The sequence below is a fragment of the Demequina sediminicola genome, assembly GCF_000975055.1.
GTDB classification, from domain to species: Bacteria; Actinomycetota; Actinomycetes; order Actinomycetales; family Demequinaceae; genus Demequina; species Demequina sediminicola.
The window spans coordinates 1-55,066 of record NZ_BBRB01000003.1; the positions used below are offsets into that span (position 1 = coordinate 1).

Consider the following 55,066-nt stretch of genomic DNA (forward strand, 5'->3'; position numbering starts at 1 on the left):
GTGGTGGGGGGGCGAACGCGCAGCGCGGTGGGGCCGTCTAGTTCAGTGCTGCAAGGATTGCTGCGGAGGTGGAGTCGACACGGTTGTCGTCAGCTGCCGGCGTGAATCCCAAGCGAACAATCACGACGTTCTGTGACGGCACCACCGTGATGCGCTGTCCATCGTGACCACTGGCAAAGTATGTGTCCTCGGGAAGCAAATCGTGGATCACGCTGCTGTCGGGACGAGTGTTGGACCACCAGCCCAAGGCGTAGCCATCGGAGCCTTCTTCGACCTCGGTGTCTATCGCCACGGTGGACTGCGTCATCCAACCTTCGGGAAGCAAACGCTGGTCGTTCCACGTTCCGTCCTGCAACGCAAACTGGCCGATGCTGGCCCACTCGCGAGGGGTCGCCCACATATAGGAACTGCAGACAGGCGTGCCCACGGCATCGGCCTCCAACGTCGCGCCTGCAAGGCCCAAGGGCGCGAAGATTTCCTGGCGAGGCACGTTCGCGAGGCCACGATCCTTCGTGACGACATCGCAGAGCAACGTCGTGCTGCCACTCGAGTACTGGAGGTACTCCCCTGGCGTGTGGGCGAGTTCCTGGGACGCAACGTAGGCTCCCATGTCCTCCTCGCCGTACAACATTTGAGTGATCGGAGTACCGAGATCGTAGGTCTCATCCCACTCCAGGCCACTTGTCATATTGAGCAACTGCCGGATGGTGATGTCCTGACGCCCGTCAGTCCATTCCTCACGCAACTGGTCGTCGTCAAGACTCAGCTCGCCTTGCTGAACTAATGCGCCCACCATCAGATTGGTGACGCTCTTGGTCATTGACCAGCCCAACTGAGGTGTGGACTCATCGAATCCGTCCGCGTAGCGCTCCGCGATGAGTTCGCCGTCTTTGAGCACGACGATTCCCCGCGTCCCTAGCGCGTCCTGGGCCTCCGCATCCAGATCGTCACCGAAGCCGTGCGCCAGGGCCTCCGTGATGTCAGCGTCATCTCCTACCGTGAGCGGGAGGCTGGCATAGGGATTGGAGTCTGCCGTGACATCGGTGGCTGTGGGAAGGACATCAGGGCGGTCGCCGGCCAGTGTGCATCCGTATCCGGGGAGTGCCCAGGCCGTTTGCTTTGCCAACACACCGAGGACCGATGCTGTGGCAGCGGCGTCGCCTGTGCTGGTGCGCATGACCGGCACTAGTGGGTTCTCAGGCAAATCGCTGTCGGGGTCCTGCCGTCCCGCGACGTGGTCGACGGCACAGGCGTTGTGCGCCGCATAGCCCGTACCTGTCAAGAGAAGCGGCCGTGCGTACCAATAGATGGCGGTGACGGCCACGGTGACCGCAACGATCACACTTATGACGACTTTTGTTGTGCGTGACATTGCGATCGGCTCCTGAGAGGGACAGCACGCGCGCGACCAATGCACACCGCGGCGTGTGATGGGGCGAGGCACTGGAGTGCCCCAGGACGGAGAACAGATTACGTCACCGGCGTGCCACATCACGACGAGCCCACTCGCGTCTTGTTCCGGCAGGCGCCAGAACCGAGAACTGCCCGTTCAAGATTGTCGTCCCCACCAGGGTCTTTCCTATTGTGGGAGGGCATAGCGGTCAGGCTTGTCACCACATGTGGGATTGACAACACCCACACACACGGTGGAGAGCGAACGCGCTGCCCAAGCGCACATGCGCTGCTTCGCGACCTCGTTCCCAGCCTTATCGCGACTGGATGAGGATGCCCCGGTTGGTCGCTAGCAGGAGACCCGGGTGACGGTCACGCGCCACTGCTGGGGGCCACTCGCGCGGTACTCAATCATGGAGAAGCCCGGAACATCGTGGTGGATCACGTCGAGAATGGCTGCTGGGTCATAGTCGGCGGTAATGGTGATGTGTTCGCCAGGCACCAGGATGGCACTCTGAGCCAGAACGCGGACTTGCGCGGCTCTCAGCCCAAGGCCTGTGACGTCAATATCCTGCGGTGGGCTAGCGTGCGCACGGCGCGCTCCCCCCGGCATGTGCCCCAAGGTGAGCAGGTCGATTTCATCGACACCGGTCACGGTGAAGGTGGAGGTTCCGCTTAACGCAGATCCAGGAGCACTCACAGTGATCTCCATCTCCACACCCTCCTAGCCGTGTCAAGGAATGAAAACGGCGGGCGGCACCATGTCCCCGTGATGCCGCTCCGCCAAGACCTAATCTACGGTCGAGATGATGACTGTTCGCGGGACGATAGTCCCGATTGACGTAGTTTTTATGGACTCAGGCATCCCCTGGGAGAGTTTGCTCGCACGTCGTGAAGCTCAGGGCGGCACATGCGGGGGCTGCCTCTCCCATCACACGAACGCGCGTGGAGTTTGCGCCAGCACCTTGTAAGCGTTTACATTGAGGAGGCGACTGAGGCGCCTCCCGGCCCGCTGTCACGGTACGGGAACGACGCCAACTCAACGGAGAGGAACCCATCCCATGACGTCTCACGAGAGCTCGTGGTGGCGCACTGCCGTCATCTACCAGATCTACCCCCGCTCGTTCGCAGATGCGTCCGGCGATGGCGTCGGAGACTTGCGCGGCATTACCTCGCGGCTGGACTCATTGGCGGCACTCGGGATCGACGCTATATGGCTGTCGCCCTTCTACGTCTCCCCTCAAAAAGATGCGGGCTACGACGTTGCAGACTTCACTGATGTCGACCCTCTGTTCGGTACTTTGGATGACTTCGATGCGATGGTGGCGCGTGCACACGAGCTCGGACTACGTGTCATCGTCGACATCGTTCCGAATCACAGCTCCGACCAACATGCATGGTTCCAGTCCGCGCTGGCCAGCCCACCAGGATCTGTGGAGCGGGCTCGCTACATCTTCCGCGACGGGCTCGGCCCCGACGGCTCACAACCTCCCAACAACTGGGAGTCCGTGTTCGGAGGCCCTGCCTGGACCCGTGTCACGGAACCAGATGGCACGCCCGGACAATGGTTCTTGCACCTTTTCGACTCATCCCAACCCGACTTCGATTGGTCACACCCAGAAGTCCTTGAAGAATTCGACCGCGTCCTACGGTTCTGGCTAGACCGCGGCGCGGACGGCTTCCGTGTCGATGTCGCGCACGGTTTGGTCAAGGCAGACGGACTCCCCGACTTCTCATACTCCGACGACGCTCACTCCATGGGCGGTGTCGAAGGCCCCTCGTCGCCGTACTGGGCACAAGACGGGGTCCACGACATCTGGCGACGTTGGCGCAGCGTCGTCAACGAGTACGCGGACCGGATTTTGGCCGCTGAGGCCTGGGTCGTCCCACTGTCACGCATGGCAAAGTGGGTGCGGCCCGATGAAATGCACCAAGCATTCAACTTCGCCTACCTCGAAACGCCATGGGAAGCCGCCGCGCTCAAGCAAGTGATCGATGAATCACTCGCGGAGTTCTCTGCCGTCGGTGCACCATCCACCTGGGTTCTGTCCAACCACGACGTCGTACGGCATTCGAGCCGACTCGCCCTCACGATCGACAATCCCCAAGGCCACGGCATCGGCCCTTCAACCACGCCCTTGCCGGACACCGCAGTCGGGTTGCAACGTGGGCGTGCGGCCACCGCGCTCATGCTCGCCCTCCCCGGCTCCGCGTACATCTACCAGGGCGAGGAACTGGGCCTGCCCGAGGCCATCGAGATTCCCGACGAGGCACGCCAGGACCCAACCTTTGCGCGCACAGCAGGTGAACGCTACGGCCGCGACGGCTGCCGCGTGCCGCTTCCCTGGAACGCCGATGCCCCCGCGTATGGGTTCTCTCCCACTGGGGACTCGTGGCTTCCGCAGCCCGAGCAATGGGCCACATTGGCACGCGATCAGCAGATCGACGACCCAACGTCCACGCTCAGCATGTACCGGCTGGCGCTGGCGCTACGTCGCGAAAACGATCTGGCGACGGGCACCATGCAGTGGATTGAGGACGTCCCGGATGGTGTGGTGGCCTTCAGGATTGGCGATGTCTCGGTCTATAGCGCGGTCGATCCCGGTGCGTCATTGGCCCTCCCGGACGGCGAGGTACTGCTCAGTTCCATGCCCATTACCGATACGATTCCACCGGACACCACGGTCTGGCTGAGGAGCTAGTCCGTACACGACGCCCCGAGGAGACTGCAGATGACCACGATTCAACGGGTCGCAGATCTCGCCGGGGTGTCCACTGCGACGGTGTCCCGCTCTTTGGCAGGAAAGTCGTCCGTCTCCCCCGCTACCAAAGAGCGTGTTGAGGCAGCGGCCAAGGAGCTTGGCTACGTGGTCTCATCCGCGGCGTCGTCCCTCGCGTCGGGCCGCACCCGCAATATCGGCTTCATCTTGCCCGACCTCGACAGTTGGTTCTTTATGGCCGTCCTCAAGGGAGCTCAGCGCATGCTGGCTGATGCCGGGTATGACGTCACGCTCTACCACCTGCCTGCCGCCAACGGTCTTGACGTGGATGAGCCCGGCACCGCACGACGTGCGCGCCTGTTTGACGAGATCTTGCGTCGCCAGCGTTGCGATGCGCTCATTGCCGTGAACCTTGAGTTGGACGAGCGAGAACGAGAGGCACTCCGGGAGTTGGGCCGATGCCTGGTGGGCCTGGGCGGGCCCGTTCACGGGGTCCACAGTCTGGGCCTCGACGATACGGCGGTGGCCTACGACGCCACCACGCATCTCTTGTCCCTCGGGCACACCGCGATCGCCCACATCACGGGTGACGCCGAGTTCGAACGTGACTTTGCCATGCCCGCGACGCGGCGCGCCGGCTACGAATCTGCGCTAGCGGAGGCCGGAATCGAATCAGATCCGCTACTCGTGAGGACCGCAGACTTCACCATCGCGGGAGCCTATGAGGCCACCAAGCAGCTCCTTGCGGACCCTCACGTCCATCCCACCGCAGTGTTTGCTGCCTCTGACGAGATGGCCATTGGAGCGATTCTCGCTGCACGCGACCTCGGGCTTTCCGTGCCGGAAGATCTCTCCGTGATGGGCGTCGACGGCCATGACCTCGCCGACTTCTTTGGCCTCACGACCATCGATCAGTACCCCGAACAGCAGGGCCAACGTGTAGCAGAGCTAGTCTTGAGCGAGCTCGCTGGCGAGGGCGTGGAGGCCGTGGTGGAGCGCTTGCCCTACGCTCTCGTTCAGCGCAGCAGCACCTCCATTGCCCCTCCACTCCATAGCCCCATCACTCCGTAGCACCCACTCCGTAGCACCGTCTCTACGGACAGGCGGCGCTAGGCCCGAGGCGATTCAGGCGTGGTGGCCCCATCGGTGTGAGCCGACGTCTCAAGTTCCTTCGTGTCAGCAACGGGCGCCGACGCCTCTGATGTGGGACCAGCGTTCACAGCCGTAGGCTCCGTGGACTCGTCAGGTTCGCCTACCGTAGCATCACCTTCGACTGGACGGTCGCCATCGAGACCAGGCACGAACTTGAGGAGCAACAAGAACACCAGCGCAAGGGCGAGTGCAATGAGGCCCAAGACCAGAAGAATGTTCGTGACGGGTTTCAGTGCGGTGTCCGCGATGACGTCCTCGACGAGAGTTCCCGCACCGCCCTCGCGGCCGCCTGGCACAAAGGCCGCAATCGTGCGGGGCCCAAAGAAGTTCAGCGTCAACGCGATGCCGACTCCAATGCCGCCGGCGCCAATCAGCGCGCGTGGCAAGAAGCGCTTCCACTTGGGTGCCATGGCGATGCCGCCAGCGATGAGCGCCAACCCGATCCAGATAAACCACGTCGCGGCCCATTGAAGGCCCTGGTAACCCGTGCGCACGTCCTCAAACGTATCCGCGGGAATGAGCTCTACCTCGACTGGGTCGATCTCAAGTTCAGGAATGAATGGGCCTGCCACTGGGATCTCGTCGATGCGCGTGTTGAGGCGGTCGCCGACGTCCAAGTAGATGCCGAAAGGCGCAGGTTCACGGTCAGGGTCAGAAATCTCGCTGAGAAGGAAGTTCTGCGCGCGGTCAGCGCTCGACAGCAACACGCTCTGGAACTGCTCGGACTGCACGAGGTCAACCGTCAAGTCATAGATCTGATCATCGAGGAGGTTGAGAGCGAGCGTGCCTGCCTGTCCATCGACTTGCTCATCCAGTGCTTTAATCAGGCCGTTCGCAATGACCTCGGCTGTTTGCTCCGATTCCACGACCTTGACCACAAGGTTCTCCGCGGCGGTGCCCTCCTCGATGCTCTCTGCAGCCTTTTGCGACAGTGCCCAGGCCACCAACACCATCGAACCCAGCACCACTAAAAACGCTGATACAACGATCCGCAGGTATTTCATCAAAAGAGCCTTCCGTAGTCCACGTGGTACCAGGCTAGCGCCGTCCGCCAAAAACGCGCCCCACAAGCATCACGACAACGCTCACGACAAGCGCGCCCGCACCGATCAATAGTGAACGTTGGGCAATGGAATCCGCACTGTCCTCCGTCACTGTTTGTTGCCACATTCCTCCGAGGACTCCCCCTTCACCACCCGGCAGGAACAGCAGAATTGTCTCCGGGGAGACGTAGCGCACGATCAGCCCAAACGCCAACGCGACGGCCCCCACAGCAATCAGAGCTTTGGCGATGAACCACCGGCGTCGGTGCGAGACGAGGATGCCGAGCACCAGGAGTCCCAGACCAAGCCATAACCCCCACGCCGCAAGCCACACCATCGACGCGTAGCCAGCGCGGGCACCGTCGACGGCCTCGGCGCTCATCACTTCAACACTCGCCGCTGGCACCGCGACATCAGGCGCCACGTCGCCGAGGTACTCCGTGTCATCAATACGTTCGTTGATGACCGATGACACATCGACGTCAACATTGAACGGAGCGCTGGGGCGATCCTCGGCGGTCAATGCCACCAAGAACTCCGACTCAGCGTTCTCGACTTCCGCCACCAACGCTTCTTGGAACAGGTCCGATTGGACGCTGCTGTCCACGGCAGACCGGATGTCATCGTCGACGCCCAGCGCAGCGGCATTGAAGCCTCGGTCACTGAGAGTGTCCAGGACCTGATCTTGTACCTGTGTCGAGATCCCCGTCACCACCCCGGGCACAGCCCAGGCTTTCTCGGCGATACTCGAGATGGCACTGCCGTCCTCGACCGACTTCACGGCAACTGAACTCACGGCCCATCCCACGATCAACAGCGCTCCACCCAGAATGCACAGTGCAGAGATCAGAGTCCTGAACGCGTTCACTCGTCAGTCTCCCAACCGTAAAACACTCGCTCCATCACGGTACGAGCGTGGCGCGTGGTCCGTTCGTAGCGATCGCGTAGTTCGAGACCAGTGTCGGGTATGGCAAGGATCTCGGTGAGGATCGCAAGCTCGTGTGGGTCGCCAGGCAAGACATCACCCTCGCGAGCCTTGCCCCGAAGCGCCAGGGCGCCCCGCAAGTCCGTGGCCAGCACCCATGCGTTGGTCAGCACCTTTGCATCCTGCGCGTTCATGAGACCGGCATCCACTGCAGCATCGAGAGCATCGCGCGTGTGCGTGGTGCGCAGGCCTTCTACCTCGCGCCCGTGCTGGAGCTGCAGGAGTTGCACGGACCACTCAACGTCGGATAGCCCCCCAGGGCCGAGCTTGAGATGACGCTTGGGATCGAGGCCACGCGGAAGCCGCTCGGACTCCATGCGCGCCTTCAGCGTGCGCATCTGACGAAGCGCGGCTTCCGAGACCTCTGCGGGGTACCGGACGGGATCGATCATCTCCGTGAACGCCTGACGTAACTCAGGATCTCCAGCACACGGGCGTGCACGGAGCAAAGCCTGAGCTTCCCACGGATCTGACCAGCGCCCGTAGTATTCCGCGCAACTGGCGAGTGAACGTGCAAGTGGACCATTGCGTCCTTCCGGACGAAGGTCAGCATCGATCGCGAGCCCGGGCTGGCTCGACACGTTCTGTAGTAACGAACGCACTCGTTGCGCTACTTTCACAGCGAGGGCTTGGCTGCCCTCGGCGGTGCCACGCCAAACAAATTGGACATCCGCATCGGAGTTGTAACTCATTTCACCGCCACCAAAGCGACCCATCGCGATGACGGCGAACTCCATCGGGAGGTCATCGAGCCCAGCCTTGTGGGCGACCTCCCAACGCGCGATCCTCAGTGCGCCTTCCACGGCAACATCAGCACAATCAGTGACCGATGCTGCTGCTTCGCTGGAGTTAATGAGCCCTAGCGTGTCTGCGGCGGCAACGCGCGCGAGTTCACGGCGTCGCAATCCCCGCAGCGCGGAAATCGCGTGGTCTGGATCCTGCGTGCGCAAAAGGATCGCGTTCGCTTCGTTCCACAGTCGCTCATAACTACGGGGCGCTAGATCTGCATCGTTGTCGAGCCATGTGACGTGTTCTGCAGACGCGAGTAGCGCATCGGTGACGTAAGGCGACGTCGACAATAGTCGTGCTAGACGCTCTGCGGCCGAGCCGGAGTCGCGCAGCAGCTTGAGGTACCACTGGGTGTCCGCGAGCTGCTCGGACAACGTCCGGAATGCCAAGAGCCCGGCGTCCGGGTCCGCACCTTCCGCGAACCACCCGATCATTGCCGGAAGCAATTGACGTTGGATTGACGCTCGGCGCGATACTCCCCCGGTGAGGGCGGCGATGTGACGCTGGGCCGCAGTGGCGTCGAGGAATCCCACAGCCGCGAGACGGTCGCGCGCGGCATCGTCGTCGAGCCGAGCCTCGTCAGCGCTCAGCGACGCGACCAGCGGCAAAATGGGCCTGTAGAACATGTCCAAGTGCATTGCCCGGACATCGCGGCGCGTGTCGTGCCACGCTTCCATCATGGCGTCAACCGAAGTGAACCCTGAGGCTCGCGCAAGAACTCGGTTGCCGTGGTCGTCGTCTGGCATCACATGCGTGCGTTGCATACGGCGCAACTGCAGGCGGTGTTCCCATACGCGCAGCTGGCGGTACGACTTCTCCATCTTTGCCGCATCAGGACGCCCCACATAGCCGCCGTCGCGAAGCGCGTGAAGTGACGTCAGCGTTGCCCTCGTGCGGAGACTCTCATCATGGCGACCGTGGACCAACTGCAGTAGCTGCACTGTGAACTCCACGTCACGCAGGCCACCCGCGCCTAGCTTGATGTGGCGATCCGCGACCTCGGCCGGAACGTGCTTTTCAACTCTGCGCCGCATCGCTTGTGCACCTGTGACAAAGCCGTCTCGCTCGACAGCAGTCCACACCATCGGCCACACGGAGTCCAGGTACTGCTGTCCGACTTCCCGGTCCCCGGCAATCGTGCGCGCCTTGAGGAGTGCTTGGAACTCCCACGACTCGGCCCATCGTTCGTAATAGGCCCGATGCGAACTGACGTTGCGCACAAGAGCGCCGTCTTTACCTTCGGGCCTCAGGTTGGCGTCGACCTCCCACAGCGCACCCTCCGCGGCAGGGCGATCACATGTGCGGGCGGCTGCCGCGGCAAGACGCGTCGCGACTGTGATTGATTCCTGTTCCGTCGCACCCTCGCCGGGTTCCGCCACGAAAATCACGTCTACGTCGGAAACATAGTTCAGTTCCTGAGCACCACATTTGCCCATCCCCATGATCGCCAAGCGTGTCTTGGCGTGGGCGGGTTCGTTGGCTCGCGCGACGGCGAGACCAGCCTCGAGCGCGGCACCCGCAAGGTCGGCAAGCACCTCCCCCACCTCGGGGAAGATCTCCTGAGGTTGGGGGTTCCAGAGGTCTCGCGCTGCGATGCGCATGAGTTCACGCCGGTACGCAATGCGCATCGCGACGACGCCCTCGTCACCATGCACAGATGCCACCGGAGCCGCGTCCTCAGGCGAAGCACCCACTGCCTCCAAGAGCCGGGCACGGACATCGACGTCGGACAGCGGCGCGGTGGCCGACCAACCTGCGCAATCAGCGATGAACTCGGGATGACGCACCAAGAAGTCACCAAGTGCCAGCGAACCGCCCAGGAGCTTGCCGAGGTAGACCCCTGAGCCTGCTTCCCGCAGGTCGAGAAAATCCTGCAGGTAGCCTTCGTCTCGCGCAGCCTCCGCGACACGCAACACCTGGAGGAGAGCGGCGTCAGGATCTGCCACCACAGCAAGAACCGGCGCTACGTTCTCCCAGGACTCCCCGGTGACCTCAGTCAGCGTGTCCAGCAATTGTTCTGCGCGAGCGGTCTCCATGACTCCCGCACGGCGCAACTGCGTAGCGAGTGAAACCTCGCGTGAACTCATGGGCCGGCGCCCCTAGAGGACTGGCAGGTACTGTTCGAGCTCGTAGGGCGTCACTTGCGCTCGGTACGCTTCCCACTCGGCCCGCTTGTTGCGCAACACAAAGTCGAAGACCCGTTCGCCAAGTGTCTCGGCGACGAGTTCGGACTTCTCCATCACTTGAATCGCCTCGGAGAGCGAGGCAGGCAGTGGCTCGTATCCCATTGCGCGACGCTCGGCGGGGCTGAGCTCCCACACGTCGTCTTCAGCGCCGTCTGGCAGTTCGAGGCCGTCTTCGATGCCCTTGAGGCCAGCAGCCAAGAGTACGGAGAAGGCAAGGTACGGGTTCGCCGCTGAGTCCATCGCACGGTACTCCACACGAGTGGACTGGCCCTTGCCTGGCTTGTGGGTGGGCACGCGAACCAGTGCGGAACGGTTGTTCGAACCCCAGCACACAAACGAGGGCGCTTCCGCGCCTCCCCAGAGGCGCTTGTACGAGTTGACGTACTGGTTGGTGATCGCGGTGATCTCCGGAGCGTACTTCAGCAGGCCTGCGATGAATTGGCGCGCCGTCGGTGAGAGTTGGTGATCTGCTCCAGGCTCGTAGAACGCGTTGCTGTCGCCCTCGAACAGGCTGAGGTGCGTGTGCATGCCAGAGCCAGGTCCGTCTACAAGTGGCTTAGGCATGAAGGAAGCGAAGACACCCTGCTCCAGGGCCACTTCCTTGACGACCGTCCGGAACGTCATGATGTTGTCGGCCATCGACAAGGCGTCTGCGTAGCGGAGGTCAATCTCATTCTGTCCGGGCCCTGCCTCGTGGTGCGAGAACTCCACCGAGATTCCCATGGACTCGAGCATCGTGATCGCTTCACGGCGGAAGTTGTGTGCGGTGCCACGCGGAACGTTGTCGAAGTATCCAGCCTTGTCAACTGGCTTGGGCGGCTGGCCGCTCTCGGGTGGCTCGACCAGGTAAAACTCGATCTCAGGGTGCGTGTAGAACGTGAAGCCCTGCGCCGATGCCTTGTCGAGGTTGCGCTTGAGTACCTGGCGGGGGTCGGTCAGTGCCGCCTCGCCGTCAGGAGTGGAGATGTCACAGAACATACGGGCAGCACCCTGCCGGGCTCCACGCCACGGAAGGATCTGGAACGTCGACGGATCGGGCTTGGCGATCATGTCTGCCTCGTAGACGCGCGTCAGCCCCTCAACAGCAGAGCCATCGAAGCCGATGCCCTCGTTGAACGCGTTCTCCAACTCGGCTGGCGCGATCGCGACTGACTTAAGTACGCCGAGCACGTCAGTGAACCACAGTCGGATAAATCGAATGTCTCGCTCCTCGACGCTGCGGAGCACGTATTCCTGTTGCTTATCCATAGGCCCATCCTGCCCTACACATGTGTCTTTTGTGTAACGCCTCGACACGAGTATCGAGGCGTGGTTTTTACCGTGCCCGACGAACAGTGAGCACGGCCGGTCGCACTACGATGACTGCCATGACGACGCTGCGGATTGCACTCGCCCAAGTCAACGCGTGCGTGGGCGACATTGCTGGTAATTCACGCCTTGTGCAAGCGACGTGCCGCGAGGCTCACACACGGGGCGCGGAACTCGTGCTCTTTCCAGAGATGGTGATCACGGGATACCCCATCGAGGACCTCGCATTGCGTGCGTCATTCCAGCGCGCCAGCGCCGCTGCAGTCACCACCCTCGCCGAGGATCTGGCTGCCGCGGGCCTTGGGGATTTGCACGTCATCGTTGGGTCCTTGGGAACCGATTCCGAGGGGCGCCCGCTCAACGAAGCCGCAGTCCTCAACGGAGGTGTGGTGACGCACCGCTACGCCAAGCATCATCTTCCCAACTACGGCGTCTTTGACGAGCGTCGCATCTTTGGCACGGGCAACGAACCATGTGTGGTGGACGTCAACGGATTCCGGGTCGGTGTCGCCGTATGTGAAGACATTTGGGTGGACGGCGGCCCCGTGTCACAGTACGCCGATGCTGACATTGACGTGTTGGCGGTCCTCAACGGTTCCCCCTTTGAGGAAGGCAAAGGACACATCCGCACTGATCTGGTGCGGCGGCGCGCCAAAGAAGTGGGCGCGCCTGTGGCATACGTCAACCTCTGGGGCGGCCAAGATGACCTGGTCTTTGACGGACACTCCTTCATCGTCGACGCCGACGGCTCATGGATGGCCAATGCCCCGGGCTTCGAAGATGCGCTCGTCACCTGGGACGTTCCGCAGGCAGGTACCAGTGGCCAGCAATCGGACGTGGTCGACTTCGCCAGCGACGACGAGCAGGTGTACCGCGCGTGTGTCACTGGACTGCGCGACTATGTCACGAAAACCGGCTTCACGTCCGTGGTGCTAGGCATGTCTGGCGGCATCGATTCCGCTTTGACGGCGGCGATCGCCGCGGATGCCATCGGAGGCGCGAATGTCACCGGTGTGGCGATGCCTTCCGAGTATTCGTCGCAGCACTCTCTTGACGACGCCGAGGACCTAGCCAAGCGCCTGGGCGCTCACTACCGCGTCCAGCCCATCGCACCCATCGTCGAGGCCTTTCAGCAGCAGCTGGCGTTAGAAGGGGTTGCCGAGGAGAATCTTCAGGCCCGAGTGCGCGGCGTGATCCTTATGGGTATCTCCAACCGCGAAAACCACCTGGTGATTGCCCCTGGGAACAAGTCTGAGCTCGCCACTGGCTACGCCACGATTTACGATGCAGGCTCCATCGGTGGATTCGCTCCGCTCAAGGATGTCGACAAAACGCGAGTCTGGGACCTCGCACGCTGGCGAAACGCGCGCGCCGAATCCCTCGGTGAAACTCCACCGATCCCCGAGAGCTCCATCACCAAGCCACCGAGCGCCGAACTGCGCCCAGGGCAAACCGATCAGGACTCGCTCCCACCGTACGAACTCCTTGACGAAGTGCTCGACGCGTATGTCGAGCATGCTGAAGGCAGGCCCGAACTGCTGGCGCGAGGGTTTGACCCCGAGGTCGTTGACACCGTTCTTCGTCTCGTCGACAGAGCAGAATGGAAGCGCCGCCAGTACCCCCTCGGACCTAAGGTGACGGCACTTGCGTTCGGACGCGACAGGCGCCTACCCATCACCAACAGGTGGCAAGAGCGCTAGCCGCGCACGCATCGGCTCTACAGACGATTTAGAGTGGAGCCATGAAGAAGGTTCGGATCCACCACTTCGCGGAGATGAAGTCGCGTGGCGAGAAAATCACCATGTTGACCGCGTATGACTACCCCACCGCACAAGCATTCGACGCAGCAGGAGTCGACATGCTGCTCGTCGGGGACTCGCTCGGGGACAACATCCTTGGCTACGACTCAACCGTGCCGCTGACGCTCGATGAGATGATCCCGTTCGCACGCGCAGTGTCCCGCGCAGCGAATCGGGCGTTCGTGGTTGCAGACCTGCCCTTCGGCAGTTACGAGGTCTCCCCCGAGCAAGCCGTCGAATCTTCGATCCGCATGATGAAACTCTCCGGCGCCAATGCCATCAAGTTCGAAGGTGGACGCCGCATTGCCCGTCAGGTCAAGGCCGTCACCGACGCGGGCATTCCGTTCTGTGGCCACCTCGGGTTCACTCCGCAGTCCGAGAACGCTCTGGGCGGTCGGCGCATTCAAGGGCGGGGTGAAGCAGCCTACGAAGAGATGCTGGCCGATGCCCTCGCGCTCCAAGAGGCTGGCGCCTTTGCCGTCGTTCTTGAAATGGTGGTGGCCCCTATCGCCAAGCGTCTCTCCGAGGCACTCGATATCCCCACTATCGGCATCGGTGCAGGCTCCGACACCGACGGCCAAGTGCTGGTGTGGCTCGACGCCATGGGCGTTGGAGACTGGCACCCCAGCTTCTCCAAACAGTTCGCCTCAGTAGGCGAGGCAATGAAGAATGGCGCTGCGGCATACGTGTCGGAAGTGAAGTCCACCGAGTTTCCGGACGCGACTCACACGTTCGACGAATAGCCCCCACGACACCTAGTTCTGGCGCCACTCCTTGTCCGCGTCATCCCACGCATCGGTCCTCTTGCGCGCGGTCTCAAGTGCCTGGGCTGCTTCCTCACGTGTCGCGTACGGGCCCATGCGGCTTTCCCACGACGAGACGCGTCCCTCTTCGACCTCGCCTGTGTTGATGTTGTAGTAGTACTCGCCACTGGTGGCGTTTTCGTTGGACATTCCCGTCACCTCCCCCAATAGACTGCCAGGCATGAGCCTCACGCGCGACAAGATCACCCAAGGCACCGTTGCCCCACGACGAGACGTCCCCACCTCGATCACCCGACCGGAGTACGTGGGCCGTGCCACCGCCGCCGAATGGCAGGGTGGCGATGTCCACGACTCCGAGACCATTGAGCGCATCCGCATCAGCGCCAAGATTGCCGCTGGCGCTCTTGCCGAGGTGGGGCGCAACGTCCGCCCCGGCATCACCACCGATGAGCTCGACCGCATTGGACATGAGTATGTCCTCGACCACGGTGCATACCCCTCGACCCTCGGTTATCCCGGGGCCGCAGGACGACCACCGTTCCCCAAGGCTCTCTGCACGTCGGTGAATGAAGTGATCTGCCACGGGATTCCAGATTCCACTGTGATCGAAGACGGCGACATCGTGAAGGTCGACATCACCGCGTACAAGAACAATGTCCACGGCGACAACTGCGGTTCATTTATCGCTGGCGAAGGATCGCCAGAAGCCCGGCAGCTCGTGGAAGTCACCCACGAAGCCATGATGCGCGGGATCAAGGCCGCCCGGATTGGCCGCGAGGTGAACGTGATTGGCCGCGTCATCGAAAAGTACGCCACCCGTTTCGGATATGAATCAGTACGTAACTACACCGGCCACGGCGTTGGCCCGGCGTTTCACACGGGGTTGATCATCCCCCACTATGACGCAGCGCCCATGCACGACGATGTCATCGAGGCAGGCATGGTTTTCACCGTAGAGCCGATGCTGTGTATGGGGTCCGAAGCCAGCCACGAGTGGGATGACGGCTGGACAGTCGTCACCGACGATGGATCGTGGGTTGCTCAGTTCGAACACACGATCCTCATCACTGAAGATGGCGCGGAGGTGCTGACGCTCCCATGAGTTCCAAGATCGCACTGGGCATCGACATCGGCGGCACCGGCATCAAAGCGGCACCCGTCAAACTCAAGAACGGCAAGTTTCAGGAAGACCGCTACCGGATTCCCACACCCAAGCCCGCCACTCCCGATGCGGTCGCGACAACTGTCGCACGCTGCATCCAACACTTTGACCCGCCCGTTGGCACCCCAATCGGCGTAGCGTTCCCGGGAGTCATCCAGCAGGGCATCGCACGCACCGCTGCAAATCTTGGCGACGAATGGATCGGCCAAGACGTCCGTGCACTCGTGCGGGAACGTTCAGGCCACGACGTCCAGATCATGAACGACGCCGATGCCGCTGGCATGGGCGAACACCGCTATGGCGCAGCGCAAGGCCGAGACGGCGTGATCCTGATGACGACCCTTGGCACCGGAATCGGGAGCGCCTTGATCGCAGACGGCCAACTCGTGGCCAACACCGAGTTTGGCCACACCATGATCGATGGTGAGATCGCCGAATACTGGGCTGCCGAATCCGCACGCAGTCGGCTCGATCTCGACTGGGACGGCTGGATCGTCAACCTGCAACGCTTCTACTCCGAGATGGAACGGCTGCTGTGGCCCGACCTCATCATCGTGGGCGGCGGCGTGTCGAAATCGCACCACATGTTCCTCCCCCACCTCAACCTCAAGGCGCCCATCATCCCTGCGGAGCTGCGCAATGGCGCCGGAATCGTCGGTGCCGCCGCATGGGCTAGCAGTGCTAGCAAGCGCGAGGAGAAGAACGCGAAGGCTGCGAACAAGAAAGCCGCCAAGAAGTCTCAGTAGCCGCTCCGACGCTACTTACGAGGCGTGTGACGAGTCTCGCTCTGCGCGCTGTTCCGTCACACGGTGTGGTCTGGTTTCCAGCGGTCTGCCATGGTGCACGAGGTTCGGATCAACAATCGTCAACGTGAAGACCTGCGGAGCCATGAGGTAGAGCGCTACAAGGAGATACCAACCGCTCTCGACGAGCATTCTCGACTCAGTCAAGGACTGCACTGCGATCACTGCCCCCAAGAGCGCCCAGCCGAGCGGGATGTAGGTGTCTCCGCGCTCCGCGCGTTCGACGAGGCGCCATGCCGACCCGAACATCAGCACCACGATCACCAGCAGGAGCCCAAGGCCGATGAGCCCAAGTTGGAACCAGGCGTCAAGGAAGGCGTTGTGGGCGTGTGTCGGCAACGTCGGCCAGTGCGATTGTTCGTTCACCGAGACCACAATGTCGGAGTACGGCTCCTGCCACACGGGCCAGTAGCCCACGAAGCCCCAGCCTTCAGGCCGCTGGGTTGCGTAGTGGACCACTTCCTCCCAGATGAATGTCCGGTTGGTGAAGTCCGAGCGGCGATCAAACATTGCGAAAATCTCGTCGCGATACTTCAAGACCAGCACCACGCCGATGGCACTGATCGCCAAGAAGGAGAACGACAGGATCCGTTTGGTACGTCCCACCGTGCGGCGAATCACAAACGATGCAGCAAGCAGGCCGATGACCACCAACACCGCGACACTCACCGTCGCAGACATCGTCAATGCGTGGACACCGATCGCGGCCACGAGCGTCACGATGGCATCAGTCTTGCTCAGCACACCCTCGAGGAGCAAGACAAATGCGAGGATTCCCGTCAGCAAGGCAATCATGCCGAAGGGGTTACGGTTCCCGACGAAACCTTGGATCGGGCCACCTTCAAACAGCCACCCCTCAGACCAAATGATCGGAGTGGCTTCGGTGTCGACCTGGCCAGCGTCGATCAAGTCTGAAACGAGCGGAGTCAAGCGGTCGCGGACCACAGTCGCGACAACGAGCTCAAAAATGATCCCGAGCGCGAGTGATATCTGAAGCGATCGATACAGCAGCACCATGAATCGCCTGTTGCTGGTTCCACGAACAGTGACGACTGCGATGACTGTGGTGGCGATCATGACGATGGAAGCCAAGAGGGTCACACCACGTGCCACCGACCACAAGGTACTGGCAGTGGCGAGGCCAACAAAGGCAGCAATCAGCAACGGCGGCCGCAAACTCCACAGTGTGGGCCGGAAAGCCACCACCACTGCGACGATGGTCAGTATCGCAAGACCGATGTAGATCGGCATGCCCAAGAGGTAGCGAAAGCCCTGCCCAGATGTGAGGAAGAGAATCGCCCACACTGTCAGGAGGTCGCGGCTACGGCGACTACTGAGTGCGTGCGTGATGGATTCTCGCGTGAGGGCGTGGCCCACAGTTCCCCCCTCGATTCGGGTCATGTTAGCCACGGCAGGGCTAGTCAATGTCAGACTACGACAACCTTGGTAGCAGGCACACTGCACATGGCCGCGATGGAACCGCTGGCTGTCGCGGCTTCAGCACCGTGTCGAGTGTCCCTTATGTCCCGTCGGTATCGCAAACTGTCGAGCCGTGTCGGCCACGACATGGGACTTCGACGGGGGGTGATACGGGCAGCACTCACATACGTTTCGCGTAGCGATTATCAGGGGTAACAAACTTTCCGATGGTTTTTTTCGCCAGAGGTGTGCAATCACCCCCTCACTCGTGGCATGATTATCCCGATGCGTTAACGCGCTCCGGGCCGCAAGGTTCCGTGATGCGCTCGATGGCATCCGACCCCGGCGTCGCTAGCCCCCCTTGCGGCGTCGGGGTCGTCTCATCTCTCCCCCCACATCGACTCCGTTCGCGACCGCGACGGGCGAGAGTTACTCGACTCCCCCGACCTCGTCACCAGCCTCGTAGTTTCCTTCTTCAATGTCTGTCCAGAACTGATCCGTCTTGGTGTCATCAAGCAACACCGTTGACCCCACGCCCGGAACGTCGTAACCCATGCTCGCGATCGGGGGTGTACCGGTGACGGCTCCCCCTGAGAGCGCGGAGTTCATCGTCAGGGCCAAACCCGCAAGATCGAACACCCCAGTGCCATCGGAGACTCGGAACGCATCGAGCCCTGCCTCCGTCACTGGGATGAGCTGGAACGGATTCAGAATGGTTGCAGGACTCAAGACCTCGTCGGCCACCGCCGCCACGACCTGACGCTGCCGTTCGGCACGACCGATGTCGCCGAGCGGGTCGCTGTAGCGCATACGCGAGAATGCCAAAGCAGTTTCGCCGTCTGCGACGTGGCAACCCGCTTCCCATTCCAACTTGCTCAGCTCGTCGCTGACGTCATAGTCGAGGCAGAGTTCCACGCCCCCCACAGCATCGACGATCTCTTCGACCCCAGTGAAACCGACCTCGAGGTACGCGTCCATGGTGAGCCCCGTGAGTCCTTCAACCGTCTCGACGAGCAATGGCGCACCGCCAAAGGAGAACGACGCATTGATCTTGTTCTGGCCATACCCAGGAATATCCACCAGCGTGTCGCGGGGAATCGAGATCAGGGCAGTGGGCCCGTCTTCCGGGTCATGAAGCAACATGATGGTGTCAGTGCGTTGGCCCTCGGTGGTGTCGGATGCCGACCATCCGTCCCGTGAGTCGCTTCCCACAATCAGCGTGGTGTCGCCGGGGGTATTGGCTGCGCCACTCAGAGCGTCGACGTGGTTGATCTGACCGTTGACCCAAATGAGGAATGCGACGAGAGCCGCGGCCACCAGGGCCAGTAGAACCCAGAGCACGGTGCAGCACCGGTGCTTGCGTTTGCGACGTGGCGCCGGCGGTGGTGTCTGGGTCGGGACGTGAGTCGAGGCCTGCCTTGGTGTTGGCTGACCGGAGTGAGACGTCGGTTGACCGGAGTGAGACGGCTGTGCAGGGCGCTGACGAGGGGGGACCGAGGGCGGCTGACGTCGTTGAGGAGCGCTGCTGCTGGACGCACCCCGCGTTCCGCCGCTTTGCGGTGGCATGGCTCGCGTGGGCGCCACCCGTGCAGCATTCGGGTCAGAAGTCACGGGGCCACGCGTCGAGACACGATTCGGAGTGGGAGCGACAGAGGGCGGCTTGGGTCGCTGCTTGCCTCGCGGGGCTTCACGGCTACTGTCTTGGTCGCTCACATCGCGAGCGTATCGGCTCTGTACGGCGTTTTTTGGGAACTCACGCCGTGAATACCTCTGCGGGCATGGCACTCTGGGTTCATGACCGACCAGAGCCAAGTCTTCCCTGGGACCCAATTCATCTCGACCATTCTGCACTCGCTCGACGCCAAGACGGCGATGAGCGGTGCCCTGGCGAGGGTGTACTTGATGCGTGCCGCCATGGCCGGCGTCATCATCGGGATCTTGTATCTCGCTGACTTTGCGGTGTTGGCTGTCTTCGCCGAGATCGGCAACGGCGCGCTCGCGCCCCTGGGACGCATCGTGGGCGCCCTGGTCTTTGGCTTCGCCCTGGTATTCATCTACTTCAGCAAGTCGGAGCTGCTGACCTCGAACATGATGATCGTCTCGATCGGGCGGTACTTCAAGCGCATCTCGGTCGTCAAGTCGCTGCGTATTCTCCTCCTTTGCTACGCGGGCAACTTCCTCGGAGGCCTCGCCCTTGCGTTGCTGTTGATGGGATCGACTTTGGTCGATGGCGGCGTGGGCGTTCAACTGGATGCAGCTGTGGACCACAAGCTCTCTTACATGTCTGGAGGGCTTGCGGGCTGGACCGATCTCTTTGTCCGCGCAATTCTGTGCAACTTCATGATTAATTTGGCGATGCTGCTCGTCTACAACGGCATGATCAAGAGCGACGTCATGAAGTCCATCGCGATGATCGTGTCGGTCTTCATCTTTGCGTTCATTGGTTTCGAGCACTCGGTTGCCAACACGGTCGTGTTCACCATCGTGGGCTTGCAAAGTGGGATCGACCTTGGGCTGGCAGCAGGAAACCTTGCAATCGTGCTCGCAGGCAACTTCATCGGCGGCGGACTCTTGATCGGGATCTACTACGCATACGCCAACGATGCCCGCAAGCACCTCGACCGACAGTCACGCAAGGGCAAAGCCATCGCTGACTAAAGGTTGATACCGAGCGACCCGCCCAGGGCCAAGCATTAACCCCAGTAGGTTTCGCTGGGGCTGGGACTCGGGCTGGTCTCGGGCTGACTCGCGGTCCCCGTCCCGGGTTCACACCCTGAAGCATCAAGGTGCAGGTCTACGTAGGTGAGCGCATTGTCGGTGTATCCCTCGACGTGACCCTCGTCAATGAGACGGTCGAACACCTCGTGAAGGGCTTCACAGTCCCCCACTCTGGCGCGATCCTCGATGAGCACCCTGATGTGCTCGCCATCACCCAGGGGTGCGAGAGCCCAAAAGTCGGCACCGCCATCGGCCGTCGTTTCCGATTGTGGAGATCCCACGTCGTGTGTGACTGCGGGGCTGGCCTCGGGCGATTGATCTGCGGTGCCTGCCGCGTTGAGATTGGGGGTCGTCGTGCACCCCGCGATAGCACAGGCGGCGACCACGGAAACTGTCAAGGCAACGTTGCGCATGGCGCCAGGCTAGCCACATCTCAGGCTTTTTGTGGGATTCCCCACCAAAATGTGATGAAGGCCACTACCAGGGACTCTAGAACGGATGAGTTGGCCGATACGCCGGGTTTTGTCGGGCGTGTCGCGTTGCCGCAATACGCCGGGCGACCATCCATCTAGGCCCTGAATTGCTCCAGGGCTCCAGCAGCCTACCCAGATGCTCGAGCGAGCAGCCCTCAAGCGCATCCTGTCTGGCCTTGCTCCGGGTGGGGTTTACCGTGCCGCTCCTGTCACCAGGAACGCGGTGAGCTTTTACCTCACCCTTTCACCCTTACCGCCGGCCTAAGCCGGAGGCGGTTTGCTTTCTGTGGCACTTTCCCGCGAGTCACCCCGGATGGCCGTTAACCATCACCCTGCTCTGTGGAGCCCGGACGTTCCTCGGGACTCTTGCGAGCCACGCGGTCGCCTAGCCAACTCATCCGCGCTCCAAGAGTACCCGTACGCTGGTGTCCGTGTTGATCCTCCTCCCTCCCTCCGAAGGTAAAACCGCACCGCCATCCGGCGCACCCGTCAACCTCGACGCGATGAGCCACCCAACTCTGGCATCGGCCCGGCAACGCGTAGGCGACACCCTCGTCAAAGTCTCGTCACAGCGCAACGCCTACGAGGTGCTCAGCGTGGGCCCGAGCCTCCACAACGAGGTGGAGCGCAACCAGACTCTCTGGGACAACCCCTCAGCGCCGGCAGCCCAGGTGTACACCGGCGTCCTCTACGACGCCGCCGGGATGGCATCGTGGACGGAGAGCGAGCGCAACGCGGCCGCGGACCGGATACGGATCGTTTCCGCACTGTGGGGTGCTGTCTCCCCCGCAGACCTGATCCCTGCATACCGGCTGTCGATGTCCACCTCACTCGGTCGCATCGGCCCTCTGACCTCTTTCTGGCGCAAACACCTCGCCACCGAGATGTCACACCTCGCGGATGGCAGGCTCATCGTTGACTGCCGTTCGAGTGCATATGTCGCTGCCTGGCGTCCGTCACACACCCCGTGGCTCTCCGTACGCGTCGAACGTGAACTCCATGGCAAGAGGACCGTCGTGAGCCACATGGCTAAGCACACCCGCGGGCTCCTGACGGGAGCGCTAGCAGCACAACACAGCGCCCCCGAGAGCCCCGATGAGGTCGCCGACGTAGCAAGGACGCTGGAAGGCGTCATCGAGGTCGCCGTCAGCGACACCGAACTGACCATCGTGCTCGCGGGCTAGTCCGTAGGTGCTCCCACACACAGGACGTGGCGTTCAACGATGTCGCCGGCGGTGTTGATGTGTAGCCGCAACATCGTGAGCGATGCTGGCTGAGGCCAGATCGCACCCCACGTGCGTGGATCCATTCCCAACGACACCCCTACGGCGGACTTGATTGCCACAGCGTGAGAGGCGACCGCCCAGGTCCGCAGCTCATCTTTGCCGTCAGCGGCCAAGGCGGCGTGCTGGGCGGCGATATCGCGCAGAAACTCATCCATGCGGGCACCGACCTCGGGGATGGCCTCTCCGCCCGGAGGCGCCAGCTGAGCGAACCTCCATTGATGAATCGCGTCGCCGAAGCGTTCCGCGACCTCATCTCCCGTCAGACCTTCCCATTCCCCGAAGTTGATTTCGCGCACGCGGTCGTCAGTCTCCACGTGAGCCCCGACGCGGCGCCCTAGTGCCGCGCCCGTCTCCTGCGTCCGAGTCATCGGTGAGGCAAAGACGCGACTCACGTACGCCAGATGTTGCCAGGTGCGGCGACCGATCGAGTAGATCGCGTCCGCAGCCTTCGCTACCTGAACCTTGCCCTGAGAGTTCAGCGGAGGCCCTACCTCGCCGGAACCCGATAGCGCATGCACCAACGTCATATCCGTCACGCCGTGGCGCACCAACACCACCGTGAGCGGGCTCACAAGATCTGCGCCAGCAGCGGCAAAAGGAGAACGGCTGGGGGCCGATGACTCGGCTGCGTCGTCGTACTCCGGTCCAGTGGGGCTGGTGTCAGGAGGGGTCACGCGTCCGCCTTGCGCACCAGAATCCGTCCGCACTCTTCGCATCGGGCGATCTGGTCACTCGGAGCACTGGTCATGGCTTGTACGTCTCCAGGGTTCAGCGTCATGTTGCAGCCCATGCAGACACGCCCCTGGAGCAGTGCGGCACCCACACCACCGTTCGAGGCGCGCAGGCGCTCATACAGCGACAACAGACCAGCATCGATGCCCTCGGCCTTCATCACACGCTCGGCCTCGATGTCAGCAATCTCATCGGCAATCTCAGCGGCCGCGTGGGCTCGTTCGGCCTCCAGCACGTCGAGTTGCGCGGTGATGGCATCCCGTTGGGTTGTGGCGTCAGCGTGAAGCTTCTCGGCGTTCTCCACGGACTGCATGGCCTCAAGCTCAATGTCCTCAAGATCGCTCAGGCGGCGCGTCAATACTTCAAGCTCCGCTTGCAGCGCTTGGAGGTCCTTGGCGGAACCCGTGCCGGAGTCAAGGCGCGCTTGGTCTCGTTCGGCACGGGTGCGCACGGATTGGACGTCATCTTCAGCCTTGGTCACGTCTCGGCGGAGGTCGGATACTTCGGTAGCGCGCGCGATCACATCCTCGTGCAGGTCAGCGGCACGGCCGGACAGTTCTGCGATCTGCGCGATCTGCGGAAGTGTGTCTAGACGGTGACGTGCCTGCTGAATGCGCAGGTCGGCGTCTTGCACCTCAAGTAGGCGCTGCTGGTCTCCGGCGGGGGCTGTAGCCACAGGTGGGTTCTCCTTAGTGGTGGCGGGCGGTGCGGGACGGCGACGGGATGTGCGCCGTCCAAGGATCGGTGTTAAGCGTCGACACGGTGGTGTCCACTCCGGCGGCATCTGCCACGTGTTCTGCGGTGGCAGTGAGCCATGCCCACTCTGATGCCGAGTGGGCAACGTCGACCAAGAACGGCCGACCATCACCTAAGTCTGCCAGTTCCCTGAAGTCCGATGCAGGGTGGTGGCGAAGATCTGCCGTCACATAGACGTCGGCACCAGCGCGGCGGGCATCGGCCAAGTAGGAATCTCCAGAGCCGCCACACACGGCCACAGTAGTCACCGTCGCATCGAGGTCGCCTGCAACTCTCACCCCGTGGGCGGTCGCGGGCAAAGCGGCAGCCACGTGAGTGGCGAACTCTCGGAGAGAGACAGGGCCAGGCAGTGGGCCGATGCGACCCGTACCTTGGGTCGGGTCACCTGGTCGCGGAATGAGTGGCGCGGACGATCTGACACCCACCGCAGCCGCGAGCGCCTCAGAAACACCTTCAGTGGCGGAGTCAGCGTTGGTGTGCGCGTTGTAGTGAGCAATGCCATGGGCGATCAGTTGGTGCACCACAGCACCTTTGGAGGAGGTGACCGGGAGTTGGGTCGCACCGCGCAACAGCAGCGGGTGGTGCGTGACGATCAAGTCGGCGTCGATGTCGATGGCTTCTTGCACCACAGCGAGAGTGGGGTCAACTGCGAAGAGAACCCTCGAGACAGTGCCGGCAGGGTCGCCGACTGTCAGGCCATTGACGTCCCAATCCTCCGCCAGGGCGAGGGGAAAACGTTGCTCAAGCAGATCCGCAATGTCCGCGACTGTGGTCATGACACCACGCTACTCATCTTTCGCGCCGTTGATTCTCCAACAGTGCGTCAATCTTGGCTTCCAAGGCGGCGACCTGGTCTTGGAGTTCTTCATGGCGACCCACTTCTCGCGCCTCTCCTGCCTCATCGTCGCTGCCGCTGGTGAGTTGCACGAACCAGGCTGCGACGGAAGCGGTCACCACACCGATGAGGGCGATACCAACGAGCATCATGAGGACTGCGACGATTCGTCCCTCAACGCTCACGGGAGAGAAGTCTCCGTAACCGACGGTCGTCACCGTGACGAACGCCCACCACAAGGCGTCGCCAAAGGTGTTGATCGCGGACTCTGTGACATTGCGCTCCGCAGAGAGCACTGCCACGGAACCAATCCACAGCAGCAGCACGACCGAGAGCACGACAGCCTGCATCGTCTTGAGCCGGCCCTTGGCTGAGGCGAAGGCTGCCCCCTGGGTGAATGCACTAAGCACCTTCAGAGGGCGTGCCGCAGGAATGATCACTGCCACGACATCGAGCGGGTGTGTCCAAAGAAACTTCCAGGACTTCTCCGAGATGACGGTCCGAATAATGATGTCCGCCAGGAATACCAACCAAATGATGCCCTGGACACTGAGCATGGTCGCTTTGACCTGGCTAGGCAGTGATTCGGTGAAGATGATGCGGCTCGACCAGACCACGAGGAACACCATGGCCATCACAGCCATGGGGGTATCTAAACGCTTGGCATATGCGTCGTAGCGCGGTCCCATCGGTTGTGCCACAGCAGCCGAGCCTCCCAGTGTCGAATTGCGTGTGGCCCACATCGTAGCGAGGGTTCTCCCAGAGCCCTAGGCGGGGAGTCCGAAACCCGGTCCCACCAGGTGCACTAGATGCACATGATGTAGCGCCCCTGTGGGGCTGACGCTAGCCTCTCGATGCGTCCACTCGACCGGTGCGATGCGCAGTCGACGGAGGACCCATGCCGCTACCCACACCTTTGCCGTCCCTCCTGCATGAGTCACGCCTCGTTCCAGTGGTGGTGGCTGCAGGAGCCGAGCAAGGGCGCGGTGTCGCTGGCGCCCTCATCGATGGAGGTCTCCCTGTCGCGGAGTTGACGTTCCGCACCGAGGGCGCGCTCGAGGCACTCGCCGCTGCAGTGTCTGCCTATCCGGATGCCCTCATCGGTGCAGGTACCGTGACGACGCCGGCGCAGGTAGACGCCGCAGCCGATGTCGGCGCCAGGTTTATCGTCTCTCCCGGTCTTTCCTCCACAGTGGTGCAGCGAGCCATCGAGCGAGGACTGCCTATCGCTCCCGGTGTCGCAACTGCGTCCGAGGTGATGGCGGCACTCGACCAGGGGCTCACTGAACTCAAACTCTTCCCTACCGAAGCCATCGGCGGTCTTCCCGCGCTTGCTGCTCTTGCGGCACCTTTCCCCCAGGTCCGATTCATCCCGACCGGCGGGATTACGGCCGCATCGGCACCTGCCTATCTGGCGCACCCTTCTGTGCTCGCCGTCGGCGGCTCATGGATGGTGTCTCCCTCGCACATTGCGAAGCACGATTGGGATGCCATCGCATCCGCAACGGCAACGGCCGTCGCTGCAACCACCAAGGAACTCGTATGACTGCACCATTGACTCTTCGCGCACCCTCAGAGTGCGATTTTGACGTGGTTGCGCTCGGTGAGGTGATGTTGCGCCTCGACCCGGGCGAACGCCGGATACGCACCGCGCGCTCCTTTAACGTGTGGGAAGGCGGCGGCGAGTACAACGTCGCACGTGGGCTGCGGCGTTGCTTTGGGATGCGCGGGGCCATCGTGACGGCGCTCGCAGACAACGAAGTCGGGCACCTCGTCGAAGACCTCATGCTTACTGGAGGACTCGACACGTCCTACGTACAGTGGCAGCCGTATGACGGCATCGGGCGGGCCGGGCGCAACGGACTGAACTTCACCGAACGCGGATACGGTGTACGCGGAGCGGTCGGAGTATCCGACCGCGGCCACACCGCAGCGTCACAGATGTCGGCCGATGCCGTGGACTGGGACGCGCTCTTCAGTCGCGGCGTGCGGTGGTTCCACACTGGAGGCATTTATGCTGCGCTCTCCGAGACCAGCGCCGCCACTGCCGCGGCCGCGATGCAGGCCGCCCGCCGACACGGAACAGTGGTCTCCTACGACCTGAACTATCGCCCGTCCCTGTGGAAGGACATCGGAGGCGTTGAACGGGCCCGGGAGGTGAACCGCGAGTTAGCTCAGTACGTCGACGTGATGATCGGCAATGAGGAGGACTTCACGGCTTCCCTGGGGTTCAACGTCGAGGGCGTCGACGCGGATCTTCAGAACCTCGACACGAGCGCATTTCGCGCGATGATCGAGGCAGCGGCCAGCGAGTTTCCCAACTTCCGCGTGATTGCCACCACACTGCGCGGGGTCCACACCGCAACAGTCAACGATTGGGGCGCGGTGGGCTGGTCTCGTGCGAGCGGGTTCGCCGAGTCAACACAGCGCGAGCGGATGGAAATCCTTGACCGCGTTGGTGGTGGAGACTCGTTTGCCTCGGGCCTCGCCTACGGGCTCATGGAACTGGGCTCATTGCAGGAAGCTCTCGAATATGGTGCCGCCCACGGAGCGCTCGCCATGACAACCCCCGGGGACACATCGATGGCGACTCTTGAGCAAGTACGCAAACTTGCCAGCGGCGGCTCCGCGCGAGTAGATCGCTAGCGACGACCGAAGAGTGGACCCTACCGGACTCGAACCGATGACACCTGCGGTGTAAACGCAGTGCTCTAACCAACTGAGCTAAGGGTCCGCGGACTATTGTGGCCTATGTCTACCCATTGACGCTAATCCGCCACGCACTCGCTGTGAATGAAGCACATCTGAAGCGCGTCGCGCGACTCCTGCCGCGACACAGTGAACGATGACTCGCGATCCGACTCCGCGCTTCAGGGCAACTGGCGGATCGCTTCTCGGTAGTCGTCGAGATCCCGGGCCTGGCCGAGCTCACTCACCACAGACCACCGCAGCACGCCGTTTGCATCGACAAGGAAACTTCCGCGTCCCGCAAGGCCTTTGTCATCGTTGAACACGCCATACGCCTGTGCAGCAGCGCCGTGAGGCCAGAAGTCGCTCAACAACGGGGCGTCGTACGCATGGGCGTCGCCCCACGCCTTCATGGTGAACAAGGAGTCACACGACACCACAGCCACCGTCACGTCACTCCCCTCGACCAATGGGAACTCGTCCCTCAGGTCAATGAGCTCGTTCGTGCAGGTGTCGGAAAAAGCGAAAGGCACAAACACCAGGAGCAGTGGCGCTCCCCGATAGTCGCTGACCGACACACGGCGACCATGCTGGTCAACCAACGTCACATCAGGTGCAGTCCCGCCAAGGCGAGGAACTGTCACTTCTGCCAACCCTTGTCCACGAGGCGGGTGCACGACCAGCCTTCGCCCACAACAAACGTGATGGTCGAGTGCAAACCTGCGACTGATGCAGCCTCCTGAACATCGCGCGGGGGCACGTGCCCCGTCGTGCCAGCCTTGGGAGTGAAGAGCCATACGGCACCGCCACCCTCAAGCAACGACTGCACGTCCATGAGGAAGTCCGTGAGGTCGTCATCACCTTCGCGGAACCACAGCAGGACACCATCGGTGACATCGCCGTAATCCTCGTCGACGATCTCCTCGCCAGTCTTCTCTTCGACGGCCTTACGCAACGCAAAGTCCACGTCGTCGTCGTAGCCAAATTCCTGTAGGACAAGTCCCTTGGTTAGGTCGAACCGGTCGATGACTGCATCGTCCACGGTGCTCGTCCCCTCCTGTGTGGCCACAGCGGTGGCACTCCCTTCGTTGTGTTCCCCCGACAAATGACGAGGTTCTTCACCACCCAGACTAGAGCGCACCCCCGTGTAGTGGCAATGCGACCCGCCTTCGGCGCCTGTGCAGAAGGTCCCAGCGTGACATTTGGGCCAGATATCGACAGAATGAGGCTGAAGCGGCGGCACCATCCGCCCCCACCCTCAAGACACGGCGCTTTACCCTTGCGCCCCACAGGAAGGTCACCGGTGGCATCACACGGCGAGATTGACAAGGACCCGACGGAAACCGACGAGTGGCTTGAGTCACTTGACGGACTGATTGAGACGGGCGGCGAGTCCCGGGCCGAATACGTGATCGACCGACTGGTTGACCACGCGGCCGCAAATCAGCTCTCAGTGCCCCTGAGCCTCAACACTCCTTACGTGAACACGATTCACGCTCAGGACGAGCCAGAGTTCCCCGGCGACGAAGAGATCGAACGTCGCTATCGCGGCTGGATCCGGTGGAACGCAGCCGTCATGGTGACCCGCGCGCAGGCACCCGAGAAGAGCGTCGGTGGACACATTTCCTCCTACGCGTCTGTCGCGACGCTCTACGAAGTCGGCATGAACCACTTCTTCCGCGGCAAGGACCACCCCGGCGGCGGAGACCAGGTGTACTTCCAGGGGCACGCCGCTCCCGGCGTCTACGCCCGCGGCTTTGTCGAGGGCCGCTTCAGCGAAGAAGACCTCGACTCGTTCCGCCAGGAAAAGTCCGGCCCCGGACGAGGCATGCCGTCCTACCCCCACCCCCGCCTCATGCAGGACGTGTGGGAATTCCCGACGGTATCGATGGGACTCGGCCCAGCATCGGCGATCTACCAGGCCTGGACCAACCGCTACCTGCACCTGCGCGGCATCAAAGACACCTCACAGCAACACGTGTGGGCATACCTCGGTGACGGCGAGATGGATGAGCCTGAGAGCCGCGGAATGCTGCAGCTCGCCGCTAACCAGGGACTCGACAACCTCACGTTCGTCGTGAACTGCAACCTCCAGCGCCTCGACGGGCCGGTGCGCGGTAACGGCAAGATCATCCAAGAACTTGAGGCGTACTTCCGGGGAGCCGGCTGGAATGTCCTGAAGGTCGTGTGGGGCCGCAACTGGGATCCGCTGCTGCAGAACGACAACGATGGCGCACTCGTCAACCTCATGAACACGGTTCCCGACGGCGACTTCCAGACATTCCGTGCTGAATCCGGAGCCTTTATCCGCGACCAGTTCTTCGGCGGCGACCCGCGCGCCAAGGAACTCGTCAAGGACATGAGCGACGACGAGATCTGGGCACTCAAGCGCGGTGGCCACGACTACCGCAAGCTGTACGCCGCCTACAAGGCCGCGACCACGCAGGCCAACGGCAAGCCCACCGTCATCCTGGCCAAGACCATTAAGGGTTACGGCCTGGGCTCCAACTTCGCGGCGCGCAACTCGACGCACCAGATGAAGAAGCTCGCTGCGGCAGACCTCAAGGTCTTGCGTGACACCTTCGACATCCCCTTCACCGACGAGCAACTTGAGGGCGATCCGTTCCACCCGCCGTACTACCACCCCGGCATGGACGATCCAGCGATCAAGTACATGCTCGACCGCCGCAAGGACCTCGGCGGATTCGTGCCCGAACGCCGTGACCCCAAGACTCCCATTTCCCTGCCCGACGAGAAGGCATACGACCTCCTCGCCAAGGGTTCCGGTAAACAGGAAGTCGCCACCACTCAGGCGTTCGTGCGTCTCTTCAAGGACTTGGTTCGAGACAAGGGCTTCGGCCACCGCATCGTCCCGATCATTCCGGATGAGGCACGCACCTTTGGTCTCGATGCGATCTTCCCCTCGGCGAAGATCTTCAACACCAAGGGTCAGAATTATCTGCCCGTTGACCGTGAACTCATGCTCTCCTACAAGGAGTCTGAGGCCGGCCAGATCATGCACACCGGCATCAACGAGGCAGGCTCCGCGGCAGCATTCCAAGCTGTCGGAACCTCGTATGCCACACACGGTGTGCCGATGGTGCCGTTCTACATCTTCTACTCGATGTTCGGCTTCCAGCGCACCGGAGACCAGTTCTGGGCTGCCGGCGACCAGATGACCCGCGGGTTCATCATCGGCGCGACGGCCGGCCGGACCACCCTGACCGGTGAAGGTCTTCAGCACGCCGACGGCCACTCGCCGCTGCTCGCTGGAACTAACTCCGCCATCGTTCAGTACGACCCTGCGTTCGGCTACGAGATCCGCCACATCGTGCGCGACGGAATCAAGCGCATGTACGGCAATGATGGTCGCGACCCCAACGTCATGTACTACCTCACGGTGTACAACGAGCCCATCAGCCAGCCAGCTGAGCCGGAGAACGCCGATGTTGAGGGCATCCTCAAGGGCATCTACAAGTTCGCGGACGCACCCGAGGGCGACGGGCCCGAAGCACAGATCCTCGCGTCTGGTGTGGCTGTCCCCTGGGCACTCGAAGCACAAGAGTTGCTTGCCGCTCACTACGGTGTTCGTGCCGCAGTGTGGTCGGTCACCAGCTGGAACGAGCTGCGCCGCGAAGCACTCGCAGCTGAGGAAGAGGCGTTCCTTCACCCCGAGCGTGGCGCGCGCACCCCGTACCTGACGCAGAAGCTCGAGGGTGCTCAAGGGCCGTTCATCGCCACGACAGACTACGACCACTTGGTCCCCGACCAGGTGCGCGCGTGGATCCCCGGCGACTACGCGACGTTGGGTGCGGACGGTTTCGGGTTCTCCGATACCCGTGCAGCAGCACGCCGCTACTTCAACATCGACGGACCGTCGACCGCCGCAAAGGTGTTGCAGCAGTTGGAGCGCAAGGGTCAGGTACCCGCTGGCAGCACAGCCGACGCGATCAACCGCTACGAACTGCACGACGTTCGTAAGGGAACCTCGGGCAACGCCGGAGGCGACGCCTAATCATCGAATGTCCTGAACTACAACTCAGGACTGATACACGCAAGGGCCGGGAAGCGATCTGAATCGCTTCCCGGCCCTTGCGTGTTGCAGCGTCAGCAGTATCGAGCGTCTGCAGGCTTGAGGCTCAGCGTTGACTCTCACCGGTCTCAGGCGAGTGGTCTTTGCCTTCCTCGTCGTCAATGGTCGTGTCGCCGGTATTGGTTTCGGAGAACGACCTACGGACAGCAACTGTCATCGCGACGATCCCGCCGACGACCGCTACCAACAGGACCCACACGCCAATCAAGAGCGCAGTCGAGAATGGACCCTCAGGCGCCACTCGAACGTAGCCGTCTCCCTCGCACGACGTAGCGTCGGAGGCGATGACACCGCCCACATGAAACGTCCCTGTCAATTCAAGACCCGAAGCATCCTTCACGTCATCCAGCAGTTGGGACACGTCAAGGTCTCCCTCCCAGATGACAGTGTCATCGCTGTTGATGTCGCTGCCATTCCACAAAGTGAAAGACCAGCCGCCCACCACAAGCGCCGCGCTGGCTCGCTGCCCCAACGGGACATCAGCGGTCTCCCCGTGCCACGGGAGAACTTCGCCTCGTGCCACGTCGAGGGGGTCAGTAGCCGAGGTGTCTGCAGGAGTCACGACAGCGCCTGATGTGCTCGTCACCTCCAGCGTGCACCCGTCAGATAACGCTCCACCGGATACCGTCTCAGGAATCCCGGTTGCTGCTACGCCAGCGCAGAGCGCTGCGATCACCCCGATCGCGACCGCTGCGCCCTTGGCGGCGGACAAGCGTTGAATACTCAACGCACCCGTGACCGCGATCGCCACTGCGAGAACACCAAAGAGCGGCAGCCGGTCCGGTGGGAGGACTCCCAAGAGCCACAGCAGAAACATTCCAGTGAGACCCAGAAGGACTCCCAGGACGGTTCCCAGAACTGGCCGCGGATGTGATTGCGTCATGTTTCTTCCCCTCGTTGCCACTCGGACCAATGTTTGACACAGTATCCACAGCCACGCGAGCGAGGCGAGATTTTCCTCCACATGGCACTCCCGCATTTGTGGCATGTACACAAAAGCGTCCTATGCTGACACCATGGCAAACACAGCGGCGCGGTCGGAGACTCTCCGGCGTTTGCGTGCCGCCACCGGCAGGCTTGCGACGGCCGCACTACGGCGCCTCGATGCCGACTACCCGTGGTTCCGACACCTGCCGGCCGAAGAGCGATCGTGGGTCGGAATTGTCGCGCAAGCCGGAATCTCCTCGTTTGTTGCTTGGTATGCGGACCCCCAACACTCTCACCGCAGCGCCACAGAAGTCTTCGCTGCCGCACCGCCGGAACTCACGCGGTCCGTCTCGCTACAACACACTCTCTCTATCGTGCGCTCTGTCGTGGAGGTCGTGGAGAGCCACTCGGACGAGTTCGCCTCACCAGGATCGGAACAGGAAGTCCGCGAAGCTATCCTCCTGTACTCACGTGAGATCGCATTCTCTGCCGCAGAGGTGTACGCCCGGGCAGCGGAAACCCGAGGCGCATGGGACGCGCGACTCGAAGCGCTAGTCGTAGACGCTTTGGTGCGTGGTGAAGTAGACGATGATCTCCCCTCGCGCGCCGCTGCGCTCGGCTGGAAGCCCGGACCCACGCTCGTCATGGTGGGGCTCACGAACGGCGCACTCGGGGAGGTCCAGAGCGCCGAGCTCCGTCGAGTCATCCGCCGTGCAGCGCCCGGCGCGATGGTCGGCATCCATGGCGAAGACCTCATTGTGATCGCCCGCTCCGACGCTCCGCACGAGGAACTTGTCGACCACGTCATCGGCTCATTCGGGCCAGGACCTGTGGTCCTCGGGCCTAAAGCAGTGACTCTGATCGAGGTGGCGCGAGCCACCAGGGCAGGCGTCGCCGGTGTCTCCGCCGCACCTGCATGGTCACTGGCTCCTCGTCCGGTGAGCGCGGACGATCTCTTGCCCGAGCGCGTTCTGGTCGGGGACGCTGCGGCACGCGAACGCCTTGTGACGATTGCTTACGATCCCATCGTCCAGGCAGGTGGATCACTGGCCGAGACCGTGGCGGCCTACCTCGAGTGCGGGCGCTCGCTGGAGACTGCAGCCCGTGCCATGTTTGTGCACCCCAACACCGTGCGGTACCGCCTCAAAAAGGTCGCGGAGATCACAGGGTGGGATGTGCTCGCGCACCGCGACGCGCACGTCTTGGAGATGGCGTTCGCGCTCGGCAGACTTCGCGACTCATCACGCGAGACTTTGTAGATCATCTACAAAACTTCTCGGTCAATCCAGTGTGTCGCTAGCCCCACAATTGCCGGACCGTGCGTCATGCTAGACACATGATCGCTGTCCTTTGCCCCGGCCAAGGCGCGCAAACCCCCGGAATGCTTGAGCCCTGGCTCGACGTGCCTGAGGTTGCCGCTTCCCTCGCCGCCTTGTCTGAAGCCACAGACATCGACCTTGTGGCACACGGAACCACCTCTGACGCGGAGACAATTCGCGACACAGCCGTGGCCCAGCCCCTCCTTGTCGCAACGGCAATTGCGACCGCGCGGGCTTTCCTCGGGAACCAGCCACCTGCAGTCGCCGCCGGTCACTCCGTCGGTGAGCTCGGTGCCGCAGCTCTTGCAGGAGTCGTCACCGACGCCGAAGCGATGCAACTCGTCACCGCCCGCGCTAACGCCATGGCCGCCGCCGCGTCAGCAAGTGAGCCAACCTCGATGGCCGCCGTGCTCGGAGGCGTGGAAGACGACGTCCTGGCCCGCCTCGAGGAACTGGGCCTGACCCCCGCCAACATGAACGGCGGCGGCCAAATTGTCGCGGCCGGAGCTGCATCGGGAATCGCCGCACTCATTGCTGACGGCCCGGCACGTGCCCGAGTGATCGAACTCCAGGTTGCCGGCGCGTTCCACACCTCGTACATGGCCCCTGCCGTCAAGGCACTTGACGTTGCAGCATCGGCGGTGACTCCCCAGAACCCGACTGCCACGCTCATCTCTAACGCTGACGGCGCTGTCGTGTCCGATGCCGAGGACGCCCTGGGCCGCATCGTCAATCAAGTCGCAAATCCCGTCCGGTGGGACCTGTGCCAGGCACGCCTCGTTGACCTCGGAGTCACTGGAATCATTGAAGTGGCACCAGCCGGAGTCCTCACGGGACTCGCCAAACGCTCCATGAAGGGCCTCCCGGCCGTAGCCTTGAAGAGCCCTGAAGACCTCGATGCCGCACGGCACATGCTGAAGGAGAACGCGTGAGCACCCTGAACATCACCCGCGGACCGGAGTTCACCGCGATCCTGGGCCTCGGCGTGTTCCGTGGCGAGCAGGTTGTCCCAAATGATGACCTCATTGAGCCGATCAACTCCTCAGACGAGTGGATTCAGAAGATGACGGGTATCCGCACGCGCGTGCGCGCCGAACACGACACTTCCGTGGTGGACATGTCCGTCGCTGCAGCGGAGCAGGCACTTGCACAAGCCTCGCTCTCAGCCGCCGAAATTGACGCCGTTATCGTCTCCACCATCACTCACCCCCACATCACCCCGGGCGCCGCACCAGAGGTCGCTGATCGCCTAGGAATCACCGCGGCCGCGTGGGACATCTCAGCGGCATGCGCGGGTTACACCTACGGCATCAGCCAGGCCGATGCATTGGTGAGGGCAGGCTCGGCCCGCAATGTGCTGGTCATTGGTTCCGAGAAGATGAGCGACTGGGTTGACCCCGCCGACCGATCCATCTCGTATCTCCTAGGCGACGCCGCCGGCGCAGTCGTAGTCGGGCCCGCCGAAAGCGCGGGCATCGGCCCCACCATTTGGGGATCCGACGGTTCCGGTGCGCACCTCATCCGGCAAAGCGACGACTGGATCACGGTCCGCGATAACGACGATGTCGCGTTCCCGACGCTGTTCCAAGAAGGCCCAAGCGTCTTCAAATGGGCGTCCTTCAAGATGGCACCAGTTGCGCTTGAGGCCATCGCTGCTGCGGGACTGACCCCAGACGACATTCAGGTCTTCATCCCCCACCAGGCCAACGTGCGCATCATTGATCAGTTGGTCAAGCAGATCGGGCTCCCCGAGCAAGTAGTCGTCGGCAAAGACATCACCGACTCGGGCAACACGTCCGCCGCCTCGATCCCGTTGGCGATTGAGCGCCTGATGCGTGACGGGGCAGCCAAGTCCGGGGACATTGCACTACAGATTGGTTTTGGCGCAGGCCTTGTCTACGCCGCACAAGTGGTGGTCCTCCCCTAACGAGGGGTATCACCACTAGAGTTCACACTCGTGTCACACATCGCAGGTGCGTGACGCTTCACCTACTCACAAGGAGAAAAATATGGCTGACACCAACGAGGTCCTCGCGGGCCTGGCAGAAATCGTTGCCGAAGAGACCGGTCTCGACGCCGGTGACGTCACCCTCGAGAAGTCGTTCACCGACGACCTCGACATCGACTCGCTCTCGATGATGACCATCGTGACGCTGGCTGAAGAGAAGTTCGACGTGCGCATCCCCGACGAAGAGGTCAAGAACCTCACCACCGTGGGCGACGCCGTCAAGTTCATCGAGGGCGCACAGAACTAAGCCCCTCTACAAGACTCACTGGAGCTGCACATGACTGACGTTGTTGTAACTGGACTTGGTGCCACCACACCGCTTGGCGGAGACGTGCCCACCACCTGGGAAGCTGCACTTGCTGGACGCTCTGGCGTGCGCACCCTGGACAACGACTGGGCAGAGGTTTACGACATTCCTGTCACCTTTGCCGGCCAGCTCGTCGTGCAGCCCAGTGAGGTCTTGTCTCGCCCTGAAACCAAGCGGATGGACCCATCCGCGCAGATGGCTATTGTCGCGACACGCGAAGCGTGGGCCGATGCTGGCTCGCCTGACGTGGATCCTGAGCGCCTGGGCGCTGTGGTTTCTTCGGGCATCGGCGGTGTCTGGACACTGCTGAATGGCTGGGACACGATGAAGGAGAAAGGCGCTAAGCGCATCCTTCCTCTCTCGGTTCCTATGCTGATGCCCAACTCCCCTGCCGCATACGTGTCGCTTGAACTCACCGCACGCGCAGGTGCACACGCACCTGTCTCGGCGTGCGCATCGGGAGCGGAAGCAATCGGTGCCGCCTACGAAATGATTCAGTCAGGCCGCGCAGACATCGTCGTGGCCGGTGGAACTGAAGCAGCTATTCACCCACTGCCCATCTCAGCTTTTGCGGCGATGCAGGCGCTGTCCAAGCGCAATGACGACCCGCAGGGCGCATCGCGCCCCTACGACACCACCCGCGATGGCTTTGTCATGGGTGAAGGCTCCGGAATTGTTGTTCTGGAGTCCGCGGAACACGCTGCCGCTCGAGGCGCTCGGGTCTACGGCCGAGTCCTTGGACTGGGCATGACCGCAGATGCACACCACATCGCGGCTCCAGACCCCGAGGGTGCTGGGCAGACTCGCGCCATGCGCTTGGCTCTTGAACGCGCCGGTGTGACCGCAGCGGACATCGTTCACGTCAACGCTCACGCCACCTCCACCCCGGTGGGAGACATGATCGAAGCGCGTGGAATTCGCGGCGTGCTGGGATCAGATGCAGACGGCGTCCTCCTCAGCGCTACCAAGTCGATGACCGGGCACCTGTTGGGTGGGGCCGGTGCACTCGAGTCGGTCTTCACCATCAAGGCGCTGCAGGACCGAGTTGCGCCTCCGACCATCAACGTCACGAGCCCGGATCCGGAACTCGAAGTTGACCTGGTCCGCGACACCCCGCGTGCACTGCCTGCGGACGGCCAGCTCGCGGCGATCAATAACTCGTTCGGGTTCGGCGGTCACAACGTCGCACTCGTGTTTGGTTCCGCATAGAGAAACGTGTTCCAACGGCCCTCGCCTCGACCTCAACGTCGAGTCGGGGGCCGTTGTGTGTCCTGGGGACGCTCGGGCGCGCGGTGGCTCAACCTCTGTTGGAGTGACCTACTAGACCTCTGTCGGGGTTGCCTGGTGGTAACGCAGTCGCCATCGGCCGTCATTGACCCACACTGATGAGCGAAGCGCGACGCCCCGGCCGCGGGCCGGCATCGAGGTGTACGTCACGAGTGCAACATCATCACAGATCGCCAATGCCTGAAATCCCACCAAGGGGAAGGTGATGTCGATATCAAGCGGAGGCAGTTCCAGCGTGTCCTCGCGACTGTAGGTCCGCCCCGACAACCCGACCTCATAAAAGTTGTCAGCAAGGACCGCATCCATGTAGCGGCGATCAAACCGGGTTTCGGGACGCCACAGCGCCTCTTCCATCGCCTGAAGAGTGAGTGCCTCGTCGTGGGCGAGTTCCATCATGGGTGAGATAGTTACCCCACTCGATGCAGCCAACGCACGGGGGCGCCTGCACCGGCATATCGGAATGGTTCAAGCTCTTCGTCCCACGCGGTGCCGAGCGCCAAGTCCATGGCGCGTTTGAAGTCGGCGACGGTGCCGCCATTTTCAAGGACGGCACGGATACGGTCTTCTGGAACCACGATGTTGCCGTGGACGTCTGTGACGGAGTGGAAGATTCCGAGCGAGGGGGTGTGCGACCAGCGAGCGCCGTCCGAGCCGAACGATGGGTCTTCAGTCACTTCATAGCGGACGTGTTCCCATCCACGTAGCGCTGAAGCAAGGCGCGCTCCTGTGCCGGGCTGGCCTTGCCAGGCCACCTCGGCTCGATGCAACGAGGTACCAGCCGGCTGGTCGGTCCACTCAAAAGAGGCACGCGAACCTAGCACGGACTGCGCCGCCCACTCGATGTGAGGGCACATTGCGCGCGTTGCAGAGTGCACGAAAAGTACACCGCGGGTAATGGCAGCCATGACCCTTCCTTCCTGTTGAGGTGCGTCTTCCCCTACGACCTCATCTGAAGGGCCTGCCAAACATCAACCCTCGTGCGTTTCCTATCGTGCCCCACCCACAACGCAAATGGCAACTACGACTCGCCACAGCGGCGCCAGAACTATGCCAATCTAGGTGCCATGTCAGAGATGATCATGTCGGTTGCGGAGGTGCGTGCGGCTGAGCAGGCCACCATGCGCACGGTTCCTGAGCCCGTCTTAATGGCGCGAGCCGCTGACGCCATTGCCGGTGAATGCGATTCGATCCTCACCTCAACCCGCGGGCGCGTTGCAGGGAGCCGTGTCGTGGTGTTGGTGGGGCCAGGCAAGAACGGCGGTGACGGCCTCTTGGCCGGTGCCCGTCTTGCGAGCCGTGGCGCGACAGTGGTCGCAATCCTGACCACGGACGCCGCAGACGCAGCACCATTGCAGGAGTGCGAAGAGGCCGGGGCCACGACCATTGAGGCCTCACACCATCCCCACGAGGCGCTCCATGCTGTCGCACGCGCTGAACTCGTCATTGACGCCATCGCAGGCATTGGTTCGACGCCGGGGCTGCGTCGTCCCGCTGACGCTCTGGTGGCAGCAATCGCATCATCAGCAACCATCGTGTCGGTCGACGTCCCTAGTGGCCTTGGAGCCGACTCTGCGAATGCAGATTCCTCACACGTGCACGCAGATGTGACGGTGACTTTCACTGCGCTCAAGGCGTGTCTTGCCGGAGAGCCCGCCCGAGCATCGGCCGGGCGTATCGTCATTGCACAGGTAGGGATTCCCCTACCGAAGCCCCTCTAACCTTCGAGGGACTCCCGAAGTTCGCGCATCGCCTTTTTGCGTACGTCTTTGGCGAGGCGGTCAAGGTAGAGGTGCCCGTCGAGATGGTCAACCTCGTGGTTGATGAGGCGAGCCCAGATCTCTTCTCCCTCGATGACAACCTCTTTGCCATCGAGGTCGGTGCCGACCGCGCGGGTGTAGGCGGGTCGCTCGCACGGGTACCACAGGCCCGGCACGGACAGGCAGCCTTCGTCGCCCAGTTCCTGCAGTTCTGTGGAGCGCTCGACGATCTCGGGGTTCAGGATGTAACCGATGTCGCCGTCGATGTTCCACGAGAAAGCTCGCAGAGACACACCGATTTGATTGGCCGCCAATCCCGCACGCCCGTCATAGTCGACGGTCTCCAGCAGGTCTTCAACCAAAGTCTTCACCTGGGCGTCAATATTGCGGATGGGGTCGCACTGGGTGCGTAGGACGGGATCACCGGTCACTCGAATGTCGCGCATCGCCATAGGCGGCATTGTCTCACGATGCAGAGGTTTGCCTCATCTCCATCCTGCCGTGCTGGAAGCGCCTATGCCAGGCTAGACGTGTGAATGACGCAAAGACGTGGACGTTAGAGTCCATGAAGGAACTGTGGCCCGTCCCGGCTGCTGGCGACGACAAGTACTCGCGCGGGGTGGTAGGTGTCATCGCTGGCTCCGAGGCGTACCCGGGGGCTGCAGCACTCGTGGTGTCGGGCGCCGCACGCGCCGGTGCCGGGATGGTGCGCTATGTAGGGCCGATGCGCGCCCAGGACTTGGTCTTGCACCATCGCCCAGAAACTGTGGTGCACGATCCGGGGGACACCGCTGAGCGCCTGCCGCGAGCGCAGGCGTGGGTGGTGGGTTCAGGCGTTGCGGACTACCCAGAGCAGGATGCGGCCATTGGGGCAGCGATGGCGTCGGGTGCACCCTTGGTCGTGGACGCGGGAGCGCTCGAGACCGTGGCGAAGGCGCGTGCTGCGGGCTCGCGCGAGGCCTCTGCTGACCATGTGCTCCTCACACCGCATGAAGGTGAGCTTCGCCGCACTCTTCAAGCGCTGCGCCATGACGTCACTGCCGAGGAAGTGCACGCTGATCGGGCGGGATATGCACGGCTCCTAGCGGAGGCCTCGCGCGCCGCCGTGTTGCTCAAGGGTTCGCGGTCCCTGGTCGCCTCGCCGGGTGGTGCGGTGACGCTCTTGCCACCGGCTCCAGCGTGGCTCGCGACAGCGGGAACTGGGGATGTCCTTGCGGGCATCGCGGGCACGGCTTTGGCCTCAGGCTTGAACGCTGCCGATGCTGGGGCCGCTGCCGCCTGGATCCACGCGCGAGCAGCGGAGAGAGCAAGCGAACACTCCCCTGGCTGCGTGGGGCCGATCGTTGCGCTCGATGTGGCTCAGGCCGTGCCCCTCGTCCTGGCGTGGAATACCGAACCGTGGAATACCGAACGATGAATGTTGTTGTCATGGATGTCATACCCATTACGCACGGAAGGACAATGTCATGAGTGGAACGGATCGCCTCAGCAACGCCTTTGAGGATGCGAAGGGCAAGGCTAAGGAAGAAACCGGAAATGCCACCGGCAATGAGCAGCAAGAAGCCGAAGGTCGGATGGACCAGCAGAAGGCCGATTTCAAGGACAAGGTCGAGGACGTCAAGGACAAGGTCGCTGAAAAGTACAACGACCTGACAGACCGCGACGGCGACAAGTCATAACGCAGAGCCATCAGTTCCGGTAGTGGCGCAGACGCCGCTACCGTTGATCGCGAAAGCCGGGCCGCGCACCATGCGCGTGCCCGGCTTTTGCGTGTGCGGAGATCACCGCATCCACGATCCGCTCAACATTGCGGTCCGATGTGTCGATCATTGACCCGTGCTCGCCTTGCGCGAGTGGCTCAAGGAGATCCAGCTGCGAACGGACGAGTTCCGGAGGCATAAAGTGATCGGTGCGCGCCGCTGAGCGTCGCGCTAGTTCCTCCTCATCCGCCTGCAAGACGGCAAACCACACGGAGGGCGCGTCGAGGCGGATCGCATCGCGGTAACGCTGGGCCAGCGCCGAGCATGCCACCACTAGTCCACCTGTGGGTTCAGCATCGGCCAACGCGCGACTCACCGTCGCGAGCCACGGCGCACGATGGCCGTCGGTCAGCGGAACGCCGGAGGCCATGAGCGCTTTGTTCTCGGCAGAATGCAGATCGTCACCGTCGACAAACGGCACACTCAGACGCTGCGCCACGGCAGCGCCGATGGTGGATTTGCCCGATGCTGTGGGGCCAGCAATCACGATCAAGGGGTGATGGCGCTCAGGGGGGAGGCGGACGCCTTCACTGTGTGTGGGCGTCATACGGCAATAAGTTTCATCGACACTGCGACGGCATCGTCTAATGCCATTCCTTCGGCCTTCCTTACAGCGGCTTTGATGGGCAGGATGTACGCGCTGTGCTCCTTCGAGGGAAACATCGACGTGTCCCACACGGTCCCGCCGACGGTGACGCGCACTTTCACGGCACCAAAGCCGCGCCGCTTCTCGGACTGAAGTGCCTCCACCTCATCGGAGATGTCGTCCGGCACCGTGACAAACGTCCACATCTGGTTGCGTGCCCGCCAGGGCCACAAGACTGCGGTGAACTCGAATGTCTGATCCATCGTTAGAGCGTACCGACCGCCACGGCATCGTGGCTGGAAAAGCCACCCACACTCGCCCGGCGTACCCTTCTCAGGCTAGGGTAATGAGGTATCGATTTGGGACTATCCATAAGGGGACATTGTGGGATTTATCCGGGCATTCTCTGGCGCCATTGGCGGTACCTTCGCTGATCAGTGGCTTGACTTCTTGACGCCCCCCACGGGTGTGTCGGCCACAGCGCTGCTGTTCCCAGCCGTCGCTCAAGGCACCAACGCAGGTCGCGGATCCAACACTCAGGCCTCCGAGAACATCATCTCGAACGGCTCCAAAGTGGTGGTGCCGGCGGGGTACGGTCTCCTGACTTTCCAGGATGGCCGCATCACCAACTTCATTGCGGAGTCCGGGGGCTACATCTACAACTCCGATGACCAGCAAGGTCAATCGCTCTTTGCTGGCGACGGCATCATCTCCCCCACGGTCAAGACTTCGTGGGAGCGCTTCAAGTTCGGTGGCCAGCCAGGTAGCCAGCACCTCGCTTTCTACGTCTCACTCAAGGAAGTCCCCGACAACCGGTTCGGCACCCAAGGCCCCATCTACTGGGATGACCACTACCTCGGCACCCAAGCCGGCGCCGTGACGCGGGGCTCCTACACGCTCAAGATCGTCGACCCCATCCTGTTCGTCAACAGCATCGTCCCGGCTCCATACATCTCGGCGAGCGCCGGGGTCTTTGACCTCAACGCTGCCGGTAACCCCGTGGCCGATCAGCTCTTCAACGAAGTCGTGGGATCGCTGTCCGCAGCGTTCTCGAACTACACCAACGCGGGCGAACGCGGCAATCGCATTTCGCGAATCCAGGGTGACGCCCTGGGGTTCTCCGCATCGCTGTCGCAGGTGGTTGAAGAGAACTTCCACTGGGCCACCGAACGTGGCATCATCATCGACAAGGCCGCACTGGTCGCGATCGAGTACGACGCACCCACCGCAGCACTACTGGCCGATGTGCAGAAGGCCGATGCGCTCTCCGGCGCGCGCGGCGATTCCTTCCTCCGCCAATCTGCAGCACGCGGCATCCAGTCCGCCGGTGAGAGCGGCGGCGGTGACGGTTTGGCATTCATGGGTATGGGAATGAACGCAGCCGGTGGTGCGCTGGGCGGTCTCATGCAAAACCAGGGCGGACCTCAGCAGGGCATGCCACAAGGTGGAGCCCAAGCACAGCAAGCAGCACCGCAGCAGGGTCAAGCCGCGGCAGCCGCGGAGCCTGATCCCATGGCTGAACTGCGCAATTACAAGGCGATGCTCGATGAGGGTCTCATCACTCAGGAAGACTTCGACGCGGTCAAGAAGAAGGTTCTGGGCCTGTGACAGAGCAGTTGCCGAACAGTGACAGTGCGCCTGCGGTAGGTGACGCGTGGACGGGGCGAGTGACCAAGCTCGACACGACTACGGGCGCTGAGCACGGCCGGGATAGTTGCCCTAAGTGTGGATCGACGGAGATCAGTCACAAAGCGGGAACGATGTCCTTGGTGTGCGCATTCTGCCGCCACGAATGGACGGGGCAACGCCTTGAGGACACCCACGGCCTCGGCGAGGGAATTTCATCCCTCTCTGGACGGACAGTCACCTCGGGCGCCTCGGCCATGGACTCTGATAAGAACCTCATCACCATGAAGTGCCAAGGCTGTGGTGCCGAGGTGACGGTCGACACGGCGCACGCTACGCAGTCGCGGTGCCACTGGTGCCGCTCCATCTTGTCGATCAATGACAAGCTCCCGAACGGTGCCATCCCCGACGGAATCTTGCCGTTCTCGCTGTCGAAAACCGAGGCGATGGAGCGCATCACGAAGTTTGTGAGCGATCGCAAGATGCTGGCCAATCCCAAGTTCAAGGCTGACTTCTCCGCGGAACAGGTCCGTCAGGTGTACCTGCCGTACATGGTGGTCGACGGCAACCTCCACACACGGATTCATGGTGTGGGAGAGGTTCAGACTCGGCGCTACACCGTCCAGCACGGGAAGACGTCGACCACGTATTACGACGCCAACGAGTACCAGGTAGTGCGCCAGTTCGATCTGCACGCCGACGACCTGATCGTTGAGTCATCGGCCTCGAAGGCAGACTTCGCGACGCAGGTATCGACCAACAACATCATCAACGCGATCCTCCCCTTCGATGTGAAGAACATGGTCGCGTTTGATTCGAACTACATGGGCGAGATCCAGTCGGAGAAGCGCGACATGGACATCAACGATGTCGCCAACACTGCGTACACCCGGTTTCTCACTCTGGCACGTGAGCGCATCCGTCCTGACTTCGCCAACTATGACCGTGGCGTCCGCATCACTCACGAAGAAATGTGGGTGCGCGGATCACGGTGGGCCACCGTCTACCTGCCTGTATGGCTCTATTCGTATCCAGAGCGGGACGATGACGGCAGGCTGACAGTCCACTATGTGGCCGTCAATGGGCGTAGCGGCAGCACTATGGGCTCAGTTCCCATCTCGAAGAGCCGCCTCTGGGGCGCCACTTTGGGATTCGCAGCTGGCACGGCCCTCATTGCCTGGCCCATCGCTTTTGCCACCCTCCTCGCGTAAGGAATGACTCTGATGGATCTCTCAACAGCACAGGTCATCCTCGCCTCGAGCGGCGATGGCGGCGATCTGTTCTTTGTGGCGGCGCTCGCGTTTGCCGCGCCCTTCGTTGTGGGCTGGTACGCGCATCGTCAGATGTACAAGCGATACCGCAATCAGGACAAGCGCTACCGGTACGAGCACACGACTGACGCCACCATGGAAGACCTGCAACGCTGGGACACGTTCACGCACGAGCGACGACGCCTGAGGAACCGCACCATTGAGGGCGAGAACGCGAACTCTCCCGAGGTGCGCGCGCCGTACGTGGACTTGAAGGAGATGACTGGAGAGCTCGACTCCGGCTCTGCCGAGGAAAACGGTGGCGCTCAATAGCTACGACGGGCTTCACAGCCCAAAGGCCCCGCGCATCACTCGCTCCACGAATGCGGGAACGTCAACTTCTCCGGGATGCAAGGCGTCGTAAACCTGCATCCTTTCCCACGCGGCCACAATCTCGATCGCTTGTTGCTGCGCAGGCGCATCGTTGGAAACGATGCCGCCCACTTGTTGCTCATGGATTGTCGACGCGATCACACCAACAATCAGCCCGTGGCGTCGCTGCGAAAAAGTCCGCGCGGGGTAGTTGGTGGCGGCCGCTTCAGCTGACATCGTCGACAGCAGTTGCACCAGACCAGGGAACTGCTGGTTGCGTCGCGCCGTCGCCACGAATCCCGTCAAGACAATTTCAGGGGTTATGACCTCAGGAAGGTCGTCGGGGATCGCTTGCTGGTCGTGCCAGTCGAGCACGGCTGTCAGAAGGCCCACCTTGTTGCCGAAGTGGTGGACCAGGGTGGAGTGATCGACTCCGGCCTCGCGCGCGATCCCTCGCAGACTTGCGCCGTGGAATCCCTGCTCGGCGAAGGCCTCCGCCGCTCGCTCAACGAGCAGTAAACCAACGCCCGCTCTGGCCTTCACGTCTGGGCCGATGAGCAAGCCATCCGCGAGCTCTACCTGCGCCCCTTCGAGATCACCGCGAAGGAAGGCGAACTGAGCGCAGTGATGAGTTCGTTCATCCAAATCGGGCCGCGCTGGTCCGGTGGCAACGAGCATCTCCTCGGGGAAACGTTGCGTGGCGAGTGGGGCTGGGAAGGCATGGTCTCCACGGACGCAGTACTGAGATCCTTCATGGACCCGGAGCAGGCCATTCGCTTTGGCAGCGACATCATGCTCGCGCCACTGGGCACCGCGACGGCGAATACCGTCAACGATGCCTACGACGAAGACCCCGTGGGCATCGGTGAAGCACTCCGCGACCGCGTGCACGCTGTGCTGTACCTGGTGAGCAACACCGACGCCATGGACAACGTCAGCGATTCCGACAACTAGCCGCACACATAGCGAAGCCCGGGAAGCGAGTGGCTTCCCGGGCTTTGCTGTGACGAGAGTGAGTCTCAGTGGCGGCTAGAGCGCGTCGAGGTACTCCGTCAGCGCGCCGGGCTCGATGTAGTTGATCTGTTCATAGTCGAGGAGCGCACCGTCAACAGCGACGGATGGTGTTCCTTGCATCCCGCCGGCGAAGGCAGCCTCTGTCGCCTCCCCCACAGTGTCTTCAAAATCGGTACTCAGGATTGCATCGGCCGTTTCCTGAGGGGCGCCAAGGTCCGTCGCAAGTTCAGCGAGCTGGTTCTCCGTCCACCCATCTTCAGGAAGTTGCTCCTGGCTCGACATCAACGAAGCTGTAAACAGCAAGAAGTGCTCGGGAGAAGTCTCGGCGACCACCATCGCTGCCGCCGATGCGCGCGTCGAGTACGCAGACGGGAAGTTGCGGTCCAGGATCGCCACGGGGTGGAGCACGACCGTGGCTTCGCCGGCCTCAGCCATCTCCACCAAGTCTGGTGTCACTCCCATCTCGAAGAGCATGCAGTAATGGCAGGCAAAGTCGAAGTACACGTCCACCACAGGAACATCACCGGTCGCAACCGGGCCGAACGCGACCCCATCCGTCCCGATCGGCACTGCTCCAAATGAGTCAGGACCGCTAGGAAGCTCGGCTGCCTCAGCGGTGCCGTCGGTGGTAGCGGACGCCGAGGGGTCGGGTGACTCGCTGATCGTGGGAGCGGCACTGGCCGACGCTTCGGGGTCCGCGGAGGTGGATTCGGCAGAACATCCTGCGGTCAAGCCCGCGACCACACCCGCAATCGCGATAGTGGAGGCCGCCCGGCGGGCACGGCGTGGATTGCGAGAAGTAGGCACGGTGACACCTCGTGTCGAGTCGACGAATACGAAAAGCAACCCCGCCACGGGTCACCCCTCATGTCTACCCGTAAGTTTGGGTCAACTCGTGGTGCGAAGGTCCCGAGCAGGTGTGCCAGCTGCGTGCGGGCAGCTGCCTGAAGGTGGGCCAGGTGGGGCTTGAACCCACGACCGACGGATTATGAGGCTTTGCGGAGGCGAGTCCGGGAGCGACCAACTGAGCCCAGTTCTCCCTACTTTAGCCGCTCTACCTGCTCGAATGTGCAGAAGTGGGGCGCAGGGCAGACAAGCCGGTCGGCGCTGGTCGCGTACGCATAGGGCGCGGTCGGAGGGGTTTTTGGAGGGGTTCCGGAACCGACCCCAAATTACTGTCAAAGATAGAGCTAATAGAGGGTCGAGCGAAGTTAGGGCTCTCGGTTTTGGCCAGTAGTCAGGTGATGAGGCGGGCAGCGACTGCCGTCACAGGAGTTACGGCTCCGCTACTTGTATCAACATGGAGTTCAATTTCGATCTCTCGCTCGCCCTCCACCAAGAAATAGTGGTTGTTGATTTCTTCGACAAGTTCGACGCCTCCATGCTCTTCATCTGGCGTGGAAAAGAAGTCTCCTTTGAAGACCGCGCCTGAAAAATAAACCGTGCCAGATGCTAGCCAGTGACTAGGGTCACCATCGCTATCGGGTTCAACTTCAGTGAGGTCAAGATTCCAGCTTTCGAAGTCGCCCTCGATTGGCATGCCTGTCTGGAAATCGAGCCAAAGCCCGTCAGAAATATCTCGGTACTCGTCATAAGTGCCGGCGATATCGTCCTGACTATCCTTCTCAGCCCATTCGGCCATAAGGATCGCAGCGACTACAGATCGGGGCAATGCTGCAACGAGGTGAGGCTCAAGCCCCTTTGCCATGTCGCCGATGGTCCGGAAGTGCAGCAGTTTGGCGCCATCAAGGCCGCGCGAGGTCACCTCGTCGTACAAGCGCGAGTCGAGCGATCCGTTGGAGAGAAAGCCCTTGCGGTCGTCGGTTACGAACACAAATGTAAAATCTGGGTTCGCCTCCATCGCGTCGAGCAGTCCGAGCCAGATCATGGTGTCGCGGTACCCCTTGGCAATCTCACCCTCACTACTATCGCCAGCCTGCGAAAATGGTGGGGCGAGAGCAAGTTCGCGTTCCACTAGGTGTTGCGCGGACGGTGTCGGCCAGTCAAGCACCTGTGCCCAAGGCTCTTGATACACCTTTCCCGCGACCTCCGCGCTCACTCGTTCGACATGAGCGACATAGTCGCCAAGCGCCTTTGTCACCTCCAAATCATTTGTGTGCTTCGCAAACTTACGCATTGCTTTAGACGCAAGCGCCGAGAGTTCGGCAACATCTTTCTCTCGATGCCGATTCATTTCTGCTTTAACTATTGGCGAAAACCATACTTCTACATCCACTAGGTCACCGAGGTCGCGAAGTACTTGCGTCTTAGGGGTCGACCAATATGGGTCGCGAAAGAGCGCATTGGTGTCTGGATAGATAACGTAGAGCGTCGAGGCTCTTGGCGTGGCGTTCATGCCGAATAGTCTGACACGGTGGCTGGATCAATGTCGCTCGAACGACGCCTCTAGCGACAAGTAAAGCGTGCACGCTACGTTCGCGGGTAGCGGTCCCGGTCGCCGTGCGTCTCGGCTAGACCCGCGCGACGCATCTCGCGCGCCTTCTCCGAGGCCGTGAGGCGTCGAGGCACGCCCGACGGTGAGACAGCGTTGTCGCCCAGCCCTCCGGCGTACTCCGAGGCATAAGCGCCGCGATCAGTGGTCTCGACTTGGTTATCCTCTCTCATTCTCTAATACTACTCCACGCGCATTCCAATTCGCGGTTTGGTATTTATGCAATTGCAAAATACAAATGTGCAGATTTGCAAAAAGAATTTCACGCGATTCGCAGCGGAATGAGTTAAGGCCGGGTAAGGTTTAGGTTATGAATAAGAAAACAACCCGGCGCATTGAGATGCGGTTGCCCGAGACTTTGGACGACTCCCTCAACGCCCTAGTCTCGCTGCCTGGGATCTCTAAGACTGCGCTCATTCACGAGGCGCTTGTCGCCTTCCTCGGACCGAAGGGCGTGCTGGCTCCCAGCGACGTTGAGCCGGTCCCTCTCACCATCACACGCGGCCCACGCCGCAACCTCTAACGGAAGGAAAGGCAATGGACAACGATCTCCCGGCATACCCCGTCAACCAAGGCCACATCGCGGCGCAGCAATTGGAATCCACGCGAGGTCGCGTGACGTCACAGATGGCCGCGCTTGACGACGAACTCCATGTGATGTCGGACATGTTCCAGGCGGCTTTTGAGGTCGCCGACCGCAAGGCCAACACCCAAGAGCGCATCTCAGCGCTCGCCAAGTCTCGCAAGCAGCGCTAAGGAGCCGAAAGTGCACAAGCTAAACCCCCATCATGTTCGCCTCCAAGCCCGCGAGCGTGAGTATCCCAACGCTACGGCAGAGCGGGACGCGCTGAAAGAGATCGACCGCGAGGTGTTTGATCGCGTTCGGGTCTTCGAGAAACTCGCCGTGCAAGGCGCGACCGACCTCAAGGCCGTCGTACAGGAACGAATCAACGCCTCGCTTACCGTCATTGAGCAATTGCGTACCGAGATCGCAGCGCCACTCAGCAATGGCGAGCCGTTGACGTCCGTTTCAGCGTTAGATCTAGTCTCACGCCAGCAGATCCAGGGAAAGGAACGCGACGTGAAAACGATCATTGGATACACGTGAGTCTCGACAGAGGAGCAAGGCAGAAGCGGCCTTGGGCTCGCCGCCCAACGCAAAGCCATTGCAGCCCACGCGACCGCGAAGGAGTGGGAAGTGGTGTGGCTGTGCGATGAGGGTTTGTCGGCCAAGTCCCTAAACCGGCCTGCCCTCCAAGAGGCTCTCGCGCTGCTTAAGCACGGCGAGGCACAAGCGATTGTCGTCTCGAAGTTGGACCGGCTGAGCCGCTCGGTGCAGGACTTCGCTGGGCTTCTCGCCATCGCTCGCAAGCAGCAATGGGCCGTCAACGCTCTCGACGTAGGAGTGGACACCACGACGCCGGGCGGCGATCTGGTTGCGAACGTCATGGCTGCCGTCGCGCAGTGGGAACGCCGCACCATCGGCGAGCGCACGTCAGTCGCGTTGCGGGCTGCACAAGAGCGCGGCGTGAAGTTGGGCCGTCCACGCACGATCTCTGAGGAAGCCGAGCGGCGTATCTATGAGATCCGCGCGCTCGGGTTGGCGAACAAGCGCATTGCCATACAACTGACTGAGGAGAACGTCGCAACAGCGCGCGGTGGTGCCTGGCACGCCTCGACGGTCTCCCGACTCTTGAACCGCGACAAGGCGGTGGCGTGATGGCGAATGTTCGCGAACTCACCCGCACGAGCGGAAAGGCCTACGAGGTTCGGTGGCGTGCAGAAGGCAAGTTCCGCCAACGTACCTTCGCCGTCAAGCGCGACGCCGAACGGTTCGCTCTCAGAGTGGAGAACCAAATCGCCGAGGGCACTACAGCGTCGCCTCTCGTGCGCCGGGTGCTGACTGTCGCGCAAGTTGTTGAGGCGTCTCTTGAAGCCTCCCGGCCCGGTCTCAAGGAACGCACCCACCGCTCGTATGTGCAGATCTACAACAACCGGGTTCTACCTACCTTCGGTAAGCGCAAAGTCACTGAAGTCACGCGCGCCGAAGTGCAAGCTTGGATTGTCGCGATGAACGGCGAAGGGCTCGCGCCGTCTACCGTCCACCACTGCTACGTCGCGTTGAAGAAGGCGTTCCGTTATGCGCAGGATGACCGGCTGATCGCCTGCAACCCTTGCGACTCGATCCGACTCCCCAAGAACACCGATGTCCACGCTTTCACGCCTGTGTTCCTGACCGCTGCCCAAGTCGAGGCCGTGAGTGCCTATCTCGACGCGACCGCCGAGCCCTACGGGTTGCTCGTGCGCTTCGCGGCCTACACCGGACTCCGCGCCGCCGAACTGACCGGCCTGCGAATCCGCGACCTCAACCTCAAGGCCGGACACGTCGAAGTCCGCCAGACACTCCAACGCATCCAAAGCGAATGGCAGGTCGGCACCCCGAAATCCCGCCGCTCCACGCGCGAGGTGCCGCTGGTGAACCGTGCTCTGACCGCAGTGCTCCGCGAGTACCTCTTCGCCCACCCCAACCGTGCGAACCCGGACGCCTTGCTGTGGCCCGGACGGATACCCGGCACTCACGTCGTGGACTTCACGAGAGTGTTTGACGTGCAATCTTTCCGACGCAACTATCTCCGGCCCGCGCTCGCGAGCACCGATCTCCTGCCGATGCGGTTTCACGACCTCCGGCACACGTATGCAAGCCTGATGCTCGCTGTGGGCTTCCCGCCGTATGAAGTGAGTCGCTGGCTAGGCCACGGCAGCCTCGCGACAACGGACTCCATCTATGCCCATATGTACCCCAGCGACTACGCCAGCCACGTTGACCGTTTCGAGGCGTTCGTGGCTGGGCGCGGCTAAATATTTAGATCCGAGCGACGCCATGTCAGATGGGTTTGCCACACTGTAGAAATTCACCACGAAATGATGGAAAGCCTGATCGCCTATGACCCTTCTGGCAACTACGTGTTCATCTGGACCTGCACTTGCGGACGCAAGGGTTCCGGAAGCCCTAGTGATCGCCAGGAGATGACGGGATTCAAGCGGCACATTCAGAAGGCATTGCGGCGCGAGGCGTATTAACCCGCGAGCGACGGCAAAGAATACTGCTAGTCGCACAAAAAGTAGTGTTACTACGCATACGGCGTGTCGCGCCTCAAGTGCCTGGTTTATCGGGACACTTGAAGGTGGAAAGCACGAACGCCTGAAAGCCAGGCGGACCGGCTCTCAGGCGTTCGAGGAAACTCGTAGAGGTGTTTCCCTTGAAGGCTAGCGCTCGATTCTCGTAAAAGCGGGAGGATTGGGGTTGAGTTTGTCACTCGCTGATTTCCAGAGAGTAGAAGTCAGTATGGCAAAGGGAGACGTCCACACCATGTGGGACGGCGAAAAAGGCGACTGGTACAACAAGCGTGAAGGCAACACAAACGCTTCAAGTCGCCACGACAACAAGGCCGACGCCTCCGCGCGGGGCCAGGACCTCGCTCGCGGAACGGGGACCGAATGGCTCGGCCACAAGCAAGCCGACAACACAATCAACGACCGAAATACCTACGGTAAAGACCCGCACCCGCCGAAGGGCTAGAGCAGGTTAGGCGTGGAGGCCCCTGGACCGCGACGTCTGGGGGTCTCAACGCTAGGTACTGCGCCCCTTCTTGCCCGCCCCACTCTCGCGAATGACCTTGACCGTTTTGCCAGGGCGCGGCGGAACCGGAGGAGGAGTTACCTTCTTTTTCTTGGCATTCGCCACGTAGTTTCCTTTCAACCGAACAAGGTACTAAGAACCAGCGCGACGAGTGATAGTACAAAACTAGCGCAACCGGCGAGCCAATACTTTGAGCGCTGATTGAGGATCTTCTCGTCACTGCGAAGAATTTCATGCTTTCGGTGCAGCAGGACGTGGGTTGCCTCTTGGGGACCCATGGACCAGAGTTCTTTCTCGAGTTCTCTGACGTCATTCTCAGGCCCACTTCGCGGGATAACGGCCATTGCCCCTAGCGCAGCGGCGAAGGCAGCTAGAGCAATCGCAGCTATGTGAAATGCCCCGCTAGACGAAGAATTGACCTCGATACTCAATGTGACACCTGCCGCAGCGAGTAGCACGCCTCCACGAGTGAGCATGGCCGCTCCTCTGCGCGCGACGCTCGACCGCTGACGATCGACTTCGCGGTCGAGCGCATCGATCACATGTTGGTGACGCTTGTATGTGCGTCGTTCACGCATGTCCTCGCCTGCCATTGATGAAACCAACGCCTATTGCTAGTCGACCAGAACGGTATCCGCGATCTTAGCCGCCACTTCATCGAGGGAATCACAGTTCGCGGTATCCAGTCCCGATCTTGCGGCGAGCAGCGGGCTGTATCGCCGAAGTTCGTCGAACGTCGTGTCGTGAACTACAGGAATTACCCGGTCCGTTGCGAGCAACGCCGAGAGTTCCTGGGACGCGATTCCGTCGCTGTTCAGGCTAGCGAACAACGAGGGAGTTACGAGCACGATTCCGGCCCGAGAGCTTGCCAGGCCCTTATCGATCCTACGGATCAGCGAGGTTCCCAAAGGAACATCCATCTCACTAAACCAGACTGTGACATCAAGGCCCTTCAACAAGTTCGAAAAGTCAAGGGCCACACCCTCACGGTCGTCCCATGCGTGGCAGAGAAAAAGGTCACGACGGTCATCGCCGGTCTCGGCAATTCGGACTACTTGTTCGTGCACCGGCTTGAGGGTTTGATACTCGCGCGTCGAGTAGGTTACAGAAGCACGTCGTGCGCGGCTCGCAGTAGTTGCACCACCTCCGCCACCAGACGAGCGGCCGGAGAAACTTGGATACCTTTGAGGTCGAGGTGGCGGCGGCGTGTAGGTAGGACGCGGCGACGAGTAGCCGCTTGAGGAGCCTCCGTAGCGTCCTCCCCCACGACATGCGGGACAGTTCGCAGCGCCACTCGCTGTGCGGTGACCTTCGTATGGTGCGGTGCATTGTGCCATGGTTTGATCATACAACCGGGGTCTGACATTACGAGGGGTTTTGGAGGGGTTTTGCTCCGAACCTCACCGTTGTAGTGACCGGCGTTCCATGATCTACCAGGTGGGCCAGGTGGGGCTTGAACCCACGACCGACGGATTATGAGTCCGCTGCTCTAACCGGCTGAGCTACTGGCCCGTGACCCTCAACACTCAACCAGTGGCTGTGTGTCTCGCGAGGATCCGCGCCAGTCTAGCGCTCTACCGGGCCCAGCCAGTCGCTCAAGTCGTCGCCGTGAGACCAGTCTTGGCTGCGCTCGTCGTCGCGAATCAGGCAGGCGCGAAAGGCCTGTGCGATGACGTCTCGTTCGGGCCCACGGCCCGTAAAGACGATGCGTGTTCCCGGCCGCTGGCTTTCCCACCCCTCGAGGCTGCCGACGCTCACTTGCCTGCCGGCTGCATCCCACGCGCAAGGGTTGTCTGGGCGAGTAGGGACCCAAAAGTGGCCTCGTGCGCGAACATTATGGCTTCCCAGGTCAGCCAAGCGTTCACGCAGGCGTCCGGGATGGAAGGGCTTGGCGCTCTTGAGCTCTACTGACCAGATTCCATCGCGATCACGAGCAACATTGCGTTCCAACCTCAGTGGGTCGATGCGCCCGAGGGCTCGTTCGCAGCGGTGCTGGGCGCGCGCCACGACGTCGCCATCGAGAACCTCGGCGGCCATCGAGAGTACGTGAGAGCCTCGCCCACGGAGATGATCCACGGTGGCACTAGCCGATGCGGATGGCGACCCATCACACACCAACGCCACAACGTCAGCGTGAGCCAGCATCGGCGCTACGGCTTCCGCTACGACGCGATAGTCGTCTTCGACGAGGGCCAGCCCACGATCGTGAAGGAAGTCAGAACTGAACGCGTCCTCAGCAATGGTGTCGGCGTCAACCGCGCACATCACCGTGCCGAGGCGGACGCCGTTGAGGCTGCCGCCGGGCGCTCGCGCCATGTCGATCGCGCGCGTGACGGGCGCCGATTCGGCTGTGACGGGGAGCGCCACCAGGACAGTCGACCAGCGTCCGAGCATCTGGAGGCGCTCAAGCGTGGGGGTCAAGTCCTCACGTATCGCACAGCCTAGGCAGGCGTGTTCGAGCGTGGTGGCGTCTTGCTCGATGATCCCTGAGGAGTCAGAGACCACCCGTCGAATTTCATCACCGACGAGGTCATGGTGGACAACAACGGTGTCGGAACGTTCTAGCGCAACGCTAAAGGACACAGCAGCGCGAATCACGGGATCCATAGTGCTGAGGATAGAAACGGTCAGTCGTGGAGTCATGACGCCAACCGTAACACTTGACGAGAACGATTATCATTACTATCTTGGCCGGCATGTCACAACAACGCTGCCAAGTGACCGGGGCAACCCCCAGCTTTGGCCACACCATCTCCCACTCCCACCACCGCACCAAGCGTCGCTGGAACGTCAACATCCAACGCAAACGCTTCTACGTGCCCTCCCTGCGCCGCACCGTCACGCTCAACGTCAGCGCCAAAGGCATCAAAACCATCGACCGTGACGGTATCGAGGCCGTCGTCGCCCGCATCATCGCTCGAGGAGAAAAGATCTAATGGCCAAGGCCGGCAAGGACATCCGCCCCAAAATCACCCTGCTGTCGACCGCGGGAACCGGGGTCCGCTATGTCACCCGCAAGAACAGGCGCAACACCCCCGACCGCCTGGTACTGCGCAAATACGACAAGATCGCGCGCCGCCACGTCGACTTCAAGGAGACCCGCTAATGGCAAAGAAATCCAAAATCGCCAAGCAACGCCAACGCGAAGAAATCGTCGCCAAGTACGCGCAACGACGCGCAGTCCTCAAACGCGACTCCGTCAATCCCCACCTCAGCAGCGAGGCACGCAACCAGGCAATGAAAGAACTGCATGCCCTCCCCCGAGACGCATCACCCACACGCCTACGTAATCGAGACCAATCGGACGGCCGACCACGCGGGCACCTACGCACATTCGGCCTCTCCCGCGTCGCCTTCCGACAGGCCGCACACCGCGGCGAACTTCCCGGCATCACAAAATCGAGTTGGTAACCATGAAAAAGAACATCCACCCCCACTACGCACCCGTGATCTTCCGCGACAAGTCCGCGGACTTCGCCATCCTGACCCGATCGACCGCCACCAACACCACCACCGCAATGTGGGACGACGGCAACGAGTACCCCGTCATCGACGTTGAGATCTCGTCCGCCAGCCATCCGTTTTACACCGGGCGCGCCAAGGTCATGGATACCGCCGGAAGAGTGGAACGATTCCGTCGCCGCTACGCCAAGGACGC

Annotated in this window: 62 protein-coding genes, 2 tRNA genes, 1 other RNA gene and 1 pseudogene (1 of these 66 cut by a window edge); 35 read left to right on the forward strand and 31 right to left on the reverse strand. The window is 62.0% G+C overall.

The genetic code is table 11. The features are described from left to right. Positions 1-37 precede the first annotated feature (37 nt). Positions 38-1,372, reverse strand: a complete 1,335-nt coding sequence (locus tag AOP79_RS07035; RefSeq protein ID WP_062072018.1) for a serine hydrolase domain-containing protein — start codon at positions 1,370-1,372, stop codon at positions 38-40. Between the two features lie 369 nt (positions 1,373-1,741). Continuing rightward, complete coding sequence (locus tag AOP79_RS07040; protein WP_161794240.1) at positions 1,742-2,092, reverse strand: DUF2249 domain-containing protein; 351 nt, start codon at positions 2,090-2,092, stop codon at positions 1,742-1,744. A gap of 361 nt (positions 2,093-2,453) precedes the next feature. On the opposite strand from AOP79_RS07040, the gene AOP79_RS07045 reads away from it, so the two are divergent. Together AOP79_RS07045 and AOP79_RS07050 are read left to right on the forward strand one after the other, a co-directional pair. Continuing rightward, positions 2,454-4,094 carry a glycoside hydrolase family 13 protein gene (locus tag AOP79_RS07045; RefSeq protein ID WP_062072022.1) on the forward strand — a complete coding sequence of 547 codons (1,641 nt, stop codon included), beginning with the start codon at positions 2,454-2,456 and terminating at the stop codon, positions 4,092-4,094. A 30-nt stretch (positions 4,095-4,124) separates the two neighbouring features. Continuing rightward, positions 4,125-5,183 carry a LacI family DNA-binding transcriptional regulator gene (locus tag AOP79_RS07050; protein ID WP_062072025.1) on the forward strand — a complete coding sequence of 353 codons (1,059 nt, stop codon included), beginning with the start codon at positions 4,125-4,127 and terminating at the stop codon, positions 5,181-5,183. A 38-nt stretch (positions 5,184-5,221) separates the two neighbouring features. Here AOP79_RS07050 and AOP79_RS07055 read toward each other — a convergent pair whose 3' ends face one another. The 4 genes from AOP79_RS07055 to glnA are packed head-to-tail and all read right to left on the reverse strand — an operon-like array spanning position 5,222 to position 11,515. Then, positions 5,222-6,268: a hypothetical protein gene (locus AOP79_RS07055; protein ID WP_152648055.1), complete on the reverse strand. Its 1,047-nt coding sequence runs from the start codon at positions 6,266-6,268 to the stop codon at positions 5,222-5,224. A 34-nt stretch (positions 6,269-6,302) separates the two neighbouring features. After that, positions 6,303-7,175, reverse strand: a complete 873-nt coding sequence (locus AOP79_RS07060) for a hypothetical protein (RefSeq protein WP_062072029.1) — start codon at positions 7,173-7,175, stop codon at positions 6,303-6,305. Beyond that, on the reverse strand, positions 7,172-10,168 hold the full coding sequence (locus AOP79_RS07065; protein WP_062072031.1) for a bifunctional [glutamine synthetase] adenylyltransferase/[glutamine synthetase]-adenylyl-L-tyrosine phosphorylase: 2,997 nt from the start codon (positions 10,166-10,168) through the stop codon (positions 7,172-7,174). The genes AOP79_RS07060 and AOP79_RS07065 overlap by 4 nt, the downstream gene beginning before the upstream one ends. Positions 10,169-10,180: 12 nt before the next feature. Further along, a complete protein-coding gene (gene glnA / locus AOP79_RS07070) occupies positions 10,181-11,515 on the reverse strand; it encodes a type I glutamate--ammonia ligase (protein WP_062072033.1) in 1,335 nt (444 codons plus the stop codon). A 119-nt stretch (positions 11,516-11,634) separates the two neighbouring features. On the opposite strand from glnA, the gene AOP79_RS07075 reads away from it, so the two are divergent. Together AOP79_RS07075 and panB are read left to right on the forward strand one after the other, a co-directional pair. Next, positions 11,635-13,275 carry an NAD+ synthase gene (locus AOP79_RS07075; RefSeq protein WP_152648056.1) on the forward strand — a complete coding sequence of 547 codons (1,641 nt, stop codon included), beginning with the start codon at positions 11,635-11,637 and terminating at the stop codon, positions 13,273-13,275. Positions 13,276-13,316: 41 nt separating this feature from the next. Further along, positions 13,317-14,117 carry a 3-methyl-2-oxobutanoate hydroxymethyltransferase gene (panB, locus tag AOP79_RS07080; RefSeq protein ID WP_062072035.1) on the forward strand — a complete coding sequence of 267 codons (801 nt, stop codon included), beginning with the start codon at positions 13,317-13,319 and terminating at the stop codon, positions 14,115-14,117. Between the two features lie 12 nt (positions 14,118-14,129). Here panB and AOP79_RS07085 read toward each other — a convergent pair whose 3' ends face one another. Continuing rightward, positions 14,130-14,327 carry a hypothetical protein gene (locus tag AOP79_RS07085; RefSeq protein ID WP_062072037.1) on the reverse strand — a complete coding sequence of 66 codons (198 nt, stop codon included), beginning with the start codon at positions 14,325-14,327 and terminating at the stop codon, positions 14,130-14,132. Positions 14,328-14,358: 31 nt separating this feature from the next. Here AOP79_RS07085 and map point away from each other — a divergent pair, with 31 nt between their 5' ends. Both map and ppgK read left to right on the forward strand, forming a co-directional pair. Beyond that, complete coding sequence (gene map, locus AOP79_RS07090; protein WP_062072039.1) at positions 14,359-15,240, forward strand: type I methionyl aminopeptidase; 882 nt, start codon at positions 14,359-14,361, stop codon at positions 15,238-15,240. Then, positions 15,237-16,046, forward strand: a complete 810-nt coding sequence (gene ppgK / locus AOP79_RS07095; protein ID WP_062072042.1) for a polyphosphate--glucose phosphotransferase — start codon at positions 15,237-15,239, stop codon at positions 16,044-16,046. The genes map and ppgK overlap by 4 nt, the downstream gene beginning before the upstream one ends. Positions 16,047-16,061: 15 nt before the next feature. Here ppgK and AOP79_RS07100 read toward each other — a convergent pair whose 3' ends face one another. Next, the gene (locus AOP79_RS07100) at positions 16,062-17,504 is read right to left on the reverse strand and encodes an O-antigen ligase family protein (RefSeq protein ID WP_062072044.1); all 1,443 of its coding nucleotides are present in this window, start codon (positions 17,502-17,504) and stop codon (positions 16,062-16,064) included. A gap of 447 nt (positions 17,505-17,951) precedes the next feature. Then, a complete protein-coding gene (locus tag AOP79_RS07105; protein WP_236683317.1) occupies positions 17,952-18,839 on the reverse strand; it encodes an LCP family protein in 888 nt (295 codons plus the stop codon). 477 nt (positions 18,840-19,316) lie between these two features. Between AOP79_RS07105 and AOP79_RS07110 the strand changes: the two genes are divergently transcribed. Further along, positions 19,317-20,180, forward strand: coding sequence for a formate/nitrite transporter family protein (locus AOP79_RS07110; RefSeq protein ID WP_062072047.1), 864 nt, complete (start codon positions 19,317-19,319; stop codon positions 20,178-20,180). 35 nt (positions 20,181-20,215) lie between these two features. On the opposite strand, the gene AOP79_RS07115 is transcribed toward AOP79_RS07110, so the two are convergent. After that, positions 20,216-20,653 (reverse strand): hypothetical protein, encoded by a 438-nt coding sequence (locus AOP79_RS07115; protein WP_062072049.1) that lies wholly within the window; start codon positions 20,651-20,653, stop codon positions 20,216-20,218. 82 nt (positions 20,654-20,735) lie between these two features. Next, positions 20,736-21,110, reverse strand: an RNA gene (rnpB, locus tag AOP79_RS07120) — RNase P RNA component class A. Positions 21,111-21,144: 34 nt separating this feature from the next. Here rnpB and AOP79_RS07125 point away from each other — a divergent pair. Continuing rightward, positions 21,145-21,897 (forward strand): YaaA family protein, encoded by a 753-nt coding sequence (locus AOP79_RS07125; protein ID WP_062072052.1) that lies wholly within the window; start codon positions 21,145-21,147, stop codon positions 21,895-21,897. Here the strand turns inward: AOP79_RS07125 and AOP79_RS07130 are convergent. From AOP79_RS07130 to AOP79_RS07145, 4 genes are read right to left on the reverse strand one after another with little or no spacing between them, the layout of a single operon-like run. Then, positions 21,894-22,673 (reverse strand): histidine phosphatase family protein, encoded by a 780-nt coding sequence (locus AOP79_RS07130; RefSeq protein WP_062072055.1) that lies wholly within the window; start codon positions 22,671-22,673, stop codon positions 21,894-21,896. The two genes, AOP79_RS07125 and AOP79_RS07130, sit on opposite strands and share 4 nt — an antisense overlap. Further along, complete coding sequence (locus AOP79_RS07135; RefSeq protein ID WP_062072057.1) at positions 22,670-23,407, reverse strand: zinc ribbon domain-containing protein; 738 nt, start codon at positions 23,405-23,407, stop codon at positions 22,670-22,672. The genes AOP79_RS07130 and AOP79_RS07135 overlap by 4 nt, the downstream gene beginning before the upstream one ends. 13 nt (positions 23,408-23,420) lie before the next feature. After that, a complete protein-coding gene (locus AOP79_RS07140; RefSeq protein WP_062072059.1) occupies positions 23,421-24,263 on the reverse strand; it encodes a Nif3-like dinuclear metal center hexameric protein in 843 nt (280 codons plus the stop codon). Between the two features lie 13 nt (positions 24,264-24,276). After that, positions 24,277-25,065: a potassium channel family protein gene (locus AOP79_RS07145; RefSeq protein ID WP_062072061.1), complete on the reverse strand. Its 789-nt coding sequence runs from the start codon at positions 25,063-25,065 to the stop codon at positions 24,277-24,279. Positions 25,066-25,220: 155 nt separating this feature from the next. Here AOP79_RS07145 and eda point away from each other — a divergent pair, with 155 nt between their 5' ends. Next, entirely contained in the window at positions 25,221-25,868 is a 648-nt protein-coding gene (eda, locus tag AOP79_RS07150; RefSeq protein WP_062072063.1) for a bifunctional 4-hydroxy-2-oxoglutarate aldolase/2-dehydro-3-deoxy-phosphogluconate aldolase, read from the forward strand. Then, the gene (locus AOP79_RS07155; RefSeq protein WP_062072065.1) at positions 25,865-26,968 is read left to right on the forward strand and encodes a sugar kinase; all 1,104 of its coding nucleotides are present in this window, start codon (positions 25,865-25,867) and stop codon (positions 26,966-26,968) included. Before eda ends, AOP79_RS07155 begins: the two co-directional genes overlap by 4 nt. Positions 26,969-26,982: 14 nt before the next feature. On the opposite strand, the gene AOP79_RS07160 is transcribed toward AOP79_RS07155, so the two are convergent. The 3 genes from AOP79_RS07160 to AOP79_RS07170 all read right to left on the reverse strand — a co-directional run bounded on the left by AOP79_RS07160 (position 26,983) and on the right by AOP79_RS07170 (position 28,079). Next, positions 26,983-27,056, reverse strand: a tRNA-Val gene (locus AOP79_RS07160). 136 nt (positions 27,057-27,192) lie between these two features. Continuing rightward, entirely contained in the window at positions 27,193-27,654 is a 462-nt protein-coding gene (locus AOP79_RS07165) for a peroxiredoxin (protein WP_062072067.1), read from the reverse strand. Then, entirely contained in the window at positions 27,651-28,079 is a 429-nt protein-coding gene (locus tag AOP79_RS07170) for a DUF3052 domain-containing protein (protein WP_236683319.1), read from the reverse strand. Before AOP79_RS07170 ends, AOP79_RS07165 begins: the two co-directional genes overlap by 4 nt. 234 nt (positions 28,080-28,313) lie before the next feature. On the opposite strand from AOP79_RS07170, the gene aceE reads away from it, so the two are divergent. Next, positions 28,314-31,025: a pyruvate dehydrogenase (acetyl-transferring), homodimeric type gene (aceE, locus tag AOP79_RS07175; protein WP_236683321.1), complete on the forward strand. Its 2,712-nt coding sequence runs from the start codon at positions 28,314-28,316 to the stop codon at positions 31,023-31,025. Between the two features lie 124 nt (positions 31,026-31,149). Here aceE and AOP79_RS07180 read toward each other — a convergent pair whose 3' ends face one another. Beyond that, positions 31,150-31,986: a hypothetical protein gene (locus tag AOP79_RS07180; RefSeq protein ID WP_062072071.1), complete on the reverse strand. Its 837-nt coding sequence runs from the start codon at positions 31,984-31,986 to the stop codon at positions 31,150-31,152. A 133-nt stretch (positions 31,987-32,119) separates the two neighbouring features. Between AOP79_RS07180 and AOP79_RS07185 the strand changes: the two genes are divergently transcribed. The 5 genes from AOP79_RS07185 (at position 32,120) to fabF (ending at position 36,873) form a co-directional block, all read left to right on the forward strand. Next, positions 32,120-33,289, forward strand: a complete 1,170-nt coding sequence (locus AOP79_RS07185; protein WP_236683323.1) for a PucR family transcriptional regulator — start codon at positions 32,120-32,122, stop codon at positions 33,287-33,289. Between the two features lie 77 nt (positions 33,290-33,366). Further along, positions 33,367-34,281: an ACP S-malonyltransferase gene (locus AOP79_RS07190; RefSeq protein ID WP_062072075.1), complete on the forward strand. Its 915-nt coding sequence runs from the start codon at positions 33,367-33,369 to the stop codon at positions 34,279-34,281. Then, entirely contained in the window at positions 34,278-35,276 is a 999-nt protein-coding gene (locus AOP79_RS07195; protein ID WP_062072078.1) for a beta-ketoacyl-ACP synthase III, read from the forward strand. The genes AOP79_RS07190 and AOP79_RS07195 overlap by 4 nt, the downstream gene beginning before the upstream one ends. Before the next feature lie 82 nt (positions 35,277-35,358). Beyond that, on the forward strand, positions 35,359-35,604 hold the full coding sequence (locus AOP79_RS07200) for an acyl carrier protein (RefSeq protein ID WP_062072081.1): 246 nt from the start codon (positions 35,359-35,361) through the stop codon (positions 35,602-35,604). A 30-nt stretch (positions 35,605-35,634) separates the two neighbouring features. Continuing rightward, positions 35,635-36,873 carry a beta-ketoacyl-ACP synthase II gene (gene fabF / locus AOP79_RS07205; protein WP_062072084.1) on the forward strand — a complete coding sequence of 413 codons (1,239 nt, stop codon included), beginning with the start codon at positions 35,635-35,637 and terminating at the stop codon, positions 36,871-36,873. Between the two features lie 111 nt (positions 36,874-36,984). On the opposite strand, the gene AOP79_RS07210 is transcribed toward fabF, so the two are convergent. Together AOP79_RS07210 and AOP79_RS07215 are read right to left on the reverse strand one after the other, a co-directional pair. Next, a complete protein-coding gene (locus AOP79_RS07210; RefSeq protein WP_062072087.1) occupies positions 36,985-37,347 on the reverse strand; it encodes a nuclear transport factor 2 family protein in 363 nt (120 codons plus the stop codon). Positions 37,348-37,358: 11 nt separating this feature from the next. Beyond that, on the reverse strand, positions 37,359-37,856 hold the full coding sequence (locus AOP79_RS07215; RefSeq protein WP_062072089.1) for a DUF3145 domain-containing protein: 498 nt from the start codon (positions 37,854-37,856) through the stop codon (positions 37,359-37,361). Between the two features lie 159 nt (positions 37,857-38,015). On the opposite strand from AOP79_RS07215, the gene AOP79_RS07220 reads away from it, so the two are divergent. Next, the gene (locus tag AOP79_RS07220; RefSeq protein WP_062072091.1) at positions 38,016-38,669 is read left to right on the forward strand and encodes an NAD(P)H-hydrate epimerase; all 654 of its coding nucleotides are present in this window, start codon (positions 38,016-38,018) and stop codon (positions 38,667-38,669) included. Here AOP79_RS07220 and def read toward each other — a convergent pair. Continuing rightward, positions 38,666-39,160 carry a peptide deformylase gene (gene def / locus AOP79_RS07225; protein ID WP_062072094.1) on the reverse strand — a complete coding sequence of 165 codons (495 nt, stop codon included), beginning with the start codon at positions 39,158-39,160 and terminating at the stop codon, positions 38,666-38,668. The two genes, AOP79_RS07220 and def, sit on opposite strands and share 4 nt — an antisense overlap. Positions 39,161-39,240: 80 nt before the next feature. Between def and AOP79_RS07230 the strand changes: the two genes are divergently transcribed. Both AOP79_RS07230 and AOP79_RS07235 read left to right on the forward strand, forming a co-directional pair. Beyond that, complete coding sequence (locus tag AOP79_RS07230) at positions 39,241-40,125, forward strand: NAD(P)H-hydrate dehydratase (protein ID WP_236683324.1); 885 nt, start codon at positions 39,241-39,243, stop codon at positions 40,123-40,125. Positions 40,126-40,174: 49 nt separating this feature from the next. Continuing rightward, the gene (locus AOP79_RS07235; RefSeq protein ID WP_062072099.1) at positions 40,175-40,387 is read left to right on the forward strand and encodes a CsbD family protein; all 213 of its coding nucleotides are present in this window, start codon (positions 40,175-40,177) and stop codon (positions 40,385-40,387) included. A 37-nt stretch (positions 40,388-40,424) separates the two neighbouring features. Here AOP79_RS07235 and AOP79_RS07240 read toward each other — a convergent pair whose 3' ends face one another. Together AOP79_RS07240 and AOP79_RS07245 are read right to left on the reverse strand one after the other, a co-directional pair. Next, the gene (locus tag AOP79_RS07240) at positions 40,425-41,015 is read right to left on the reverse strand and encodes a gluconokinase (RefSeq protein WP_062072101.1); all 591 of its coding nucleotides are present in this window, start codon (positions 41,013-41,015) and stop codon (positions 40,425-40,427) included. Next, positions 41,012-41,317 carry a DUF1905 domain-containing protein gene (locus tag AOP79_RS07245; protein WP_062072103.1) on the reverse strand — a complete coding sequence of 102 codons (306 nt, stop codon included), beginning with the start codon at positions 41,315-41,317 and terminating at the stop codon, positions 41,012-41,014. The genes AOP79_RS07240 and AOP79_RS07245 overlap by 4 nt, the downstream gene beginning before the upstream one ends. A gap of 121 nt (positions 41,318-41,438) precedes the next feature. On the opposite strand from AOP79_RS07245, the gene AOP79_RS07250 reads away from it, so the two are divergent. From AOP79_RS07250 to AOP79_RS07260, 3 genes are read left to right on the forward strand one after another with little or no spacing between them, the layout of a single operon-like run. Next, entirely contained in the window at positions 41,439-42,662 is a 1,224-nt protein-coding gene (locus AOP79_RS07250) for an SPFH domain-containing protein (RefSeq protein ID WP_062072105.1), read from the forward strand. Continuing rightward, complete coding sequence (locus tag AOP79_RS07255) at positions 42,659-43,891, forward strand: TFIIB-type zinc ribbon-containing protein (protein ID WP_152648057.1); 1,233 nt, start codon at positions 42,659-42,661, stop codon at positions 43,889-43,891. The genes AOP79_RS07250 and AOP79_RS07255 overlap by 4 nt, the downstream gene beginning before the upstream one ends. 12 nt (positions 43,892-43,903) lie before the next feature. Next, positions 43,904-44,263, forward strand: a complete 360-nt coding sequence (locus AOP79_RS07260) for a hypothetical protein (protein WP_062072110.1) — start codon at positions 43,904-43,906, stop codon at positions 44,261-44,263. A gap of 12 nt (positions 44,264-44,275) precedes the next feature. Here the strand turns inward: AOP79_RS07260 and AOP79_RS07265 are convergent, their stop codons facing one another. Then, a complete protein-coding gene (locus AOP79_RS07265) occupies positions 44,276-44,947 on the reverse strand; it encodes a TetR/AcrR family transcriptional regulator (protein ID WP_062072112.1) in 672 nt (223 codons plus the stop codon). On the opposite strand from AOP79_RS07265, the gene AOP79_RS07270 reads away from it, so the two are divergent. Continuing rightward, positions 44,897-45,256, forward strand: coding sequence for a glycoside hydrolase family 3 protein (locus AOP79_RS07270; protein WP_236683334.1), 360 nt, complete (start codon positions 44,897-44,899; stop codon positions 45,254-45,256). The two genes, AOP79_RS07265 and AOP79_RS07270, sit on opposite strands and share 51 nt — an antisense overlap. Before the next feature lie 75 nt (positions 45,257-45,331). Here AOP79_RS07270 and AOP79_RS07275 read toward each other — a convergent pair whose 3' ends face one another. The 3 genes from AOP79_RS07275 to AOP79_RS07285 form a co-directional block, all read right to left on the reverse strand. Then, positions 45,332-46,123 (reverse strand): DsbA family protein, encoded by a 792-nt coding sequence (locus AOP79_RS07275; protein WP_152648058.1) that lies wholly within the window; start codon positions 46,121-46,123, stop codon positions 45,332-45,334. 430 nt (positions 46,124-46,553) lie between these two features. Then, entirely contained in the window at positions 46,554-47,672 is a 1,119-nt protein-coding gene (locus AOP79_RS07280) for a PIN domain-containing protein (RefSeq protein WP_082093453.1), read from the reverse strand. A 74-nt stretch (positions 47,673-47,746) separates the two neighbouring features. Next, a complete protein-coding gene (locus tag AOP79_RS07285) occupies positions 47,747-47,941 on the reverse strand; it encodes a hypothetical protein (RefSeq protein WP_062072121.1) in 195 nt (64 codons plus the stop codon). A gap of 137 nt (positions 47,942-48,078) precedes the next feature. On the opposite strand from AOP79_RS07285, the gene AOP79_RS07290 reads away from it, so the two are divergent. From AOP79_RS07290 to AOP79_RS07315, 8 genes and pseudogenes are all read left to right on the forward strand, one after another. Continuing rightward, on the forward strand, positions 48,079-48,291 hold the full coding sequence (locus tag AOP79_RS07290; RefSeq protein ID WP_152648059.1) for a hypothetical protein: 213 nt from the start codon (positions 48,079-48,081) through the stop codon (positions 48,289-48,291). A gap of 14 nt (positions 48,292-48,305) precedes the next feature. Next, positions 48,306-48,524 carry a hypothetical protein gene (locus tag AOP79_RS07295; RefSeq protein WP_062072125.1) on the forward strand — a complete coding sequence of 73 codons (219 nt, stop codon included), beginning with the start codon at positions 48,306-48,308 and terminating at the stop codon, positions 48,522-48,524. A 10-nt stretch (positions 48,525-48,534) separates the two neighbouring features. After that, entirely contained in the window at positions 48,535-48,876 is a 342-nt protein-coding gene (locus AOP79_RS07300; RefSeq protein ID WP_062072127.1) for a hypothetical protein, read from the forward strand. A 12-nt stretch (positions 48,877-48,888) separates the two neighbouring features. Further along, positions 48,889-49,287: pseudogene (locus AOP79_RS12030) on the forward strand (recombinase family protein); the annotation flags it as partial. A gap of 9 nt (positions 49,288-49,296) precedes the next feature. Beyond that, a complete protein-coding gene (locus AOP79_RS12035) occupies positions 49,297-49,488 on the forward strand; it encodes a recombinase family protein (RefSeq protein ID WP_269078446.1) in 192 nt (63 codons plus the stop codon). After that, on the forward strand, positions 49,488-50,627 hold the full coding sequence (locus AOP79_RS07310; RefSeq protein ID WP_062072132.1) for a tyrosine-type recombinase/integrase: 1,140 nt from the start codon (positions 49,488-49,490) through the stop codon (positions 50,625-50,627). Before AOP79_RS12035 ends, AOP79_RS07310 begins: the two co-directional genes overlap by 1 nt. A 63-nt stretch (positions 50,628-50,690) precedes the next feature. Next, positions 50,691-50,849, forward strand: coding sequence for a hypothetical protein (locus tag AOP79_RS11805; protein WP_161794241.1), 159 nt, complete (start codon positions 50,691-50,693; stop codon positions 50,847-50,849). 265 nt (positions 50,850-51,114) lie between these two features. Next, positions 51,115-51,348: a DUF2188 domain-containing protein gene (locus tag AOP79_RS07315; RefSeq protein ID WP_062072134.1), complete on the forward strand. Its 234-nt coding sequence runs from the start codon at positions 51,115-51,117 to the stop codon at positions 51,346-51,348. A 674-nt stretch (positions 51,349-52,022) separates the two neighbouring features. On the opposite strand, the gene AOP79_RS11980 is transcribed toward AOP79_RS07315, so the two are convergent. The 3 genes from AOP79_RS11980 to AOP79_RS07335 all read right to left on the reverse strand — a co-directional run bounded on the left by AOP79_RS11980 (position 52,023) and on the right by AOP79_RS07335 (position 54,051). Further along, complete coding sequence (locus AOP79_RS11980) at positions 52,023-52,475, reverse strand: toll/interleukin-1 receptor domain-containing protein (RefSeq protein ID WP_236683325.1); 453 nt, start codon at positions 52,473-52,475, stop codon at positions 52,023-52,025. 371 nt (positions 52,476-52,846) lie between these two features. Beyond that, a tRNA-Ile gene (locus AOP79_RS07330) sits at positions 52,847-52,920 on the reverse strand. 54 nt (positions 52,921-52,974) lie between these two features. After that, positions 52,975-54,051 carry a CobW family GTP-binding protein gene (locus AOP79_RS07335; RefSeq protein ID WP_082093454.1) on the reverse strand — a complete coding sequence of 359 codons (1,077 nt, stop codon included), beginning with the start codon at positions 54,049-54,051 and terminating at the stop codon, positions 52,975-52,977. A gap of 53 nt (positions 54,052-54,104) precedes the next feature. On the opposite strand from AOP79_RS07335, the gene rpmB reads away from it, so the two are divergent. The 4 genes in view from rpmB to AOP79_RS07355 are tightly spaced (at most 2 nt apart) and all read left to right on the forward strand, a layout consistent with a single transcriptional unit that may run on beyond the window. Beyond that, positions 54,105-54,344, forward strand: coding sequence for a 50S ribosomal protein L28 (gene rpmB, locus AOP79_RS07340; protein ID WP_062072145.1), 240 nt, complete (start codon positions 54,105-54,107; stop codon positions 54,342-54,344). Beyond that, complete coding sequence (gene rpmG, locus AOP79_RS07345; protein ID WP_062072147.1) at positions 54,344-54,514, forward strand: 50S ribosomal protein L33; 171 nt, start codon at positions 54,344-54,346, stop codon at positions 54,512-54,514. The genes rpmB and rpmG overlap by 1 nt, the downstream gene beginning before the upstream one ends. Continuing rightward, entirely contained in the window at positions 54,514-54,819 is a 306-nt protein-coding gene (rpsN, locus tag AOP79_RS07350) for a 30S ribosomal protein S14 (protein ID WP_062072150.1), read from the forward strand. Before rpmG ends, rpsN begins: the two co-directional genes overlap by 1 nt. 2 nt (positions 54,820-54,821) lie before the next feature. After that, positions 54,822-55,066, forward strand: the 5' portion of a protein-coding gene (locus tag AOP79_RS07355; protein ID WP_062072152.1) for a type B 50S ribosomal protein L31. 7 nt of this gene lie beyond the right edge of the window; only the first 245 of its 252 coding nucleotides appear in the window; it begins with the start codon at positions 54,822-54,824; the stop codon falls past the right edge of the window.

Bases quoted from the DNA above. Each gene is read 5' to 3' on its own strand.
- AOP79_RS07035 (WP_062072018.1), bottom strand. From the start codon at position 1,372: ATGTCACGCACAACAAAAGTCGTCATAAGTGTGATCGTTGCGGTCACC.
- AOP79_RS07045 (WP_062072022.1), top strand. From the start codon at position 2,454: ATGACGTCTCACGAGAGCTCGTGGTGGCGCACTGCCGTCATCTACCAG.
- AOP79_RS07050 (WP_062072025.1), top strand. From the start codon at position 4,125: ATGACCACGATTCAACGGGTCGCAGATCTCGCCGGGGTGTCCACTGCG.
- AOP79_RS07055 (WP_152648055.1), bottom strand. From the start codon at position 6,268: ATGAAATACCTGCGGATCGTTGTATCAGCGTTTTTAGTGGTGCTGGGT.
- AOP79_RS07065 (WP_062072031.1), bottom strand. From the start codon at position 10,168: ATGAGTTCACGCGAGGTTTCACTCGCTACGCAGTTGCGCCGTGCGGGA.
- glnA (WP_062072033.1), bottom strand. From the start codon at position 11,515: ATGGATAAGCAACAGGAATACGTGCTCCGCAGCGTCGAGGAGCGAGAC.
- AOP79_RS07075 (WP_152648056.1), top strand. From the start codon at position 11,635: ATGACGACGCTGCGGATTGCACTCGCCCAAGTCAACGCGTGCGTGGGC.
- panB (WP_062072035.1), top strand. From the start codon at position 13,317: ATGAAGAAGGTTCGGATCCACCACTTCGCGGAGATGAAGTCGCGTGGC.
- AOP79_RS07085 (WP_062072037.1), bottom strand. From the start codon at position 14,327: ATGTCCAACGAAAACGCCACCAGTGGCGAGTACTACTACAACATCAAC.
- map (WP_062072039.1), top strand. From the start codon at position 14,359: ATGAGCCTCACGCGCGACAAGATCACCCAAGGCACCGTTGCCCCACGA.
- ppgK (WP_062072042.1), top strand. From the start codon at position 15,237: ATGAGTTCCAAGATCGCACTGGGCATCGACATCGGCGGCACCGGCATC.
- AOP79_RS07100 (WP_062072044.1), bottom strand. From the start codon at position 17,504: ATGACCCGAATCGAGGGGGGAACTGTGGGCCACGCCCTCACGCGAGAA.
- AOP79_RS07110 (WP_062072047.1), top strand. From the start codon at position 19,317: ATGACCGACCAGAGCCAAGTCTTCCCTGGGACCCAATTCATCTCGACC.
- AOP79_RS07115 (WP_062072049.1), bottom strand. From the start codon at position 20,653: ATGCGCAACGTTGCCTTGACAGTTTCCGTGGTCGCCGCCTGTGCTATC.
- AOP79_RS07140 (WP_062072059.1), bottom strand. From the start codon at position 24,263: ATGACCACAGTCGCGGACATTGCGGATCTGCTTGAGCAACGTTTTCCC.
- AOP79_RS07145 (WP_062072061.1), bottom strand. From the start codon at position 25,065: ATGTGGGCCACACGCAATTCGACACTGGGAGGCTCGGCTGCTGTGGCA.
- eda (WP_062072063.1), top strand. From the start codon at position 25,221: ATGCCGCTACCCACACCTTTGCCGTCCCTCCTGCATGAGTCACGCCTC.
- AOP79_RS07155 (WP_062072065.1), top strand. From the start codon at position 25,865: ATGACTGCACCATTGACTCTTCGCGCACCCTCAGAGTGCGATTTTGAC.
- AOP79_RS07180 (WP_062072071.1), bottom strand. From the start codon at position 31,986: ATGACGCAATCACATCCGCGGCCAGTTCTGGGAACCGTCCTGGGAGTC.
- AOP79_RS07185 (WP_236683323.1), top strand. From the start codon at position 32,120: ATGGCAAACACAGCGGCGCGGTCGGAGACTCTCCGGCGTTTGCGTGCC.
- AOP79_RS07190 (WP_062072075.1), top strand. From the start codon at position 33,367: ATGATCGCTGTCCTTTGCCCCGGCCAAGGCGCGCAAACCCCCGGAATG.
- AOP79_RS07200 (WP_062072081.1), top strand. From the start codon at position 35,359: ATGGCTGACACCAACGAGGTCCTCGCGGGCCTGGCAGAAATCGTTGCC.
- fabF (WP_062072084.1), top strand. From the start codon at position 35,635: ATGACTGACGTTGTTGTAACTGGACTTGGTGCCACCACACCGCTTGGC.
- AOP79_RS07210 (WP_062072087.1), bottom strand. From the start codon at position 37,347: ATGATGGAACTCGCCCACGACGAGGCACTCACTCTTCAGGCGATGGAA.
- AOP79_RS07215 (WP_062072089.1), bottom strand. From the start codon at position 37,856: ATGGCTGCCATTACCCGCGGTGTACTTTTCGTGCACTCTGCAACGCGC.
- AOP79_RS07220 (WP_062072091.1), top strand. From the start codon at position 38,016: ATGTCAGAGATGATCATGTCGGTTGCGGAGGTGCGTGCGGCTGAGCAG.
- def (WP_062072094.1), bottom strand. From the start codon at position 39,160: ATGGCGATGCGCGACATTCGAGTGACCGGTGATCCCGTCCTACGCACC.
- AOP79_RS07235 (WP_062072099.1), top strand. From the start codon at position 40,175: ATGAGTGGAACGGATCGCCTCAGCAACGCCTTTGAGGATGCGAAGGGC.
- AOP79_RS07240 (WP_062072101.1), bottom strand. From the start codon at position 41,015: ATGACGCCCACACACAGTGAAGGCGTCCGCCTCCCCCCTGAGCGCCAT.
- AOP79_RS07245 (WP_062072103.1), bottom strand. From the start codon at position 41,317: ATGGATCAGACATTCGAGTTCACCGCAGTCTTGTGGCCCTGGCGGGCA.
- AOP79_RS07260 (WP_062072110.1), top strand. From the start codon at position 43,904: ATGGATCTCTCAACAGCACAGGTCATCCTCGCCTCGAGCGGCGATGGC.
- AOP79_RS07280 (WP_082093453.1), bottom strand. From the start codon at position 47,672: ATGAACGCCACGCCAAGAGCCTCGACGCTCTACGTTATCTATCCAGAC.
- AOP79_RS07285 (WP_062072121.1), bottom strand. From the start codon at position 47,941: ATGAGAGAGGATAACCAAGTCGAGACCACTGATCGCGGCGCTTATGCC.
- AOP79_RS07290 (WP_152648059.1), top strand. From the start codon at position 48,079: ATGAATAAGAAAACAACCCGGCGCATTGAGATGCGGTTGCCCGAGACT.
- AOP79_RS07295 (WP_062072125.1), top strand. From the start codon at position 48,306: ATGGACAACGATCTCCCGGCATACCCCGTCAACCAAGGCCACATCGCG.
- AOP79_RS07310 (WP_062072132.1), top strand. From the start codon at position 49,488: ATGGCGAATGTTCGCGAACTCACCCGCACGAGCGGAAAGGCCTACGAG.
- AOP79_RS11805 (WP_161794241.1), top strand. From the start codon at position 50,691: ATGATGGAAAGCCTGATCGCCTATGACCCTTCTGGCAACTACGTGTTC.
- AOP79_RS07315 (WP_062072134.1), top strand. From the start codon at position 51,115: ATGGCAAAGGGAGACGTCCACACCATGTGGGACGGCGAAAAAGGCGAC.
- AOP79_RS07335 (WP_082093454.1), bottom strand. From the start codon at position 54,051: ATGACTCCACGACTGACCGTTTCTATCCTCAGCACTATGGATCCCGTG.
- rpmB (WP_062072145.1), top strand. From the start codon at position 54,105: ATGTCACAACAACGCTGCCAAGTGACCGGGGCAACCCCCAGCTTTGGC.
- rpmG (WP_062072147.1), top strand. From the start codon at position 54,344: ATGGCCAAGGCCGGCAAGGACATCCGCCCCAAAATCACCCTGCTGTCG.
- rpsN (WP_062072150.1), top strand. From the start codon at position 54,514: ATGGCAAAGAAATCCAAAATCGCCAAGCAACGCCAACGCGAAGAAATC.